The sequence below is a fragment of the Streptomyces sp. NPDC052687 genome (assembly GCF_040678395.1).
Classification (GTDB): Bacteria; Actinomycetota; Actinomycetes; order Streptomycetales; family Streptomycetaceae; genus Streptomyces.
In genome coordinates this window covers 282400-328275 of the sequence record NZ_JBFATR010000002.1, presented here as the reverse complement: position 1 = coordinate 328275, position 45876 = coordinate 282400, and the positions used below count along the sequence as shown (strand labels likewise).

Annotated in this window: 39 protein-coding genes, 1 tRNA gene and 1 pseudogene (1 of these 41 only partly in view); 20 read left to right on the top strand and 21 right to left on the bottom strand. The window is 71.9% G+C overall.

Annotated features, from left to right (window positions below; all coding sequences use genetic code 11):
- Window positions 1–2486 (bottom strand): BTAD domain-containing putative transcriptional regulator (locus AB0K92_RS04340; protein ID WP_365919253.1); only part of this gene is annotated, 2486 nt, incomplete at its 3' end.
- 368 nt (window positions 2487–2854) lie between these two features.
- On the opposite strand from AB0K92_RS04340, the pseudogene AB0K92_RS04335 reads away from it, so the two are divergent.
- From AB0K92_RS04335 to AB0K92_RS04310, 6 genes and pseudogenes are all read left to right on the top strand, one after another.
- Window positions 2855–3318 (top strand): annotated as a pseudogene (locus AB0K92_RS04335) (D-2-hydroxyacid dehydrogenase family protein); the annotation flags it as partial.
- Window positions 3319–3441: 123 nt separating this feature from the next.
- Window positions 3442–4014, top strand: a complete 573-nt coding sequence (locus tag AB0K92_RS04330; protein WP_365919251.1) for a GNAT family N-acetyltransferase — start codon at window positions 3442–3444, stop codon at window positions 4012–4014.
- A 619-nt stretch (window positions 4015–4633) separates the two neighbouring features.
- Window positions 4634–5818 (top strand): hypothetical protein, encoded by a 1185-nt coding sequence (locus AB0K92_RS04325; protein WP_365919249.1) that lies wholly within the window; start codon window positions 4634–4636, stop codon window positions 5816–5818.
- A gap of 428 nt (window positions 5819–6246) precedes the next feature.
- Entirely contained in the window at window positions 6247–6858 is a 612-nt protein-coding gene (locus AB0K92_RS04320) for a hypothetical protein (RefSeq protein ID WP_365919247.1), read from the top strand.
- 483 nt (window positions 6859–7341) lie between these two features.
- Entirely contained in the window at window positions 7342–7692 is a 351-nt protein-coding gene (locus AB0K92_RS04315) for a GntR family transcriptional regulator (protein ID WP_365919245.1), read from the top strand.
- A gap of 1 nt (window position 7693) precedes the next feature.
- Window positions 7694–8260, top strand: coding sequence for an HD domain-containing protein (locus AB0K92_RS04310; RefSeq protein WP_365919243.1), 567 nt, complete (start codon window positions 7694–7696; stop codon window positions 8258–8260).
- On the opposite strand, the gene AB0K92_RS04305 is transcribed toward AB0K92_RS04310, so the two are convergent.
- Complete coding sequence (locus AB0K92_RS04305; protein WP_365919241.1) at window positions 8248–8721, bottom strand: NUDIX domain-containing protein; 474 nt, start codon at window positions 8719–8721, stop codon at window positions 8248–8250. The genes AB0K92_RS04310 and AB0K92_RS04305 overlap by 13 nt on opposite strands.
- A gap of 2 nt (window positions 8722–8723) precedes the next feature.
- Entirely contained in the window at window positions 8724–9482 is a 759-nt protein-coding gene (locus tag AB0K92_RS04300; protein WP_365919239.1) for a helix-turn-helix transcriptional regulator, read from the bottom strand.
- A gap of 594 nt (window positions 9483–10076) precedes the next feature.
- On the opposite strand from AB0K92_RS04300, the gene AB0K92_RS04295 reads away from it, so the two are divergent.
- From AB0K92_RS04295 to AB0K92_RS04235, 13 genes are all read left to right on the top strand, one after another.
- Complete coding sequence (locus AB0K92_RS04295; RefSeq protein WP_365919237.1) at window positions 10077–10346, top strand: DUF6284 family protein; 270 nt, start codon at window positions 10077–10079, stop codon at window positions 10344–10346.
- Entirely contained in the window at window positions 10343–10792 is a 450-nt protein-coding gene (locus AB0K92_RS04290) for a Pycsar system effector family protein (protein WP_365919235.1), read from the top strand. Before AB0K92_RS04295 ends, AB0K92_RS04290 begins: the two co-directional genes overlap by 4 nt.
- Complete coding sequence (locus tag AB0K92_RS04285; protein WP_365919233.1) at window positions 10789–11646, top strand: protein spdB; 858 nt, start codon at window positions 10789–10791, stop codon at window positions 11644–11646. The genes AB0K92_RS04290 and AB0K92_RS04285 overlap by 4 nt, the downstream gene beginning before the upstream one ends.
- Complete coding sequence (locus AB0K92_RS04280; protein WP_365919231.1) at window positions 11646–11993, top strand: RRQRL motif-containing zinc-binding protein; 348 nt, start codon at window positions 11646–11648, stop codon at window positions 11991–11993. Before AB0K92_RS04285 ends, AB0K92_RS04280 begins: the two co-directional genes overlap by 1 nt.
- Window positions 11986–12303, top strand: coding sequence for a hypothetical protein (locus tag AB0K92_RS04275; RefSeq protein ID WP_365919229.1), 318 nt, complete (start codon window positions 11986–11988; stop codon window positions 12301–12303). Before AB0K92_RS04280 ends, AB0K92_RS04275 begins: the two co-directional genes overlap by 8 nt.
- A gap of 85 nt (window positions 12304–12388) precedes the next feature.
- Window positions 12389–14515: an ATP-binding protein gene (locus tag AB0K92_RS04270; RefSeq protein ID WP_365919228.1), complete on the top strand. Its 2127-nt coding sequence runs from the start codon at window positions 12389–12391 to the stop codon at window positions 14513–14515.
- Window positions 14516–14719: 204 nt separating this feature from the next.
- A complete protein-coding gene (locus AB0K92_RS04265; RefSeq protein WP_365919227.1) occupies window positions 14720–15187 on the top strand; it encodes a hypothetical protein in 468 nt (155 codons plus the stop codon).
- A gap of 17 nt (window positions 15188–15204) precedes the next feature.
- Window positions 15205–15492 (top strand): hypothetical protein, encoded by a 288-nt coding sequence (locus AB0K92_RS04260; RefSeq protein ID WP_365919225.1) that lies wholly within the window; start codon window positions 15205–15207, stop codon window positions 15490–15492.
- 88 nt (window positions 15493–15580) lie between these two features.
- Complete coding sequence (locus AB0K92_RS04255; RefSeq protein WP_365919223.1) at window positions 15581–16318, top strand: DNA methylase; 738 nt, start codon at window positions 15581–15583, stop codon at window positions 16316–16318.
- The gene (locus tag AB0K92_RS04250; protein WP_365919221.1) at window positions 16315–17163 is read left to right on the top strand and encodes a bifunctional DNA primase/polymerase; all 849 of its coding nucleotides are present in this window, start codon (window positions 16315–16317) and stop codon (window positions 17161–17163) included. Before AB0K92_RS04255 ends, AB0K92_RS04250 begins: the two co-directional genes overlap by 4 nt.
- A gap of 2 nt (window positions 17164–17165) precedes the next feature.
- A complete protein-coding gene (locus AB0K92_RS04245; protein WP_365919219.1) occupies window positions 17166–18644 on the top strand; it encodes an ATP-binding protein in 1479 nt (492 codons plus the stop codon).
- 464 nt (window positions 18645–19108) lie between these two features.
- On the top strand, window positions 19109–19312 hold the full coding sequence (locus tag AB0K92_RS04240) for a helix-turn-helix domain-containing protein (RefSeq protein ID WP_365919217.1): 204 nt from the start codon (window positions 19109–19111) through the stop codon (window positions 19310–19312).
- A 60-nt stretch (window positions 19313–19372) separates the two neighbouring features.
- The gene (locus tag AB0K92_RS04235; protein ID WP_365919215.1) at window positions 19373–20758 is read left to right on the top strand and encodes a tyrosine-type recombinase/integrase; all 1386 of its coding nucleotides are present in this window, start codon (window positions 19373–19375) and stop codon (window positions 20756–20758) included.
- A gap of 44 nt (window positions 20759–20802) precedes the next feature.
- On the opposite strand, the gene AB0K92_RS04230 is transcribed toward AB0K92_RS04235, so the two are convergent.
- The 11 genes from AB0K92_RS04230 to bldG all read right to left on the bottom strand — a co-directional run bounded on the left by AB0K92_RS04230 (window position 20803) and on the right by bldG (window position 37852).
- Window positions 20803–20879 (bottom strand) — tRNA-Thr (locus AB0K92_RS04230).
- A gap of 139 nt (window positions 20880–21018) precedes the next feature.
- Window positions 21019–22623: an alpha/beta hydrolase gene (locus AB0K92_RS04225; protein WP_365919213.1), complete on the bottom strand. Its 1605-nt coding sequence runs from the start codon at window positions 22621–22623 to the stop codon at window positions 21019–21021.
- 375 nt (window positions 22624–22998) lie between these two features.
- Window positions 22999–24204 carry a DNA polymerase III subunit delta' gene (locus AB0K92_RS04220; RefSeq protein ID WP_365919211.1) on the bottom strand — a complete coding sequence of 402 codons (1206 nt, stop codon included), beginning with the start codon at window positions 24202–24204 and terminating at the stop codon, window positions 22999–23001.
- A 126-nt stretch (window positions 24205–24330) separates the two neighbouring features.
- Complete coding sequence (gene tmk, locus AB0K92_RS04215; RefSeq protein ID WP_365919209.1) at window positions 24331–27666, bottom strand: dTMP kinase; 3336 nt, start codon at window positions 27664–27666, stop codon at window positions 24331–24333.
- Window positions 27667–27855: 189 nt separating this feature from the next.
- Window positions 27856–30750: a type I DNA topoisomerase gene (topA, locus tag AB0K92_RS04210; RefSeq protein ID WP_365919207.1), complete on the bottom strand. Its 2895-nt coding sequence runs from the start codon at window positions 30748–30750 to the stop codon at window positions 27856–27858.
- Window positions 30751–31010: 260 nt separating this feature from the next.
- On the bottom strand, window positions 31011–31208 hold the full coding sequence (locus tag AB0K92_RS04205; protein WP_365919205.1) for a hypothetical protein: 198 nt from the start codon (window positions 31206–31208) through the stop codon (window positions 31011–31013).
- A gap of 388 nt (window positions 31209–31596) precedes the next feature.
- Entirely contained in the window at window positions 31597–33123 is a 1527-nt protein-coding gene (locus AB0K92_RS04200; RefSeq protein WP_365919203.1) for a class I SAM-dependent methyltransferase, read from the bottom strand.
- Between the two features lie 223 nt (window positions 33124–33346).
- Window positions 33347–33943, bottom strand: a complete 597-nt coding sequence (locus AB0K92_RS04195) for a small secreted protein (protein ID WP_365919201.1) — start codon at window positions 33941–33943, stop codon at window positions 33347–33349.
- Window positions 33944–34132: 189 nt separating this feature from the next.
- The gene (locus tag AB0K92_RS04190; protein WP_365919199.1) at window positions 34133–36565 is read right to left on the bottom strand and encodes a sodium-translocating pyrophosphatase; all 2433 of its coding nucleotides are present in this window, start codon (window positions 36563–36565) and stop codon (window positions 34133–34135) included.
- A 399-nt stretch (window positions 36566–36964) separates the two neighbouring features.
- Entirely contained in the window at window positions 36965–37399 is a 435-nt protein-coding gene (locus AB0K92_RS04185; RefSeq protein ID WP_365919197.1) for an ATP-binding protein, read from the bottom strand.
- A gap of 111 nt (window positions 37400–37510) precedes the next feature.
- Window positions 37511–37852 carry an anti-sigma factor antagonist BldG gene (bldG, locus tag AB0K92_RS04180; protein ID WP_006132569.1) on the bottom strand — a complete coding sequence of 114 codons (342 nt, stop codon included), beginning with the start codon at window positions 37850–37852 and terminating at the stop codon, window positions 37511–37513.
- A gap of 81 nt (window positions 37853–37933) precedes the next feature.
- Here bldG and AB0K92_RS04175 point away from each other — a divergent pair, with 81 nt between their 5' ends.
- Window positions 37934–40450: a DEAD/DEAH box helicase gene (locus tag AB0K92_RS04175; protein WP_365919195.1), complete on the top strand. Its 2517-nt coding sequence runs from the start codon at window positions 37934–37936 to the stop codon at window positions 40448–40450.
- A gap of 46 nt (window positions 40451–40496) precedes the next feature.
- On the opposite strand, the gene AB0K92_RS04170 is transcribed toward AB0K92_RS04175, so the two are convergent.
- The 7 genes from AB0K92_RS04170 to ssd form a co-directional block, all read right to left on the bottom strand.
- On the bottom strand, window positions 40497–40907 hold the full coding sequence (locus tag AB0K92_RS04170; RefSeq protein WP_365919193.1) for an Rv3654c family TadE-like protein: 411 nt from the start codon (window positions 40905–40907) through the stop codon (window positions 40497–40499).
- Complete coding sequence (locus AB0K92_RS04165; protein WP_365919191.1) at window positions 40904–41374, bottom strand: TadE family type IV pilus minor pilin; 471 nt, start codon at window positions 41372–41374, stop codon at window positions 40904–40906. The genes AB0K92_RS04170 and AB0K92_RS04165 overlap by 4 nt, the downstream gene beginning before the upstream one ends.
- On the bottom strand, window positions 41361–41579 hold the full coding sequence (locus AB0K92_RS04160) for a DUF4244 domain-containing protein (protein WP_365919189.1): 219 nt from the start codon (window positions 41577–41579) through the stop codon (window positions 41361–41363). Before AB0K92_RS04160 ends, AB0K92_RS04165 begins: the two co-directional genes overlap by 14 nt.
- A gap of 56 nt (window positions 41580–41635) precedes the next feature.
- Window positions 41636–42433, bottom strand: coding sequence for a type II secretion system F family protein (locus AB0K92_RS04155; protein WP_365919187.1), 798 nt, complete (start codon window positions 42431–42433; stop codon window positions 41636–41638).
- Window positions 42430–43311, bottom strand: coding sequence for a type II secretion system F family protein (locus AB0K92_RS04150; protein WP_365919185.1), 882 nt, complete (start codon window positions 43309–43311; stop codon window positions 42430–42432). The genes AB0K92_RS04155 and AB0K92_RS04150 overlap by 4 nt, the downstream gene beginning before the upstream one ends.
- Window positions 43304–44548: a TadA family conjugal transfer-associated ATPase gene (locus AB0K92_RS04145; RefSeq protein WP_365919404.1), complete on the bottom strand. Its 1245-nt coding sequence runs from the start codon at window positions 44546–44548 to the stop codon at window positions 43304–43306. The genes AB0K92_RS04150 and AB0K92_RS04145 overlap by 8 nt, the downstream gene beginning before the upstream one ends.
- Before the next feature lie 296 nt (window positions 44549–44844).
- Window positions 44845–45876 carry the 3' portion of a septum site-determining protein Ssd gene (gene ssd / locus AB0K92_RS04140; protein ID WP_365919183.1) on the bottom strand. It continues 72 nt past the right edge of the window, so the window shows 1032 of its 1104 coding nt (coding positions 73–1104); its start codon lies off the right edge, out of view — the gene reads right to left on this strand; it ends in the stop codon at window positions 44845–44847.

Here is a 45876-nt window from a genome sequence, read left to right as displayed (position 1 = left end):
TGCGGGGACAGACTGCCGTCCGCTGGCGGGTGCGGGGAAGGGCTCGTACCTGCGGGTGGGTGCGGAGAAGAGCCCGTACCTGCCGGCGAGTGCGGGGAAGAGCCCGTACCTGCCGGCGGGTGCGGAGAGAAGCCCGTACCTGCCGGCGAGTGCGGAGAAGAGCCCGTACCTGCCGGCGAGTGCGGGGCAAGGCTTGTGTCCGTCCGGGGTGGGGTGGCGGGCCGGTCCTGCCGGGCGTCCGCCTCCGCCAGTTCGCGGGCGAAGTCCCGGACCAGGTCGTGCGGGGCGTAACGGCCGTACGCCGTCTCCTCCAGGAGGGCCACGTCGACGAGCCGGTCGAGGGCCGCCTCCGCGCGGCGCTCGCCGGTGCCGGTGAGGCGGGCGAGAAGGGGGGCGCCGTAGGCCGGGAGGTCGAGGGCGCCGATGCGGCGCAGGGCGAGGGCCGCGTCACGGTCGGCCTCGCGGTCGGAGGCGGCGAGCGCGTCGTGGGCGACGGCGAGGGAGCGGCGCACGCTGAGGTCGTCGTACTCCAGGTGGTGCAGCCGGCCCTCGGTGGCCGCCAGTTGGCCCGCCAGCACGTCCGGGGTGAGCGCGCGGCGCGCGGCGAGCCGGGCGGCGACGACGCGCAGCGCGAGCGGCAGCCGGCCGGTGAGGTCGACGAGCGGATGGGCCGCGTCCAGGCCGTCACGGCCGGAGACCGCGCGCAGCAGTGCGGCGCTGTCCTCCCCGGAGAGCGGGGCGAGCGGGAAGCGGCGGGCCCCGTCGAGGGCGGTCAGCGGGGAACGGCTGGTGACGATGACCGCGCAGCCGGGACCGGCCGGCAGCAGCGGCCGTACCTGGGCGGCGGTGGCGGCGTCGTCCAGGACCAGCAGGGTGCGGGTCGGCGCCAGCAGGGAGCGCAGCAGCGCGGCGGCGGCGTCCGGGTGCTCGGGGATGCGGCGGGGCTCGGTGCCGAGGTCGCGCAGCAGGGCGGCGAGGGCCTGGGCGGAGGTCAGGGGGGTCATGCCCGGGGTGGCGCCGTGCAGGTTGACGTAGAGCTGACCGTCGGAGAAACGTTCCGCCAGAGCGTGTGCCACGTGCAGTGCGAGGGCGCTCTTGCCCACCCCCGCCATACCGCTCACCACGGCGACCGCACCGGGTTCCAGCAGGGTCCGGCGCAGCTCGTCGCGGAGGGCGGTGCGGCCGGTGAAGTGGGGCGGGGGTGGGGGGAGTTGGGCGGGGCGGGGGGTGGTGGGGGTGACGGGTGGGGAGGCAATGCAGCCGCCGGAGTCACCGGAGCCTCCGGAAGCCTCGGCGGCTGCGTGCGGCCCGGACGCCTTGGGTACGTGGGGCGCCTTGGGTGCCTCAGGTGTGTCGGGCGTGTCGGAGACTTGGGAGACCTGGGGCGCCTGGACCGCTTCGGACGCTTCCCGCGCTTCGGGTGCGCCGGGTGCGCCGGGTGCGCCGAGTACGCCGGACGCCCCCGCATCTTCCGCCGGCCGGGATGCATCGGCCACCGCCGCATGCGTAACGAAGTACGTCCCCGAGCAGTCCACCGTACGCGGCGGCTCTTCGCTCCTCGGTGTGGTGCCCCGCAGAACCTCCAGGTGGGCGTCCCGTACCGCCGCCCCAGGCTCGACGCCCAGTTCCTCCAGCAGGCGGGAGCGCAGGTCGCGGTGGACGGCCAGGGCCTCGGCGCGCCGGTCGGTGCGGTGCAGGGCGAGCATCAGCTGGCGGTGGTACGCCTCGCGGAGCGGATGTTCGGCGGCCAGTTCCGCCAGCTCCGGCACGAGCGCCCCGAGCCGGGCGCCACCGAGGGCCAGCTCGGCGTCGTAGCGCCACTCCAGCACCAGCAGCCGGGCCTCCGTCAGGCGCTGTACGAAGGCGTAGCCGCCCAGTTCGGACGGGAGTCCGCTGAGCGGAGTGCCGCGCCACAGCGCCAGCGCGGCCGTGGCCTCGCGCGTCACCGTCACCCAGTCCCGGGCGGCGTGCGCGGCGCGGGCGGCGGAGACCCGGCGCTCGAAGACGTGGACGTCCAGTTCGCCCGGCGCCACGCGCAGCAGATAGCCGGGCGGGACGGCGCGCAGCCGGTCGGGGTCGTCGAGGAGCCGGCGCAGCCGGGCGACGTGGTTGTGCAGGGAGGCGTGCGCGGAGGCGGGCGGTTCGCCGCCCCACAGCGCGTCCTTGAGGGTGTCGACCGGCACCACCCGGCCGGACTCCAGCAGCAGGGCGGCGAGCAGCGCCCGCGCCTTGGGGCTGCGGATGGTCCGTACGACGACACCACAGACACCCACGCCACCGGCGGCACCCGCCGCCCCGGCACCCGCGCCACCGGTGGCACCCGCCGCCCCGGCAACCCCTGTGGCCCCCTCCGTCCGTACCGCTCCCGCGGCGCCCGCGGCCCCCGCGGCGCCGACGACGCCGGCGCCCTGGGTGCCGTGTGTCGTGTCCGGCTGGTAGAGCACGGGCGGGCCCAGCAGTCCGAACCGCATTACACCCTGGCGCATTCCCGCCCTCGTCACGGCGGTTTCCCGCCACCTGCTCACTGTCGGCTCCCGGCTGCCGCGCGCGGGCGTACCCTGCCGTCGCCTGCCGCTGCCCGGTGTGCGCCCGGGTCGCCGGACGGCGGCTTCACGCCAGCCGGCAGACGGCGCTCCGGAGAACCGTTGGCCACATGTTAGCGATCCGTTGGTGCGGTCTGATGTGATCAATCCATCGGAACCGGCCCGACGGTGCGCGCGTAGAACGCGTTACTCGGGGGAGTGTCGCCGCCGCGGCCGGATCCGGGACGCCAGTGGGCCCCGGTCGGCAGAGGTGAACGTCCGGGGCCCGCGGCGCATCCCGCACGGGCGAACGGGACACTGCTGCCACGCCACTTCGCTGCGCCGCCCTCGACGACTTCCAGAACGCCGCGACCGGCGCCGCGGACTGGTCCGCCGAGACCGACCGGGTCGAGGTGGTGCCCTTCCCCCGGCACCCGTCCGACGAGGGCGAACTCGCCGCCGTGCTCGCCGACTTCGGCATCGTGGTCACCTTCCGCGAGCGGTGGCGTTCCCGGCCTCCCTCCAGGAGCGGCTGCCCCGGCTGAAGCTGATCGTCACCACCGGCATGAGCAACTCGGCCATCGACCACGCCGCCGCCCGCGCGCACGGCGTCACCATGTGCGGCACCGAGAGTTCCCCGACCCCGCCGGTCGAACTGACCCGAGCGTTGATCCTCGGCCTGGCCCGTGGCCTGGTCCAGGAGGCGACCGCGCTGCGGGAGGGCGGTCCCTGGCAGTCGACCGTCGGCGCCGACCTCCGCGCCTGGCTGAACGGGAAGCCGGTACGGGTACTGGGCGGCTGAGCCCCCGCCACGCGGGGCGAGCCACGCGAGGGCCGGCCACGCGGGAGCGAGCCCACGCGGGGGCGGGCCCACCACCCGCTGGACGCGCTCCCCGCGTCCCCGTGCCATCGTGGTGTCATGCCCATCCACGTACGCCCGGCGACCGTCTTCGAGGACGTCCGTGCGGTGATCGGCCCCAAGTCGCCGACCGCGAACGTCTGCTGGTGCCTGAGCTACCGGATCCCCTCGAAGCTCAACAACGAGCTGCGCGGCCCGGCCCGCGGTGAGTACGTTGCCGAGCTGTGCCGCGCCGATCCCCCTCCGGGGGTGCTGGCCTACGACGGTGACGAACCGGTCGGCTGGGCCGCCATCGCCCCGCGCGCGGAGACCTCCTTCGCGCGCAACCGCAAGATCCCGCACGTCGACGACCTGCCGGTGTGGTCCCTGTGGTGCGTCCGCGTCCGCCCCGGACACCGCAAGCAGGGCATCTCCCACGCCCTCATCGCCGGAGCCGTCGACTTCGCCCGCGCCCACGGCGCCCCGGCCGTCGAGGCCTACCCCCTCGACAACGGCGACGTCCGTGTCGACCTGACCATGGCCTACCCCGGCCTCCGCAAGAACTTCGAACGCGCCGGCTTCACCCACGCCGCCGACACGACCTCGGTCCTGGCCGGCCACCCCCGGGTGCTGATGCGCCTGGACCTACGGTGACGCCACCGAGCCCCGCAGCAACACAAAACCCCAGGTCAAGGGGTACATGACCTGGGGTTCTTCAGAGCCGCTTTCGGGATTCGAACCCGAGACCTACGCATTACGAGTTGTCGGATCTTGCTCCGACGCGATCCACAGACGTCCGTCACGAGGCTAGTCCCCCTGCTCATCGGCCATCTCAGACGACAGCGGACAGGAGCGAACGACTGCGGAACGGGCTGCAATCGAGACTGGAACTGAGACCATCGCTGCCTCATGACTAGGCGCCCAAGCACCCCCGGACGGTCCTAGCCTCATTACAAGGTCTTGTCAGGTACCTCGCAGCCCACGCTTCGACTGTCGCAGTCAGCCGACGAGATACCTAGACGCCAGCGTCCGCTCCGCGCGCCAGTTTGTACTAGGAAGCAGCGGACGGACCCAGACATAGGCAACGACCTGCGCCACCCGGCTATGTGAGCTCATCAGTTACGCGTGATCATGCCCGGTATGTGGAACATCAGCAGTGGAGAACGCGAGTTAAAAAGGAGCACTGGCCCATGTGAGTTAACCGTCTGTACAAAAATGGCAACGCGTTGTATAATTCAGACGGTGCTAACTGTGGCAACTTTAAGGGGGATGCATGAAAGTACCAGGCAACGCTCTGCTACCCCAATTCGAACGCGCATCTGACTACTTCGATTACTTCGACGGCAACGAAGTACCAGACGTAGAGCAGTTGCACGATCGAAGGCTAAAAGCTGGCCTGCAGAAGACTTACCTACTTGAAACAGTGGACGGCGGAATCCCCAGCAACAGGCCGAGCATCCCCTCTATCTTTTCTCGTAGCAACCTCCTAGCGAAGAAACTCCCTGGAGATTCACGCGCCTGGACCCTACTCAATGAGGACAATGAAAGAGTTGCCCTCCTCGAGGAGCTAGATCCTCGCTATCTGGCGCTTTACACGATTCTCCCATCAAGCAGTTCAGACAAGCTCTTGCGTGAAGCAGTCATCGGAAATCCCTTCTTGGACCACCTATGGCTTTCTTCCCAAAGTTTTCTATCCCTATGGCGCCAAGTCCTAAGGGACAACAGCGCCAATCGGTACGGGAAAATCACGTTCGAACACGAATCGCTGTACGAGTCATCCGCCGACGAAGCGGAAGCTTTCGTTGCCGACGAGCGACGCACCTCACGTTTCACGATGGTCGACAAAATCGGCGTCATCTCGCAAAAGATGAACCCTCTAAAAGAGGAGTACGCTCCGCTAGCATCGATCACTCAACTGCGTATCCCTGCGCAAGGTAGAGGCGGACATGATCTCTACTACGACGGTAAACTGACTAACCGTAGCAGTTCTTTTCAGGACCACCGCGCAACCTTGCGGGGAGTGGTTGATCTTTATAGCTCTCTCACTCAAAGCGTCGAAGAACAGCTATGGGTATCGGCGTCTGCGGCACCTAGATTCTCGGACGGAAATCTTGGCTCCGTCGCAGAAATCATTTTCAGCCGAAGCCTGCCGGAAGACGTCTTCAAACGTTGGGTGATAAGCCTATTCAATAACAGACGGAATAGGTTTAGGATCACCGGCTTTCCGACTTGGCTGAGCGACACGAAGGTGCATGCTAACGCCATTGACCAGCATCTATGGCAGCCACTGGTACTGGAGATCACCACAGAAAGGGTCGTCGCAGTACTTCCTCACGGCACTTGCGGGAACTCAATCAATAGGCTGATTTCTAATATTCAGCGCTTCATCGATCCTAAAGTAACCGCATTCATCGGGGATCGTGAGTATGGTTCTTTGATCGAGAGCGCTGCCGTCTAGGCCCAGGGGGGGCATTGCTAACGCGCGATCCGGTATTCCAGGTAAATTCTGTTCTCTGGCTTGTCGCGAAGACTTCTCCTTTAACGAGAGAAAATCGACCGTACTACAACGCTGGCTACAGGCTGCGTTCTCTGGGGGCCAAGCTCGCCTTCAGGTCTGCTCTGCGGGAGAAACTTGCCAAACACGGGCTTAGCGCTTCCCCGCCTGAGCCTGACGTGCTGGTCCAGCACTTGCCGTCTGGCGATCACCTAGTCTTCGAATGCAAGACGACCAGCTTCGGTTTTGATTCGTCCACTACGGAGCAAGCTCGCAAGCTGCTAATTTCCTGTGCGGACGCTGACACGGCAGTCGGAGTCCCAGGTGAAGCTTACGTTGTCTACGTTCTCACCAAAGAGGATTGCGACCGCCAGACCGATACTCTTGTGCAAGTGGCAGCGGAGTTGAATGCTGCCGGCTTTGACACCTCCGAATATGGCACCCTTGGTCTCTCGATTGACGAAAAGGGTTTGTGGGCGGAACTCCGACTTAGTGCCGAGTCCGGAAAAGAGCACCTTACCAATGTGCTCGGGCCTGTTCTCATAACGCCAGCTGCATCAGGAGACGCCCGCCCCCTCTATCTGATCCCGTTCGACCCAACCACAGAAGAAAACCAGGACCCGGACGAGAGACGCTACTGTCATCGCATGCTGCTTGAGCGCTTCTACATAGCAGGAATCCAAGCGATCGGCACGGCGGATGTTCCAGATGTGCTCATCATCAAAGCGGACGACCTGTTCCGAAAAGCGACTCACGAATACTCGGATAAGTGGCAAGCGCGAGAGCTCTCCGGCCTAAAGAGCAGACTTATCCAAGGAATGGCGAAAACCTTGAACAAGGGAACTCTCAAGGGTGCCGTTATCGCGAACAATACGAGCCTCGAAATAAGATTGCGCGACGAAGACGACAGAAATGCGGCCATCAGTCTGCTGCTGAAGGCTAACTCAGAACAGCTAGCCATCAAAAACATGAGCGGCCAGACAGAACTGGATGCCCCGAACTAATTTGGGCTTTCCTTTCGAAATGTTCTCGGGGGTGAGTAATCTTGAGGTCGCATAGCACGCACAAATCCGGACATGAGCGGCGACCCGCACCGCCCCTCAATGGACGGCCCAAGTCCTTCTTCGTCGCTAGCGGGCCACGCAACAGCACGCGCGATGCGTCACCACCGCGAACGTGGCGGCGCTCTGAGAGGTAAACGCTGAGTCCTGGAACTTTGTCGCACCGCGCGAACGATCAATGTAGGAAGAATAGGAAGAATCCGTAGAACCTCAAGCCGGTAAGGGAGCCTTCGGTGCTGACCGTCTTCGTTGCCACCGCCAGCGAGCATGGGAAGCTTGGGCTAGGCGACGAGTTGCGATTGGGAGGGACAGCACGTGTCGCAGCAAGCCAACCCCCGGGGGACCTTTCTGAAGGTGGCGGACGCAGTGAGGGCACGGATCGCGGCCGAGCCGGACAGGACGGAGCTCCCATCCGTCGCTGAAGTCATGCGCGAGCACAAGGTCTCGCGCGGGGTCGCCCTCCGCGCATTCGCTGTACTGCGGCAGGAGGGTGTGGCCGAACCTGCGCCGGGCGAGCGGTGGCGCGTTGTACGCGCCGGTGTGCGGGTCGACCGGCGCCCCCTCGAGCAGCAGATCGCCGACATCATCACGGCTGAGGGGATCGGAGTAGGCGAAGCCTTCCCGAGCGCTTCCGCGCTGGCCGAACGGTTCGGGGTCTCACGTCCCACGGTGACCAAGGCACTGGAGAAGTTGGAGGCCGCCGGCGTGCTGGCGGCAGGCGGACAGGGCAGGGTGCGAACGGTCCGCGCCGTGCCGACGCGAGAGGAGCGTTCGTAGCTTGCCGAAGTTGACGGAGTGGGCTTATCCCCTGGCTGAGTCCTTGCTCGCCGAGCCACTGCCGCGACGGTGGAAACACTGCCTCGGGGTCGCCGAGAGGGCGCGCACGATCGCGCTCATCCTTGACCAGGACGCGGATCTGTTGGAGGCCGCGGCGGTCCTGCACGACATCGGCTACGCGCCGGACCTGGTCAAGACGGGCTTTCACCCGTTGGATGGCGCGCGCTACCTCCGGGACGTGGCCGACGCTGATGCTCGGGTCATCAACCTGGTTGCCCACCACTCCTGTGCCTGGATGGAGGCGGAAGCGCGCGGCTTGCGCGAGGAGCTGGAGGGTGAGTTCCCTCGCGAGAGCGCTCACCTCAATGACGCGCTCTGCTTCTGCGACATGAACACGACGCCGGACGGCACGCCCACCAACCCGCTCGACCGAGTCAACGAGATCGCCGGACGGTACGGGCCGGATAGCCTAATCGGGCAGTTCATCCGCCGCGCCGAGCCCGAGATCCTGGCGTGCACGTCCCGTGTACTCGAGCGGGTGGCCACCGCCAAGCGTCAGCCGATGTAGGGAGTCGTGCGCGTCCGGTCTAGGGCGTGCTCGATCCGGAGTCGCATCGTGGGGTGCACGTCCAGCTCTGCCAGGTCCGCCGGGTCGACCCAGCGGACCTGAGTCGTCTCGTTGCTCGTACGGAGTTCACCGCCGACCGGCCGGGCGCGGAAGCATATGCTGAACTGTTGGCGTACCTCGCCGTCGTCGTACTGCATGACGTGACCGGGATCCGTGTAGAGCCCGGACACGTCGACGACTTCCACCTTCATCCCAGTCTCTTCCCAGACCTCCCGCACGACGGTGTCACTGATCGACTCCCCCACGTCGTGGCCGCCCCCGGGCAGTGCCCAGCGCCCGTTGTCCGATCGCTGAATCATCAGCACCTGGCCTGAGTCGTTCTGCACGAATGCGACCACGGATGGCACGACCGAGTTGGCCGGCGGAGCGTCCGGGTCATGCAGGTAGTCGATTCGTCCCATGCTCAGGCTCCCGTGAAATCGCGGTCCGTGACCTGGCGTGCGCCTCCCCAGGTCTGCTCGATGCTATTCGCGTAGGTGTCGAAGAGACCTCCCCCCGGCATCCGCCGCAGGTGGAAGACAGGGGCCATGTAGGCGCCGATGCCGTACACATGCGGGTTGACCAGCATCTCGTCGTCGGCCCGATAGATCGAGTTGTAGAGCGTGGTGGCGTGGAGCCGGAAGCGGATCTCAGGGTGGCTGTCGAAGAGGGGCCGATAGTTCACTAACGCATTCCGGATCTTGCCGTCCATGATCCGGTGCCCCTCGTCGATGCCGCGCTGCCGTACGGCCTCACAGTCCGGATCCCCCAGCATGATGCGCACTTGCGTGGATCCCGCGATCTTCTTCTTCAGAAGATCGTGGAACAGGGGGTCCTCCGACAGGAACAGTCCCGAGTAGACGAGAACGTCTAGGTTGCGTTCTGCTCGCGCGTAGAGGTCACGCCACAGGCCGGACGGCACCGTGTGCCGGTGCGGGTAGACGGCCACGATCTCGGCTTTGGTCAGATCCGTGGCAGTGTCGACAGCACGGCTGTCATCCCACAGCGTCGTCACGTCGACCTTGAGTGCCGCTGCCGCCGCGTACTGGTGACGCCGGTACGGCACCTTCCCCTGCGTAATCCAGCGTTCGACTGTCTTCGGGTTGACCTCGATCACTTCGGCGAGGCTCTGCACGCTCATACCACGGGCGAGGAGCGCGGACCGTAAACGCTCGTTCGACATCTGCACCCCCGTTGGGACGTCTAGGGACTTCTTGACCGTAACGAGAAGACCCAGAGCTGTCCATGGGCGGGGTGTCTAACTCCCCTGACCTGCACCGATGCTGAGTGTGCGCCAAGAAGTTCGGGCGCACAGCCAAGAGGTTTGGAAGCGGTGCTTGACGAACCCCCGTGCAGTACCTGTAAAACAGGTACTGCAACACGCCCGGAGGGTCCTCAAAGGGACTCGAAGGAAGCGCCTGCTGCTTGAGAACTCCACAGCGTGCCGAGGGAAGCCCGCCCCACCTCCGCGAGCAAGAGGGCGGGCGCGCGCAGGTTTTGCTCTGCGCGCGGTACAGCGCGACCCCAATTGCCGCAGCGCTGCTGCGGCCGGTTGCCTCCCTCGCCCGTCCGGGCCCGCCGACTGTGGGGTCCGTACGGGCGGGGCACGGGGAGCCGGAACGGTGCGGGATCGAATCCCGCCCGGGGCACCACGGCCGCCGCTCGGCGGCCCCGCCGCGCATTGGGCGCGGCTACACACACAACGGCGCGCGCCCCCGGGGCTGCATCCCCGGGGGCGCTGTTCGGGCCGTTCCACCTGCGAGAGGAACCACGACCCATGGAACCCATCGTCACTGTTCAGGACGCTGTTACCGCGTTCGCCGACTGGATGGAGCCGACGAACGCGGAGCTGGACGCGATCGAGCGGGAGATGCCTGCGATCCTCGCGGACGTCGACTTGCTCGACGCGCAGATCACCGCCCTCGACCGCACGCCGAACGAGCTGGACGAGCGCCGTATCCGGCGGGCCCGCCGCCGGGTGCTGGCGGAGCGGGCGGCGCTGGCGAACCGCGCGGCTGGTGTGACGCTGCCGGGGGGTGCCGCGTGAGCGCCACGGTCGAGAACCTGAAGGCGGCGCACGCCGAGGTGAAGGCGGAGATCGCGCGGACGGACACCAAGACGGCGCTGTTGCTGGCGTTCGTCGGCGCGGTCCTCGCCGGCACATGGACGGTCGCCCGCGACCTGCCCATGACCCCCGCCGCCCACGTCACGGGCGGTCTCGGCGTGACTCTGCTGGTTGCGGCGGCGGGTCTGCTGCTGCGTTCGGTGCGGCCGAACCTGTCCGGCCGGCACGGTTTCCCGCTGTGGGCGACGCTCACCGCTGAGGAGATCACCGCCACCGCCGCCAACCGGGACATCGCGACCGACATCGCCGGGCTGTCCCGGCTGGCGGTCACCAAGTTCACCTGCCTGCGCCACGCGGTCGACCTGACCCTGTCCGGCGGCGCCCTTCTCGCCCTCGCCGCCCTGATCACGGCAGGGGGTGCGGCATGAGCGCGAAGACCGGACTGCCCGCCGTCGGCATGACGGCCGTGTCCATGGTCCTCACCCTCGCGGTGGTCGTGATGTGGCTGGGCACGGCGGTGCCGTGGCCCGTCGCCCTGGTCGTCGGTCTCGGCATCGACGGCGGATGGCTGGCCACCCTCGCCTACGAGCGACGCCTCGCCGCCCAGGGCGACCACAACCGGACGGTGACCGCCGTGGGCTGGTCCTTCGGGCTCATCGCCACGGGGGTCCTGGTCGCGCATGCGCTGAGCGTCGACCAGGACACCGCCGCGTGGCTGGCCGTCGCCTGGTTGCCGCTCGCCGCGAAAGCGCTGTGGCTGGTCCACAGCCTGTGGGAGCGCACCGCGCTCACCGCGAACGCGCTGGACGCCATCCGCGGCATCCAGCAGGAAGCCCGCGATGAGGCAGCCGTGGCCCGCGCTCGACTGCGGGCGGAAGCGGCCACCGAGGAGACCCGGCTGACGGCCGTGACGGAAGCCGGTGCCCGCGTGGCGCACGTACAGGCGAAGACCGCTCAGACCCTCTCGTCCGCCTGGTCGACGCTGGAGACGGCCCGCAAGGGCGAGGAGACCGGCAGGGCGCTGACCAGCGTGACGAGCCGCGTCACGCCCGGCGTCACGGCCCGCTGGGAACTTCCCGTCTGGGGCCCCACCGAGCCGGTCCCGGCACTGGAGCAGGGACCCGCGCTCACCGATGCGGAACTGGACGCCGTGGTGGATGAGATCCGCACCAGCCGGGTGCCGGCGCTGTCGTACCGGGAGATGGCGAGCCGCTTCCGTGCCGCCGGCCACTCCGCCTCCGAAGTCCGCCTCCGCGCGGCGTGGAAGCGCGTGGTCGCCTGATGGGCGCGCTGCCGGTGTTCCGGTGGCGCCTCGCCCCGGACGGCTACGCCACCCGCCGCCAGCTGCGCGCCCGCGGTCTGCGGCCCGGCGGTCAGCCGGTGGCCGCCGAGTTGCAGCGCCCGCGCCGACGGCGCGGCCCGCTGGTCGCCTACCTCTACCGCGTCGACCTCGCCAAGCCCGTCCGCCCGATGACCGAGGCGAAGCGGGCGGCCTTGACCAAGGCGAACGCGGCCCGCCGCCTGTGTCCGGCGTGCGGGCGCGACGCCGGATACGTCATCCCCTCCGCTCTCGGCACCTGTGTGCCCTGCGCGGACCACTTCTGCCCCGAAGGGACCCGTGATGGGTAAGCCCGACACCCGCAAGCTGGACCGCGAGATCAAGGCCACCGAACGCAAGCTCGAAGCGGTCCGTGAGCGTGAGCTGTGGCCGCTGACCGGCCAGGAGCGCCGCGCGATCCTGCGGGGCTTGGCCGGCGGCTCGTACCGCGTCACCAGGGGCCGCAGCACCGGCCGCGCCGAGTCGCGGATCGACACCGCCTGGCAGTCCGCCGAGACCCGGCTCATCACCGAGCTGTCCGCCCTGCGGATGGAGCGCCACCGGATCGTGCGTGAGGCCGCCGCCGCCAAGGCCGCCAAGAAGTCCTCCCGCTGGTGGTGACACCCAGCACTCGCCGGAGCGGCCCCGCCGCCGCTCCGGCCCCTCAACCTTCCCGCCGCACCTGAGCGCATCAGGAGTCATTGCCGTGACTGAGAACGTCGTCTCCCTGTACAAGGAACCCGCCCCGCCCGCCGCCGACACCCGCCCGGACCTGATCGTCGTCCCCGACCTGCCGCCCGCCCCGCCGGCGCTGCCGCTGTGGGTGCGCTCCGGGAGGGCCGTCCGCCGGATCGCCACCGACGAGCGCACCGTGACCGCCGTCCGCGCGGTCGCCCGACACGCCCTGTACGTCGCCGGCGGCGCGCGGATCGTGGCCCGCCGAACCTGGGACGGCCGTACGGCAGCCCGGTATGAGCGGATGCTGCGCGCGGCGGAGGCCGCGGGCAACTACGAGGCGGCGGCGGAGTGGGAGGAGCGCGGGCAGCGCTTCCGAGAAGCCCGCCACCGCCGCCGCATGGACCTCCTTCACTCCCCCCTAGATGCCGCCAAGGGTGTGGCCGTCGGCACCGGCATGGGGATCGGCACTCTGGTGGCGCTGGGGGTGGTGCTGGCCATCGCCAACAAGGACGCCACCGACGTCATCACCCCACTTCAGGCGGTCATCGAGTTCATCGCCCTGATGATCCGCATCGTGCAGATCGTGTGGGGGCCGCTGATCACGATTGGCCCGTTCCTCGCACTGCTCGCCCTGTGGTCCGTCGGCCGGCACCAGCAAGCCGCCCCCCACTGGGCGCTGCCCGCCAACGTCCGCAACGGCGAGGGCGAGCCGATCACCCCCTCGATCGTCGTCAAGGCCCTCCGCGATCTCGGCATCCCGGCACTGCGCAACGCGATCAAGGAGATGGGCGACGCAGGCGCGTCGATGCTGTCGCCGATCGTGATCGCTGGCCCCGGCGTGGAGGTCGACGTGACCCTGCCGTCCGGGGTGTCCACGGACGAGATCCAAAAGCGGCGGCGCAAGCTGGCGGAGAACCTGGGACGGCATGAGCACGAGGTGTTCATCACCATCCCGCCCGCCGCCCGCACCGTGCGGTTGTGGATCGCCGACAGCGGCGCCCTCGATGAGCCGATCGGGCCGTCGCCGCTGGTCACCGACGAGACCCTGACCGCCAACTACGCCACCGGCAAGGCGCCGTGGGGGCAGGACCTGCGCGGGGACGCGGCGCTGCTGAGCCTCTATCAGCGGCACCTGCTCATCACGGGCCTGTCCAACCAGGGCAAGACCGCCGCCCTGCGGGCGCTCGCGCTGTGGCTGGCGCTGGACCGCACGGTCGAGTTCCGCATCGCCGACCTCAAGGGCGCCGGCGACTGGGCCATGTTCGACGGGCTCGCCACCGTCCTTATCCAGGGCCCGACCGATGAGCACGTGATCCAGGCGACCGAGATGGTCGAGGACGCGGTCGCCGAGATGAACCGGCGCATGGAGGTCCGCAAGCAGAACCCCAAGGCGGTCTTCCCGCCGCTGATCTGCCTGGTCGATGAGGCGCAGGTCGCGTTCATGTGCCCCGCCGTGGACGAGGACAAGCGCCCCTACGGCGGGCAGAGGGCCACCAGCCGGTACTTCATGGCTGTCCGGAAGATCCACAACCAGGGCCGTGTGGTCAACGTGCTGATGTACCAGGGCACCCAGGACCCCACCGACCAGAACCTTCCCAAGCTCGTCCGCGAAGGAGCCCACACCCGCGCCGCCCTCGCACTGGGCACCGAGTCGCAGGCCGAGATGGCACTCGGCGCCAAAGCCGTCAAAGCCGGCGCCGCCCCCCACCTGCTGCGCCAGGGACTGGACAAGGGAACCCTTGTCGTCGCCTCCGACGGCATCGAAATCCCCGTCGGCCAGTCCTCGATCACGGTCCGCACGCACTACATCAGCGACGAGGAAGCAACCGCCATCGCCGACCGCGCCAAGGCCCTGCGCGACGGCGTCACCACCCTGCACGTCATCGAACGCGACACCGAGCACGACCCGCTCGCCGACATCGCCTCCGTGATCGGGGACGCGACCCGCGTGCGGACCAAGGACGTGCTGGCGCGGCTGTCCGCGCTGAACGCGGACGCCTACGGCGGCTGGTCGTTCATCGACCTCAAGCGCGTCCTGGACGACGCCGGCGCCGAGCCGTACAAGTCCGACGGCGTCATGGTCGTCTCCCGCGACCGCGTCCACCGCGCCCTCGCCGACCGCGACGGCGAGGATTCCGTTTCCGCCGCCGAGTAGAGGGAAGCGCGCCCTCTCCGGGTCAGGGAGGCAGGGAGAACTCCCTGACCCCCTCCCTGACCCGCCTCCCTGCCCCTGACCAGCACGAATGATCCATCAGGGAGGCAGGGAGGCACGCAGGTCAGACCCCCGAAAACCCCCACCCACAGGCACCCCGAAGGGGGTGCCCCAGCCTCCCTGACCGACTCCCGGAAGGGATTCCGAATGTACCCCGAACCTGCCCACCACGGGCCCGAACAGCGGGCCGTGGAAGTCCACCAGCCCACCCCCATCAACCCGGTGACCGCCACGCCGGCGGCGGTCGTTCCCGTCCAGTCGGGCACCGTGCCGACGGTCGCGAGCATCGTCCTCCCGGACGGGCGGGTCGTCACCGGCTACGCCATCAGACCCGCCCAGCCCGAACCGGTCACCGCGAAGCCGCCGGTTTCCCGCGCGGCGGTGAACGCCGCCCTCGGCGGCATCGGGTTCCTCGCCCTGAGCGGCGGACTGCTCCTGCTCACCTCGTTCATCACGGCCCTGACCGCGCTGATCACCCAGCTCATCCTCCTCGCCGCCGTCATCTTCGGCGGCTGGATCGCCGTGCAGGTGTTCAGGGCCGGCGGCCACCGGGACGGTGGGACCACGGTCAACATCCGCAAGGCCGTGATCAAGCGGAACAAGTTTTACGGCTGACGAGGAGACCGACACTCGTGATCCGACTCCGTTTCAAGGTCATCTATTGCCCCCGCCGGGCCCTGGCCCTGGCCGACACCCCTCGCCCCCACTGCCCCGAGTGCGACGGGGTGGGCGGCATCGCGCACGACTACGGCGACCACTACGGCGAGTACGCCGGTACGGACTGGGAGTCCTGCCCCTGCTGGTCGCAGTGGGCCGTGATCCTCCTGCCCCTCCCGCGCCTGCCCCGCTGGTCGCGCCGGCGTCGCCGTGACAGCGACCCGTGGGCGCCCAGCCGGTACAGCAACGAACCGCCCTTCTAGCTACGCCAAGGGCGGCCCCCCTCTCGCCAAAGAACGTGGGGCCGCCCTTGTCCACCTGCCATCAACGGACCTGTGGAGGTCTCCCAGCATGACGCAACCCACCGCCATCCGGCGAGTACCTGACCCGCTCCGCCCCTTCCGCGTGCTGGACGCCTACTGCTGTATCGGCGGTGCCACCAAGGGCATCCAGCGGGCCATCCCCGGCGTGCACGTCACCGGCGTCGACATCCAGGCCCAGCCGGACTACTGCGGCGACGTCTTCCACCAGGGCGACGCGATCGAGTTCATCCGCGCGCACGGCCACGAATTCGACTTCATCCACGCCTCCCCGCCCTGTCAGGGGGAGGGCGCCCCTACCAAGGGCACTAACGCGCGCCGCAACGCCGAAATCGGCCGCACCTATCCCCGGCTCATCGCACCGACCCGCGCCGCGCTGGAGGCCACCGGGCGGCCCTTTGTGATCGAGAACGTGGCCGGCTCCGAGGTCCGCAAAGACCTGCGCCTGTGCGGTGAGATGTTCGGCCTCGGCGTGATCATGCACCGCTACTTCGAGCTGGGCGGTTGGACCACCGTCCAGCCGGCGCACCCTCGACACCGGGGATACGTGCGCGGCTGGCGCCACGGCGTCTACCGCGACGGCCCGTACGTCGCCGCGTACGGGGCCGGTGGCGGCAAGGCCACCGTGGAGGAGATCCGCACGGCCAAGGGCATCGACTGGTCGTCCGATCACCTCCGCCTGCGGGAGGCGCTGCCGCCCGCCTACACCCAGTGGATCGCCCAGGCCTTCCTCGCCACCCTCACCGCGACGCTGGAGGTGGCCGCGTGAGCACGCTGCCCGAACCGCTGCGGATCGCGCTGGAGCTGGCGGCCACTGGTGTGCCGGTGCTGCCCCTGCGACGGGGCAAGGTGCCGTTCGGCAACTGCCTCGCTTGCAGGGGCGGTGCTTGCGGAGACCGACCCAACATGAAGGTGCCGGGCCCCTGCCGGTGCCTGGCCCCGTGCCACGGATGGGCCGCCGCCACCACCGACCCGGCGGTCCTGACCTCCCCGCCGTGGGCTGCTGCGTGGCGGAGGGCCGTTGCCGTCGCCTACCACCCCGGCGGCGCCGGGCTGACCGTGGTGGACCTGGACGACGCAGACGCCATCGCCTGGGCCCGCACCGCCCTGCCCGCCACGCGCACCGTCGCCACGACGCGTGGTGAGCACTGGATCTACCGGGGCGCCATGGCTTCCCGCAACGCGGTCCGCCCTGGCGTCGACATCAAGTCCACCATGTCGTACGCCCGCTACCTCGGGCCCGGCACCGGCACCCTGACTACCCTGCCGGACGCCGTCCGCGCGCTGGCCGTGAACGGACCCGCCCCGGCCCGGCCGGCGCCGCACTCCATCGCCGCACCCTCCGCGATTGGGGACGGGGAGTGCCCGCACCGCACGCCCACCTACCTGGAGCGCGGCATCGCCATGGCCGAACAGCGCATCACCGCGGCCCGCAGCGCGATCCATACCACCGTCTACCGCACCTTCCTCGCCGTGCTGTCCACGCACGGCCGGTGCGGCTGCCTCACCGAGACACACATCGCACGGCTGTTCACCGCCGCGCAGACCAAGGGTGAATCCCTGCGGCACTGCACGGATGCGTGGACCAACGCCCGCACCCGGTTGGGACTGTGACCATGGCCGACGACGAGAAGAACCCGGCTCGCGAGATCATCACCGACTACGCCCAAGCCCACTTCCGGTACTTCCGCACCGCCGACGGCACCGTGTACGCGCAGAAGAACGGCCACCCCGTGGCCCGCCCGATCCGCTCCCAGGGCACGACGGGAAGCCACCGCCAGGAACTCATGGTCGGCCTTTTCCGCGACGGTCTTGGCGTGTTCAACGGCACCGCGATCAAGGAGGCGTTGGACTTGATCGAAGCACTTGCGCTGACCGAGGACGTGCAGCCGGTCCACATCCGCGTGGCCCCCGGATTCGACGGGGCGACATGGCTGGACCTCGGACGGGCCGACGGACAGTCGGTCCGTATCCATCCCACCGGCTGGGACATCGCCGTGCCCGACCCGCGCGAGGTGTGCTGGCGGCGCACCCAGCTCACCGGGGAGCTGCCCCTGCCGGCCAAGGACACCAACGGCAAGGGCATCGATCTCCTGCTGCGGCTGTGCAACTTCGCCAACGCTGAGACGGAGTGCCTGGCCATCGCCTGGCTCATCGGCTGCCTCGGGCCGTCCGTGCCCGTCCCCGCCCCGTTCCTCACCGGCCCGCAGGGCGCCGGCAAGTCCACCGGCGGACGGATGCTCGTGAGGGTCATCGAGGGCATGAGCGGCGACCTGCGCCGGGCCCCCAAGGACGAGGAGAACTTGATCGCGGCCGTGGCGGCCGGATGGGTCACCGCCCTGGACAACCTCTCCCACATGACCCCGGACCTGTCCGACGCGATGTGCTGCATCGTCACGGGCGCCGAGAACGTCAAACGCGCCCTGTTCACCGACGGCGACGTCTTCCGTGCCCGCTACCGCCGCCCCCTGCTCCTGACCGGCATCGACGTAGGCGTCATCCGGCCCGACCTTGCCGAACGGCTCCTGCCGCTGCGGCTGGAGCGGCCCAAGGTCAGGCGCACCGAGGCGGAGCTGTGGGCGGAGTACGAACAGGTCCTGCCGGTCGTCCTCGGGTCCCTCCTCGACCTCACCGTGCAGGTCCGCGCGGCCGAGGCCGACATCCCCACCGACCTGCGGATGGCCGACTTCGCCCACCTGTGCGCCCAACTCGACGCGGCCACCGGGTTCGGGTCGCTCGCCGCCTACCGGGCCAGCCTCGACGACCTCAACGACGACGTCATCGAAGGCGACCTGCTGGCGCAGACCGTGCTCAAGCACGCCGCCGGCCTGGAGCCGGGGGCGGAGCAGCGGATGACCTCTTCCGAGTGGCTGCACTGCCTCAGCGGCCTCTACAGCGGCGAGGAGTGCCGTCCCCTGCCCAAGGGCTGGCCTACGACCGGGAAGGTGCTCTCCGACCGTCTCAAGCGGCTCCAGCCCACCCTCGCCGCCCGAGGCGTCCTCATCGACTGGGGCCGCACCCGAGAGGCCCGGTACATCGAAATGACCCGACCCCTGGCCACGCCGTCCCCGCACGAGCAGCAACCGGCGTTCTGACCCGCACACCACCGGCGCACAGGACAGGCAAGAAGAGCACCCGGGGGCGCGTGCTCTTCTTGCTGTTCGGCGGCGGCGCCGCCCAATAGGCGGCCGCAACGCGGCTCCTTCTTTCGTTCTGAGCCGCACCACACCACATCAGACACCCCCCTCTCTTGTCCGAAGTAGAGAGACGCTGCGTCACCTGCGTCACCCAACACCGGCGAACGGCCCCTGACCAGCCGCAAGAGCGGTGACGCAGACGGGCGGCGGCTGCGTCACCCGCGTCACCCGCGTCACCGGTGACGAAAGCCTGCGTCACCCGATGACGCACTTCAGCCACCTCCCGTCACTCAAACCCGCAGGTCACAGCCTCATGCGACGCAGATGACGCGGTGACGCAGAAATCCGCACGTCGGACAGAGGCAACGCCCGACCCGACCCGACCCGAGACACCCCAACGCGCTACCGAGGAGCCACCCCGGATGAGCACCGCGACTGCTGCCCCCGTCGACCGACTCCTGTACAAGCCCGAGGAAGCTGCTGAAGCGCTGGCCATCGGCCGTTCCACCGTCTACGAGCTGATGGCCGAGGGCGCGCTGAAGTACATCAAGTTGGGTCGCACGCGCCGAATTCGTCGCACTGACCTCGAAGCCTTCGTAGCGACCCTCTCCCCGCAGCCGAACTGATCAGAGCATGCCCTGAGGCGCCCCAGCGTCCGCTGGGGCGCCTCCCGTATGGAGGAGCACATGAGCCCCCGCAAGCCCAACATGGAGTCATCCATCTACTTCGGCGCCGACGGCTGGTGGCACGGCCGCGTCACGATGGGTGTGAAGGACGACGGCAGCCCGGACCGGCGCCACCGTCGGGCTCGGACCGAAGCGGAAGTGCGTCGCAAGGTCCGCGAGCTGGAGGCGCTGCGCGACAAGGGACGGGCGCCCAGGGCCGGCCGCAAGCCGACGGTGGAGGAGTGGATGACCACCTACCTCACCGACATCGCGTCCCTGAAGCTCAAGCCGCGCTCGCTGGACGACTACTGGTCCAAGACCAGGAACGACATCATTCCCGGCATCGGCAAGCACCGCCTGGACAAGCTAGCCCCGGAGCACTTGGAGCGGATGTACCGCGCCATGCTCGATGAGGGTCACGCGCCGTCCCACGTGCTGAAGGTGCACCGCATCCTGTCCCGCGCCCTGAAAATCGCCCACCGTCGCCGGCTCATCGTCGAGAATGTGGCGACCCTCGTCGACCCCCCGACTGTCGACGAGACGGAGGCCAACCCGTTCACGACCGAAGAGGCCAAGGCGTTCCTGGAAGCGGCCGCCAAGCGGCCTACCTTCATGCGGTGGTGTGTCGGCGTCGGCATGGGGTTCCGGCAGGGCGAGACGCTGGGGCTGCGCTGGCCGTACGTCGATCTGGAGAACGAGCTGTTCCACCCCCAGTGGCAGCTTCAACGGCTCACGTGGCGGCACGGCTGCGACGACCCGCAGGCGTGCGGTGCCCGGTTCCACCGCTTCGAGCCGTGTCCGCCGGGCTGCGCCGTCCACAGGGGCTACAAGCGCGGGTGCCCCAAGCCATGCCCCAAGGGCTGCAAGGGGCACGCCAGGGCCTGCCCCGAGCGCAGGGGCGGCGGCCTGGTCTTCACTCGCCCGAAGACGAAGAAGAGCCGCAACGCCGTGCCGATCCCGCCGCCGTTCATCCCCTACCTGCGCGCCCACAAGGCACAGCAGGAGGAGATGCGGGTGGCGGCCGGCGAGCTGTGGCAGGACCACGGCGTGGTTTTCTCCCGGCCGGATGGGCGCCCGCTGGACCCGCGGCAGGACTGGGAGGAGTTCAAGGAGCTGCTGGAGGAAGCCGGGATCGACGACCGTCGCCTGTACGACGGCAGCCGCCACACCGCTGGCACGATCCTGAACGAGCTGGGGGTCGACATGCCCACGATCATGGAGATCCTGCGGCACACCCAGATCAGCCAGACCCGGCGCTACGTGAAGGGAAGGTCACACCTGTCGAAGGACGCCATGCGCCGGATGGGCGATCACTTCATGCCCCGCCTGGAGTCCACGACTGAGACCAGAACTGAGACCCAGACCAGCCGAGCGGAGCGCGCCCGCCGCCGTCGCCGTATCCGGTGAACGAAAAAACCCCAGGTCGAAAGCAATCCGACCTGGGGTTCCGGTGGAGCCGCTTTCGGGATTCGAACCCGAGACCTACGCATTACGAGTGCGTTGCTCTGGCCATCTGAGCTAAAGCGGCGCGTCGCCCGCACTATGGTGCGATCGGCGACGTCGGTAAGTCTACACAGTTTCCGGGAGTGCTTCGTACCAGCCCCGGCCCGCGCCGGGCGGAGGGCGACCGGGGGCGGGCCCGGGCGGTCAGGGGCGGTGGTCGCCGGTCATGAGCAGCGCTTTCCGTCCTGTGGCGGGGTGCCCCGCAGCAGGTAGGCGTTGATCGCGCGGTCGACGCAGTCGCTGCCGCGGCCGTAGGCGGTGTGGCCGTCGCCGTCGTAGGTGAGGAGGCGGCCGGAGGAGAGCTGGGCGGCGAGGGCCTGGGCCCAGCGGTAGGGGGTGGCGGGGTCGCGGGTGGTGCCGACCACGACGATCGGCCTGGCGCCCTTCGCCTCGATGCGGTGCGGTTCGCCGGTGGGCGCGACGGGCCAGTACGCGCAGTTCAGGGCCGCCCAGGCGAGGCCCTCGCCGAAGGCGGGGGACGCCTTCTCGAACGCGGGCAGCGCCTTGCGGACGTCGTCGGGGCCCTCGAAGGACGGCGGGAGGTCGAGGCAGTTCACGGCGGCGTTGGCGAACATGAGGTTGGAGTAGTCGCCGTTCGCCTCCCGCTCGTAGTAGCTGTCGGAGAGGGCGAGCAGTCCGGCGCCGTCGTTCTGCCTCATCGCCGCGGTCAGCGCCTCGCGCAGCTGCGGCCACGCCGACTCGTCGTACATCGCCGCGATGACCCCGGTGGTCGCCAGCGACTCGCCGAGCCTGCGGCCGTCCGCGTCGCCGGTGGGGACCGGCCGGGCGTCCAGCCGGTCGAAGAACGCCTTGAGGTTCTTGCCGGCCCGCTGCGGCGAGGTGCCGGCGCCGCCGAGCGGGCAGCCGGCCTGCCGTACGCAGTCCTTCGCGAACGCCCGGAACGCGGTCTCGAACCCGGCCGTCTGGTCGAGGTTCAGCCGGCGCGCGGGCAGCGACGGGTCCATCGCGCCGTCCAGCACCAGCCGGCCCACCCGGTCCGGGAACAGCCCGGCGTACGTCGCCCCGAGGAAGGTGCCGTACGACGCGCCCACGTACGTCAGCCGCTCGTCGCCCAGCACCTGCCGCACGATGTCCATGTCCCGCGCCGTCTCGACGGTGGAGACGTGCCGCAGCAGCTCGGGCGCGTGCGCGCCGCACCCCTCGCCGAACTTCCGGTACGCGGTGACCAGCCCGTCCACCTCGCGCTGGTCGTCGGGGGTGACGTCCGACTGCGTGTACGTGTCCATCTCCGGCCCGTCCAGGCACTCGACGGGCTCGCTGCGGGCGACCCCGCGCGGGTCGACGGCCACCATGTCGTACCGTGCGCGGACCTCCGCCGGGTACCCGACGCCCGCGTACGCCTGGAGGTAGCCGATCGCCGAGCCCCCCGGGCCGCCCGGGTTCACCAGCAGCGACCCCAGGCGCCGGCCCGGGCCCGTGGCCTTCTTGCGGGCCACCGCGAGGCGGACGTCGCCCTCGCCGGGGGCGGCGTAGTCCAGCGGCGCGCGCACGGTCGCGCACTCGAAGCCGGGGGCGCCGCACGCGCGCCACTTCGGCTTCTGCGCGTAGTACGGCCGCAGGGCGGAGGGCGTGGCGCGCGGCAGGGCGGTCAGCGCGGCCGTGCCGGCCTGCGCCGCCCGCGCGGCGGGGCTGGCGGAACTCGTCTGGTGTCCGGTCGTGGTGCAGGCGGAGACGACCAGCGCGGCGGCGGCGAGGAGGACGGCTCCGGCACGGGACCTGGACCTGCGGTGGGGGCGCCTTGAGTGCATTCAGCGAGCGTAACGCTGCGCGACGGTCCGGGTGCGGAGTGTGTGGGGCGTGGCACGGATGGGTGAGGGTTGTCCAACGGATGACGGACAAGGGGCGGAGGGCGGAGGGGCCGGGGGCGGCTGGGCCGCCGGTGCCGAGGGGCCCCGGGGCGGGGCGGCTGGGCCGCTGGTGGCGGAAGGGCCGGAGGGGGGCGGCTGTGCCGCCGGCGCCGGAAGGGCCGGGGGGCGGCTGGACCGCCGGCGCCGGAAGAGCCGGGGGGCGGCTGGGCCGCCGGCGCCGGAAGAGCCGGGAGGCGGCTGGGCCGCCGGCGCCGGAAGAGCCGAGGCCGGCTGGGCCGCCCGGTGCCGAGGGAGCGGGGGTCAGCCCGCTCCGGGTCAGCCCGCTCTCAGGGCCATCGTCATCGCCTCCACCGCGAGCAGCGGGGCGACATTGCGGTCCAGGGCGTCCCGGCAGGCGGCGATCGCCTCGATGCGGCGCAGGGTCGACTCGGGTGAGCTCTCGCGGGCGATGCGCTCCAGGGCGTCCTCGGCGTCGGTGTTCGCGAGAGCCACGCGGGTGCCGAGCTGGAGGGCGAGGACGTCGCGGTAGAAGGCGGTGAGGTCGGTCAGGGCGAGGTCGAGGCTGTCGCGCTGGGTGCGGGTGCGGCGGCGCTTCTGCTTGTCCTCCAGGTCCTTCATCACGCCCGCGGTACCGCGCGGGAGGCGGCCGCCCTGGGCGGCGCCGAGGGCGGCCTTCAGCTCCTCGGTCTCCTTGACGTCGACCTCCTCGGCGAGCTGCTTGGCGTCCTCCGCGGCGGCGTCCACCAGCTCCTGGGCGGCCTTGAGCGCGCTGCCCACGTCCGCGACGCGCAGCGGCAGCTTCAGCACGGCGGCGCGGCGCTCGCGCGCGGCCGGGTCGGTGGCCAGGCGCCGGGCCCGGTCGACGTGCCCCTGGGTGGCCCGCGCCGCCGCGTGGGCGACCTCGGGTTCGACGCCCTCGCGGCGGATCAGCATGTCGGCGACGGCGTCCACGGACGGCGTGCTCAGGTTCAGGTGGCGGCAGCGGGAGCGGATCGTCGGCAGTACGTCCTCGATGGACGGCGCGCACAGCAGCCACACCGTGCGGGGGGCGGGCTCCTCCACGGCCTTGAGGACCGCGTTGGCCGACTTCTCGTTCAGCCGCTCGGCGTCCTCGACGAGGATGATCTGCCAGCGGCCGTTCGCGGGCGAGGTGAACGACTTGCGGACGGTGTCCCGCATGTCCTCCGCGAGGATCTGGGTGCCGACGGCGGCCACGGTGGTGACGTCGGCGTGGGTGCCGATCAGGGCCGTGTGGCATCCGTCGCAGAAGCCGCAGCCTGGCGCCCCGCCCAGCGCGCGGTCGGGGCTGACGCACTGCAGTGCCGCGGCGAACGCCCGCGCCGCCCGGGTCCGGCCCGCGCCGGGCGGGCCGGTGAACAGCCAGGCGTGTGTCATCTTCGACGTCTCCGGCAGCGGCTCGTCGGCCGCCGCGGCGGTGACCAGCGCGTCGGCGTCCCGGGCGGCGTCCGCCAGCTGCGCGCTCACCCGCTCCTGACCGACGAGGTCATCCCACACCGTCATGGGCCACCGTGCCCTTCCGTCCCACTGCGCGTACGCCTTCCATTGTGGGGGCGACCACTGACAACGCCGACGACGGCGGCGTCGCCCGGTGGCGCCCCCGGTGGGGCGGGCTCAGCGGCCCGGGGTTCAGCGCCCCCGCCCCCGGCCGCGACCGCCCCGGCGGCCCTCGTCACCGTGCTCGTCGTCCCGCGGCCCCAGCAGCTCGTCCGCCAGCGTCGGCAGATCGTCCAGCGGGGTCTCCTCCGCCCAGTCCGGCCGCGCCCGTCGCTGGGCGGCGCCGTCGGCGTCGACCTGCGGCAGCTCGCGCGTACGGTCGTCCGAGCCGTCGGGCCCGGCGCCGCTACGCCCGCCACGCTCGGCGCGCGCGCCGGCCTCGCCACGCGATCCACCCTCGCCACGCGCGCCACGCTCGGCCGGCTCGTCGCGGAAGAAGCCCGGCGGGACCCGGTCCACCGGGCTCTCGCCCGGCACCGGGGGCAGCACCGCGGTCTCGTCCGCCGCGCCCGGCGTGACCGGAGGCAGCACGGCCGTCTCGTCGGCGGCGCCCGGCACGACCGGCCGCAGCACCGCCGTGTCGTCCGCGGCGCCCGGCACGACCGGCGGCTGCGGCAGCTCGGCCGTCACCTCGGAGTCGGGGTCGCGCCGCGCGGTGTCGCGGCGCCCCGCGTCACGCGGGGCGGCGGCCGGCCTGGCCGTGTCGCCGTCCCGTACCGGCCGCAGCACCGTCGTCGCGTCGTCCACGCCGGCGGGAGCGCCGGGCTTCGCGTCCGGGTTCACCACGGGCGTCGGCACGGTCAGCGCCTCCGACGGGGGCGGGGTGACCTCGGGGCGGACCGGCTTGGGGCCGGCCTGCGCGGCGGCCGCCGCCTGCTCGGCCGCCCGGCGGGCCTCCTCGGCCCGCAGCAGGGCCTCCTCCGCCTTGCGCTGCTTCTCCAGCCGCAGCGCCTCGGCCTCGGCGCGCAGCCGGGCCTCCTCCTCGGCCTGCCGGCGGCGGCGTTCCTCCTCCGCCTTGCGGCGGGCCTCCTCCTCCGCGCGGGCCTTCTCCTCGGCGAGCAGCCGCTGCCTCTCCTCCTCGGCGCGCCGGCGGGCTTCCTCGGCCCGCCGCCGGGCCTCCTCGGCCTGCCGTTCGGCCTCGCGCCGCTGGGCCTCCTCCAGCTCGCGCCGCTTGCGCTCCTCCTCCTCGGCGCGCAGCCGGGCGAGCTGTTCCTGGCGCTCACGCTCCAGGCGCTCCTCCTCGGCCTTGCGGGCGGCCTCTTCCTCGGCCTTGCGCCGGGCCTCCTCCTCGGCCTTGCGGCGCGCTTCCTCGCGGGCCTCGATCTCTGCCTGGGACAGCGGCAGCACCTGGTCGAGCCGGGCGCGGATGACGGTGGTGACGGCCTCGGGCTCCTGCCCGGCGTCGACCACGAGGTAGCGCCCGGGGTCGGACGCGGCGAGGGTCAGGAAGCCGGAGCGCACGCGCGCGTGGAACTCGGCGGGCTCGGACTCCAGCCGGTCCGGCGCCTCGGTGAACCGCTCGCGGGCAATTTCCGGGGCGACGTCCAGCAGCACGGTCAGGTGCGGGACGAGCCCGTTGGTCGCCCAGCGGTTGATCCGGGCGACCTCCGTCGGGGACAGGTCGCGGCCCGCGCCCTGGTAGGCCACCGAGGAGTCGATGTACCGGTCGGAGATGACGACCGCGCCGCGCTCCAGCGCGGGCCGCACCACGGTGTCGACGTGCTCCGCGCGGTCCGCGGCGTACAGCAGCGCCTCCGCGCGGTGCGACAGTCCGGCGCTGGAGACGTCGAGCAGGATGGACCGCAGCCGCTTGCCGACCGGGGTCGCGCCGGGCTCGCGGGTCACCACGACCTCGTGGCCCTTGGCGCGGATCCACTCGGCGAGTGCTTCGGCCTGGGTGGACTTCCCGGCGCCGTCGCCGCCCTCCAGGGCGATGAAGAAACCGGTCGGGGCGGGCGCCTGCACCGGGTCGTCGCCGCCGAGGACCGCGTCGCGCAGGTCGTGCCGCAGCGGTACGCCGGAGCGGTCGTCGAGCTTGGCGAGGACCAGCGCGGCCACCGGCAGCAGCAGCGCGCCGGTCAGCATCAGCGTGAACGCGGCGCCGCCGTGCGCGAAGACGAACTTGCCGCTCTGCAGCCGGTGCGGCCCGATCAGCGCCGCCACCAGGGGCGCGATCAGCGCGCCGAGCGCCACGAGGACGCGGACCACGGCGTGCAGGTGCTCGGTGATGCGCGGGCGCCGGTACTCCTCGGTCTCCAGGTCGAGCAGCGCGTGCCCGGTGTGGGCCGCCATGCCCGCCCCGGCACCGGCGAGGGCGACGATCAGCAGCACGGTGGTGACGTCCGGGACCAGCCCGGCGGCCAGCAGCGCGAGGCCGGTGAAGGCGATGGCCAGCGCGAGCATGCGGCGCCGCGACAGCGACACCAGCACCTTCGGCGCCGTACGGACACCGGCGGCGACGCCGCCGGTCAGCGCGAGCACCAGCAGGCCGTAGAGCACCGGACCGCCGCCCAGGTCCTTGGCGTGCAGCACGGACACCGCGACGGCCGCCGCGATCGCGCCCGCGACGGCGGCGCAGGCGAGCACCAGCAGCGGGATCGCTCCGGTGCGGCCCTTGTCGGCGCCGGTGCCGGTCTTCGGGCGGCGCAGGCCCTCCAGCGGCGACCGCGCGCGCGGGGTGCGCACCGCGGGCAGCTGCAGGAACGTCAGCACGGACAGGGACGCGGCGAACAGGCCGGCCGCGACGTACGAGCCGAGGGCCGCCTGGTGGGCGGCGAACCAGTCGGCGCCGGCGCCGAGGAGGTTGCCCAGCAGGGAGGCGGCGACCAGCGCGGCCGCCGCGAGGGGAATCGCGAGGAAGCCCGTGCGCAGCGACAGGCGGCGCAGGGCGTCCATGTGGTCCGGCAGCGGCCGCACCGCGGCGCCCTCCGGCGGCGGGGCGGGCAGCAGGGCGGGCGCGGCGCTCTCCCGGCACACCGTCCAGAACCGCTCGGCGACGCCGGTGACGAAGACGGTGACCAGGAGGACGGCGAGCGCGTCGTCCGGCGTCCAGTCGATCCACAGCGGCGCGATGATCAGCAGCGCGGCCCGCAGGCCGTCCGCGCCGACCATCGTCCAGCGGCGGTCGAGCGGGCCCTCGTGGGCGGTGAGCGAGGTGAGCGGGCCGAGGAGGACCGCGCCGAAGAGCAGGGTGGCCAGGACGCGCACCGCGAAAACGGTCGCCACTGCGAACGCCACGCCCCGGTAGCCGCCGCCGAAGGAGCCGCCCGCGACGGCCGCCTGGAGGACGAGCAGGACCAGCACGAGAAGAGCGAGGACATCGCCGACCCCGCTCACCAGATGCGCGCTCCACAGCCGTTTGAGCTGCGGCTCGCGCAACAACGAGCGGACGGCGCGCTCGCGGGAGTCCGCGACCAGCGCGTCGTCGGGGTCCGGGTGAGGGGCCGTTGGCTGCTCGGCTCGCGTCATGCGTTCAGCCTATCGGGCCGCGCCGACACTCCGGGGCGCACACCCGAACGCCCGCACGCCCCTACGCCCGATCGAGCCCCGATCCCGTTGGTTTCGCGAACGCCGGACGGGGAAGCCCCCCATCCGGCGCGCGTCCATCCGGCGCCCGTCCGGCGCCCGTCCCATCCGGCGCCCCTCCGGCCGGCCCGCTCAGTCCTCGGACGTCGCCTGCGACGACGAGGCCGCCGACGCCGCCGTCGCCTTCTTCGCGGCCGCGGCCGTCTTCTTCGCGGTGGCCGTCTTCTTGGCCGCAGTGGTCTTGGTCGCCGTGGTCTTGGCGGCCGTCGTCTTCTTCGCCGCCGTGGTCTTCTTCGCGGCGGTCTTCTTCGCGGTCGTGGTCTTGGCCGCGGCGGTCTTCTTCGTGGCCGCCTTCTTCGCCGTCTTCTTGGCGGGCGCCTTGGCCCGCTTCTCGGCGAGCAGCTCGAAGCCGCGCTCCGGCGTGATCGTCTCGACGCTGTCGCCGGAGCGCAGGGTCGCGTTGGTCTCGCCGTCGGTGACGTACGGGCCGAAGCGGCCGTCCTTCACCACGACCGGCTTTCCGCTGACCGGGTCCTCGCCCAGCTCCTTCAGCGGCGGCTTGGCGGCCGCGCGGCCACGCTGCTTGGGCTGGGCGTAGATCGCCTGCGCCTCCTCCAGCGTGATCGTGAAGAGCTGGTCCTCGGACTGCAGGGAGCGCGAGTCCGTGCCCTTCTTCAGGTACGGGCCGTAGCGGCCGTTCTGCGCGGTGATCTCCTGGCCGTCGGTGTCGGTGCCGACGACGCGCGGCAGCGACATCAGCCTCAGCGCGTCCTCCAGGGTCACCGTGTCCAGCGTCATCGACTTGAACAGGGACGCGGTGCGCGGCTTGACCGCGTTCTTGCCGGTCTTCGGGGTGCCCTCGGGGAGGATCTCCGTGACGTACGGGCCGTAGCGGCCGTCCTTGGCGACGATCGTGTGGCCGGTGGCCGGGTCGACGCCCAGTTCGAAGTCGCCGCTCGGCTTGGCGAGCAGTTCCTCGGCCAGCTCGACGGTCAGCTCGTCGGGCGCCAGGTCGGCGGGGATGTCCGCGCGCTGGTGGCCGTCGGTGTCCTTCTCGCCGCGCTCGATGTACGGCCCGTAGCGGCCGACCCGCAGCACGATGTCGTTGCCCACCGGGAACGAGGACACCTCGCGGGCGTCGATCGCGCCCAGGTCGGTGACCAGTTCCTTCAGGCCGCCGAGGTGGTCGCCGTCGCCGTTCCCGGCGTCGGCGGCGGCGCCCGCGACGGTGCCCTCGCCGAAGTAGAACCGCTTCAGCCACGGCACGGCCTGCGCCTCGCCGCGCGCGATGCGGTCGAGGTCGTCCTCCATCTTGGCGGTGAAGTCGTAGTCGACGAGCCGCCCGAAGTGCTTCTCCAGCAGGTTGACCACGGCGAAGGACAGGAAGGACGGCACGAGGGCCGTGCCCTTCTTGAAGACGTAGCCGCGGTCGAGGATCGTGCCGATGATCGACGCGTACGTCGACGGACGGCCGATCTCGCGCTCCTCCAGCTCCTTGACCAGGCTGGCCTCGGTGTAGCGGGCCGGGGGCTTGGTGGCGTGGCCGTCGGCGGTGATCTCCTCGGCGGACAGCGGGTCGCCCTCGCTCACCTGCGGCAGCCGGCGCTCGCGGTCGTCCAGCTCGGCGTTCGGGTCGTCGGCACCCTCGACGTAGGCCTTGAGGAAGCCGTGGAAGGTGATCGTCTTGCCGGACGCGCTGAACTCGACGTCCCGGCCGTCGGCGGCGGTGCCGCCGATCTTCACGGTGACGGAGTTCCCGGTCGCGTCCTTCATCTGAGAGGCGACGGTCCGCTTCCAGATCAGCTCGTACAGCTTGAACTGGTCGCCGGTCAGACCGGTCTCGGCGGGCGTGCGGAAACGATCACCCGAGGGGCGGATCGCCTCGTGCGCCTCCTGCGCGTTCTTGACCTTCGCGGCGTACGTGCGCGGCGTGTCCGGCAGGTACTCGGCGCCGTACAGCTGGGTGACCTGGGCGCGCGCGGCGGCGATCGCCGTGTCGCTCAGCGTCGTGGAGTCCGTACGCATGTACGTGATGTAGCCGTTCTCGTACAGCTTCTGCGCGATCTGCATCGTCGCCTTGGCGCCGAAGCCGAGCTTGCGGCTGGCCTCCTGCTGGAGGGTCGTCGTACGGAACGGCGCGTACGGCGAGCGGCGGTACGGCTTGGACTCGACGGACCGGACGGAGAAGCGGGTGCTCTCCAGCGCGGCGGCGAGCGCGCGGGCGTTCGCCTCGTCGAGGTGCAGGGTGTTCGCGCTCTTCAGCTGCCCGAGCGAGTCGAAGTCACGGCCCTGCGCGACACGCCGGCCGTCGACCGTCTGCAGCCGCGCGACCAGCGACGACGGGTCGGACGGGTCCCCCGCGCGGCCGGTGGAGAAGGTGCCGGTGAGGTCCCAGTACTCGGCGGAGCGGAACGCGATGCGCTCGCGCTCCCGCTCGACGACGAGCCGGGTCGCCACCGACTGGACGCGGCCCGCCGACAGCCGCGGCATGACCTTCTTCCACAGCACCGGCGAGACCTCGTAGCCGTACAGGCGGTCGAGGATGCGGCGGGTCTCCTGGGCGTCGACCAGCTTCTGGTTGAGCTGGCGCGGATTGGCGACGGCGGCCTGGATCGCGGCCTTGGTGATCTCGTGGAAGACCATCCGCTTGACCGGGACCTTGGGCTTCAGCACCTCCTGGAGGTGCCAGGCGATGGCCTCGCCCTCGCGGTCCTCATCGGTGGCGAGGTAGAGCTCGTCGGACTCCTTCAGGAGGTCCTTGAGCTTCTTGACCTGGGCCTTCTTGTCGGCGTTGACCACATAGATCGGTTGGAAGTCATGGTCGACGTCCACACCGAGGCGGCGGACCTCACCGGTGTACTTCTCCGGCACCTCCGCGGCGCCGTTCGGAAGGTCGCGGATGTGCCCGACGCTCGCTTCGACTACGTAGCCGGGGCCGAGGTAGCCCTTGATCGTCTTCGCCTTGGCAGGCGACTCGACGATGACGAGTCGGCGGCCGCCCTGTGCGGTCTCGCTGGTCGGGGACAACTTCGCTCTTCTCTCCGGTCGACGCTGGGGCCTCCCCAGGCCTTCTCGTTCCCGGGGTCGGGTGGTGGTGACGCTGCGGAGTGTGACGGTACATCCCGCCCCGTTGTCAAACGGGAAAAGCCCGCAACGGCCACTCGAACGGTAACCCGACTTCCGTCATTCCTGCCGCCCGGAGTGTCCATCGCTGTTTTCCGGCCGAACCGGAGCGAAGACCTCCTCCTCACCGGCTCCTCACCGGCGAAGCGCCCCTTCCATCATGCTCACACCCGGGTCAAGCACCAGGCCCCGACGACGATCGCGATCACCGCCACGGCGCTCGCGGCGGCCGCCGATGCGACCGGACTCACACCGTGGGCGACCGGCTGCCGCTGCCGCGTCCGCACCCCGGTCCACACCAGCAGTACCGCTCCGAACAGGGCGAACACCATCCCCGCGAAGATCGCCGACGCGCTCTCCATCACTCCCCGTCCCCCTCCTTCTCCGACCGCGCGTGCCCCGCCGCCCGGAGGCTGCCACGCGCGGACTGCGGGGAGGCGAACCCGCGGTGAACGCCGGACCGACGGCAGGGCGGCGGCGCCGTGGCGAGAGGGCGGGCGGGGGCGGGGAGGGCTCCGCGCGGTGCCGGAGACGCCGGATGCGGATGTTTTTCCGGCCGACTTTTTCCGCGGGTCCGCTGCGGTGGGTGGCGGGGGCGGCCCTTCTGCAGGGGGGACGTGGGCCGTGTCTGGCCGTGGGCGTCTCGGCTCGCCTGCGGCAGTCGGCGTCTCGGCTCGCCTACGGCCGCCGCCGCTGCTGCCACTTACGCCGCGGCCACGGCGACCGCGGCCTCCGCGGCTTCGCCCCGCCTCACGCCGGCTCCAGGAACCCCTGCTCCACCAGCAGCCGGATCTGTGCGGGCGTACGGTCGCGCAGCGCGACCGGGTCCTCTCCGACGAGCTGGGCGATGGCGTCCAGAATCCGTCCGGCGGTCAGCGTGCCATCGCACACGCCTGCGAATCCCGCGGCCACGGTGTCGACCTTGGTCGCCCGCCGCATCCCGCGGTTCTGCCGCAGCACGACGTGTTCGGGGTCCTCCGCGCCGGGCAGTCCGACCTGCTCCTGGACCACCTCGGCGGCGAGCCGGAAGCGCTCCTCCAGCAGGGCCGCGTCGTCGCGCGACCGCAGGTGGTCGATGCGGGCGAAGTGCGCGCGGACCGTCTCCCCGAGCGGCTGTTCGACCGGATGCGGCCACTCCTCGACGGTGATCACGGGCTCGGCGGAGGCCGTCCGGCGCAGGGTGATCCAGCCGAAGCCCACGCCCCTCACCTTGCGCGCCTCGAACTCGTCCAGCCAGGCGTCGTACCGCGCGGCGTACTCCGCCGGGTCGCCGCGGTGGTCGCCCGCGTCCCGCAGCCACAGCTCGGCGTACTGCGTGACGTCCTGCACCTCGCGCTGCACGATCCAGGCGTCGCACCCGCGCGGCACCCACGAGCGCAGCCGGTCCTGCCAGTCCTCCCCCTCGACGTGCTGCCAGTTCGCGAGGAACTGCGCGAAGCCGCCCTCGTTGAGCCGCTCCCCCGCCTGCCGGACGAGCGTGCGGCACAGGTCGTCCCCGCCCATCCCGCCGTCGCGGTAGGTCAGCCGGGCGCCCGGCGAGATCACGAAGGGCGGGTTGGAGACGATCAGGTCGAACGTCTCCCCCTCCTTCACCGGCTCGAACAGCGAGCCCTCCCGCAGGTCCGCGGCGGGCGCGCCGGACAGCGCGAGGGTGAGCGCGGCGATGTGCAGGGCGCGCGGGTTGACGTCCGTGGCGGTCACGCGCGTGGCGTGCTGCGCGGCGTGCAGCGCCTGGATGCCGGAGCCGGTGCCGAGGTCGAGGGCGGCGGCGACGGGCGTACGCACGGTGATCCCGGCCAGCGTCGTCGAGGCACCGCCGACGCCGAGCACGACGCCCTCGTCGCGGCGGCCGATCCCGCCCGCGCCGCCGACCGCGCAGCCCAGGTCGGAGACGATGAACCAGTCCTCGCCGGCGGGTCCGCCGTAGGGCCGGACGTCCACGGTGGCGGCGACCTCGTCCTGGCCGGCGCGCTGCAGCCAGCCGCTGTCCAGGCAGTCCTCGAGCGGCAGTACGTCCGCCACGCGCGCGTACGGCACGGGCTGCTGCAACAGGAACAGCCGTACGAGCAGTTCCAGCGGCGTGTCCCCGCGGGTGGCCCGGAGCGCGGGCACGGTCTCGCTGCGGGCCAGCGCCGCGTACGCGGAGGCGCCGAGCAGGTCGAGCAGTCCGTCGGCGGTGAAGGAGGCCCCGAGCAGGGCCTCCCGCAGCCGGGCGGCGACCTCCGGGCGGTCGGTGGCGGGCAGAGGGGACGGCGAGGAGAGGCTGGCGTTGCTCACCACCCCATTGTGTCGGCTCCCACCGACAACGCACGCGCGCCGGCACGGCAGTCGGGCCCGCGCGCCCGTGCGACAGTCAGCCCGGCGCGTCCGTGCGGCAGTCGGACCCACGCATCCGTGCGGCAGTCAGCCCCGCGCGCCCGTGCGGCACTCGGACCCACGCGCCCGTACGGCACTCGGCCACGCGCGCGTGCGCCGGAATCCGGCCCGTCCGCCCTGCCGGTCAGCCCTGCGCCGCAGACGGCGTCGCCGACGCGGACGCCGACTTGCAGCTCTGCTGCTTGGCCATCGCCTGGCCGACCTCGCCCTCCTCCAAGGCCTTCAGCGCGTCGCTGCCGGTCTTGCCGAGCTTCTTCATCTCGGCGGCGACGTCCTTCAGACCGGCGGCGAACTTGGCCTGGTCCTTGGTGTTGAGCGCGTCGACCTGCTCCTTCAGGGAGCCGTAGGAGGCCGAGATGGCGTTCAGTTCCTTGACCGCGTCCTGCTGCTTCTTCTTGCCGTCCTCGACGTTGGGCGGACCGGCCTTGGTGATGACGCCCCCGATCGCCTTGTAGGCGTCGGCGATGTCCTGGAAGGCCTTGGAGTCGGCCTGCTGGACCTCGGCCGGAGTGCTGCTGTCCGAGGTCTCCTGCTGGATCGCGGCGTTGGCGGCCTTGATGGTCGTCGCCTGCGCCCGCAGCTCGTCGCAGACCTGCTTGGCCCAGGCGTCCAGCTCCTCGTTCCCGTCGTCGCCGGTGCATCCCGACAGCGCCAGTACCAGTACCGCACCGCCGGACAGTGCGGCCGCGAGCTTGTTGTTCACCGGTTTGGTCCCTTCCATGGCTCTCGGCCCCGGAACATACACGCCACCCGGGTGACACCCACACGGTCAACGCCCTTTATGAGACTGAATGTCAGCATTCGCACCAAGCGAGAGAAGGCTCACGGCGAGGAAGAGAACGCAACGGACCGGGCGGATGGCGCGTCCGCGCGCCACCCGCCCGGTCCGGGGCAGGGGAGGTCCGGCCGGCTACGGAACCGTCGCCGCGTCCGGCGACTTGGAGCCGGAGCCCGCACCGCCCGCGTCACCCTCGTCGCCCGCGTCGCCCATCGTGATCCCGCGCCGCTTGGAGACGTACACCGCCCCGACGATCACCAGGAAGGCGACCACCGCGACCAGCACCCGCACGCCCAGGTTCTCGTCGACGCCGTAGGAGAACTTGATGACCGCCGGCGCGATGAGCAGCGACACCAGGTTCATCACCTTCAGCAGCGGGTTGATCGCCGGGCCCGCGGTGTCCTTGAACGGGTCGCCGACCGTGTCGCCGATCACCGTCGCGGCATGCGCGTCACTGCCCTTGCCGCCGTGGTGGCCGTCCTCGACCAGCTTCTTCGCGTTGTCCCAGGCGCCGCCGGAGTTGGCGAGGAACACCGCCATCAGGGTGCCCGCGCCGATCGCGCCCGCCAGATAGGCGCCCAGCGCGCCGACGCCCAGCGTGAACCCGACGAAGATCGGCGCCATCACCGCGAGCAGGCCCGGCGTGGCCAGCTCCCGCAGCGCGTCCTTCGTGCAGATGTCGACAACCTTCCCGTACTCCGGTTTCTCGCTGTAGTCCATGATCCCCGGGTGTTCGCGGAACTGCCGCCGCACCTCGAACACCACGGAACCCGCCGAGCGCGACACCGCGTTGATGGCCAGTCCGGAGAAGAGGAAGACGACCGCCGCGCCCGCGATCAGGCCGACGAGGTTGTTGGGCTGCGAGATGTCCATCGCCAGGGTCAGCGGCGCGCCCTCGCCGGTCAGTCGCTCGCCGACGTCGCGCGCGCCGGTCGTGATGGCGTCCCGGTACGACCCGAAGAGCGCCGCCGCGGCGAGCACGGCCGTGGCGATGGCGATGCCCTTGGTGATCGCCTTGGTGGTGTTGCCGACGGCGTCCAGGTTGGTGAGCACCTGCGCGCCCGCCCCGTGGACGTCACCGGACATCTCGGCGATGCCCTGCGCGTTGTCGGAGACCGGCCCGAAGGTGTCCATCGCGACGATCACACCGACCGTGGTGAGCAGTCCGGTGCCGGCCAGCGCCACCGCGAACAGCGCCAGCATGATCGACGTACCGCCGAGCAGGAAGGCGCCGTAGACGCCGAGGCCGATCAGCAGGGCGGTGTAGACAGCGGATTCGAGGCCGACCGAGATACCGGCGAGGACGACGGTGGCGGGGCCGGTGAGCGAGCTCTTGCCGATGTCCCGCACCGGGCGGCGGCTGGTCTCGGTGAAGTAGCCGGTGAGCTGCTGGATGACGGCGGCGAGCACGATGCCGATCGCCACCGCGACCAGCGCGAAGATCCGCGGGTCGCCGTCCTTGGCCAGGATCGCCTCGTCCGTCACCCCGTCCAGCTCGGAGTACTTCCCCGGCAGATAGACGTAGACCGCGACCGCGACCAGCGCGAGCGAGATGACGGCGGAGAGGAAGAAGCCGCGGTTGATCGCGCTCATCCCGCTGCGGTCGGCGCGTCGCGGGGCGACCGCGAAGATGCCGATCATCGCGGTGATCACACCGATCGCGGGGACGAGCAGGGGGAACGCCAGCCCGGCGTCACCGAACGCCGCGGTCCCCAGGATCAGCGCGGCCACCAGGGTGACGGCGTACGACTCGAAGAGGTCGGCCGCCATGCCCGCGCAGTCGCCGACGTTGTCGCCCACGTTGTCGGCGATGGTCGCGGCATTGCGCGGATCGTCCTCCGGAATGCCCTGCTCGACCTTGCCGACCAGGTCGGCGCCGACGTCGGCGGCCTTGGTGAAGATGCCGCCGCCGACCCGCATGAACATCGCGATCAGCGCCGCGCCGAGGCCGAAGCCCTCCAGCACCTTCGGCGCGTCCGCCGCGTAGACCAGCACCACACAGGAGGCGCCCAGCAGACCGAGCCCGACCGTGAACATGCCGACGACGCCGCCGGTACGGAAAGCGATCTTCATCGCTTTGTGCGAGACCGCGGTGAGATCCTTTTCCGGCTCGCCCGCCGCGGGGGTCGCCTCACGGGCCGCGGCCGCCACCCGCACATTGCTGCGCACGGCGAGCCACATGCCGATATAACCGGTGGCCGCGGAGAACGCCGCACCGATCAGGAAGAACACCGACCGCCCGGCACGCTGATTCCAGTCGTCCGCGGGCAGCAGCATCAGCAGGAAGAACACGATCACGGCGAATACGCCGAGTGTGCGCAACTGCCGGGCCAGATAGGCGTTGGCGCCCTCCTGGACCGCCGCCGCGATCTTCTTCATGCCGTCGGTGCCCTCGCCGGCCGCGAGCACCTGGCGCAGCAGCGCCCCGGCGACCAGCAGGGCAGCCAGCGCCACCGCGCCGATGACCACCACCATCGCTCGGTTTCCATCGGTGAGCACCGCGGCCGCGAGGGCTGTGGAGTGATCCAGCTGATCGATCTGACCGGGAGAAGAAAGCCCCGCCATTCGTCCTCCTTGACGCTTGGGCTGAGCTCAAGATGTGGACGGATTCTAGAGATCTGTTCCGGATCAAAACAGTACGCGGGAAACGGAATCGGTACACCCCGGCGGACTCCGGGTAATGGCCCGAAAGCATTCCGATCGAACTGCGGGCAGCATTCTGCGCCATTCGGGTGATCGGAAATGGATCGTGAATTCCTTCACGCATTGACGAACTCGTCGCGCGTCCCCGTGGGGCCTGTGGCCGGCCGTCCGGGAAAACAGCGAGGGCCCTGCTGAGCAGGGCCCTCGGGTGTCGTGCGAACCGCGTGCGCGTCAGTGACAGGCGCGCGCAGTGTCAGGGAAGCGCCGCCGCGTGTCCCGCGCGTCAGGGGATCACCGCGCGCCTCAGGGGAGCACCGCGGCTCAGGGGAACACCGCGGTGGGCGGGGGTGTGGTCGGCCAGGTCATACGGATGGAGCCGCCGTCCGCGCTCGTACTGACCTTCACGTCGTCGACGAGGCCGCTGATGACCGCGAGGCCCATCTCGTCCTCCTCGGCCTCCACGTCGGCGTCCACGGCCGTTCCGGACGCCGCGCCGGGGGTTGCGTGCGGTGCCTCGTCGCCGACCTCGATGGAGAACTGCTTCTCCTCCTCGATCAGCAGCACCCGCACCGGCGCGGTGATGCCGCTGTTCAGGTGCAGCCCCACCGCGCGGGAGCAGGCCTCGCCGACGGCGAGCCGCACCTCGTCGAGGACGGCCTCGTCCACTCCGGCCTTACGGGCGACGGAAGCGGCCACCAATCGGGCGGTCCTGACATGTCCGGGGACCGCACTGAAGCGGAGCTCAACGGTGGCCATGCATCCCCCTCGGAGCTTCGGGCGTGCTGTCGGAAGGCCCGGGCCGCCGGAAGCCCGGACCCCCTTCGGTTCCACTCTGGTGGTCCGGGCTCAGCCGCCCGGACCCACGGGTCAGTCGGTGGCCGCCACCGCCTCCTCCACCGAGGTGTGGATCGGGAACACCTTGGTGAGGCCGGTGATACGGAAGATCTTCAGAATGCGCTCCTGGTTGCAGACCAGGCGCAGGGAGCCCTCATGGGCACGCACCCGCTTCAGGCCGCCGACCAGCACGCCGAGCCCGGTGGAGTCGAGGAAGTCCACGCCCTCCATGTCGACGACGAGGTGGAAACTGCCGTCGTTCACCAGCTCGACCAGCTGCTCGCGCAGCTTGGGCGCGGTATATACGTCGATTTCGCCACCGACCCTGACGATCGTGCGATCGCCCACGGTCTCGGTCGACAGGGACAGGTCCACGGATCCTCCAGCACCTTGCTATCGAGCGGTCGTCGTCGGGGCATCTCGGCTTTCGGCCCCCAAGACGCTTCGCCAGCCGCGATGGCATTCAATCACTTACCGGCAGGCGTGCACGACGCCTTGGTCCCATTGTCCGTCACGCCAGTGACACACTCGGAGCCGATGGCCGAGAATCACCGATCCGATCGACCCCCGACGGACCCCGTGTCCCGCCTCGCGCCGGGCACGGTCCTGGACCGGCTGGCCTCGGGGCCGAGCCGGGCTTCGCGCATCACTCATACGGAGCACTTGCCCCCACGTGAGGGTCGCCATGCCGTCTGGCCGGACCGGATCCGTCCGGAGGTCGTCGCCGCGGTGCGGGCGGCGGGCGTGGAGCACCCGTGGGCCCACCAGGCACGCGCCGCCGAGCACGCCCTGGACGGCGACTCGGTCGTCGTCGCCACCGGCACCGCCTCGGGGAAGTCCCTGGCGTATCTGGTCCCGGTGTTCTCCACCCTGCTGGACGGTTCCGAGGCCCCGAACGGCCGCGGCGCCACCGCCCTCTACCTGGCCCCCACCAAGGCGCTCGCGGCAGACCAGTGCCGCTCGGTGAAGGAACTTTCACAACCTCTGGGCCATGCCGTCCGGCCGGCCGTGTACGACGGCGACACGCCGTACGAGGAACGCGAGTGGATCCGCCAGTACGCCACCTACGTCCTCACCAACCCCGACATGCTGCACCGCGGCATACTGCCGTCCCACCCGCGCTGGGCCTCCTTCCTGAAGGCGCTCAAGTACGTCGTGATCGACGAGTGCCACACCTACCGCGGCGTCTTCGGCTCCCACGTCGCCCAGGTGCTGCGCCGGCTGCGCCGCCTGTGCGCCCGCTACGGCGCCGACCCCGTCTTCCTGCTGGCCTCCGCCACCGCCGCCGAGCCCGCGGTCGCCGCCCGCCGGCTGACCGGGGTGCCGGTCGTCGAGGTCGCGGACGACGCCTCCCCGCGCGGGGAGCTCGTCTTCGCCCTGTGGGAGCCCCCGCTCACCGAGATGCAGGGCGAGAAGGGCGCCCCGGTCCGCCGTACCGCAACCGCCGAGACCGCCGACCTGCTCACCGACCTCACCCTCCAGGGGGTGCGCTCGGTCGCCTTCGTCCGCTCCCGGCGCGGCGCCGAGCTGATCTCGGTCATCGCCCAGGAACGGCTCACCGAGATCGACCGCTCGCTGGCCCGGCGTGTCGCGGCCTACCGGGGCGGCTACCTCCCCGAGGAACGCCGCGCCCTGGAACGCGCCCTGCACTCCGGCGAACTCCTCGGCCTCGCCGCCACCACCGCCCTGGAGCTGGGCATCGACGTGTCCGGCCTCGACGCGGTCGTCATCGCCGGCTACCCCGGCACGCGCGCGTCCCTGTGGCAGCAGGCCGGCCGCGCGGGCCGCGCCGGGCAGGGCGCCCTGGCCGTCCTGGTGGCCCGCGACGACCCGCTGGACACCTTCCTGGTCCACCACCCCGAGGCCCTGTTCGACCGGCCCGTGGAGTCCACCGTCCTCGACCCCGACAACCCGTACGTCCTCGCCCCGCACCTGTGCGCCGCCGCCGCGGAGCTGCCGCTGACCGAGGACGACCTGGCGCTGTTCGGACCGGAGGCTGAGGGGCTGCTGCCGCAGCTGGAGGCCGCGAAGCTGCTGCGCCGCCGTACCAGGGCCTGGCACTGGACCCGCCGGGAGCGGGCCGCCGACCTCACCGACATCCGCGGCGGTGGCGGCCGCCCCGTGCAGATCGTCGAGGCCGGCACCGGCCGGCTGCTCGGCACGGTCGACGAGGCCGCCTCGCACGCCGCCGTCCACGAGGGCGCCGTCCACCTCCACCAGGGCCGCACCTATCTCGTCCGCTCGCTCGACCTGGACGACTCGGTCGCCCTGGTCGAGGAGGCCAACCCGCCCTACACCACGGTCGCCCGGGACACGACGACCATCTCCATCCTGGAGACCGACACCGAGATCCCCTGGGGCCAGGGCCGCCTCTGCTACGGCTCCGTCGAAGTCACCAACCAGGTCGTCTCCTTCCTCCGCCGCCGCATCATCACCGGCGAGGTCCTCGGCGAGACCAGACTCGACCTCCCTCCTCGTACGCTGCGCACCCGCGCGGTGTGGTGGACCGTCACCGAGGACCAGCTCGACGAGGCCCGCGTCAACCCGGAGATCCTCGGCGGCGCGCTGCACGCCGCCGAGCACGCGTCGATCGGCATGCTCCCGCTGTTCGCCACCTGCGACCGCTGGGACATCGGCGGCGTGTCGGTCCCGCTGCACCCCGACACCCTGCTGCCGACGGTCTTCGTCTACGACGGCCACCCCGGCGGCGCGGGCTTCGCCGAGCGCGCCTTCCACACCGCCCGCGCCTGGCTGACCGCCACCCGCCAGGCCATCGCCTCCTGCGAGTGCGACGCCGGCTGCCCGTCCTGCATCCAGTCCCCCAAGTGCGGCAACGGCAACGACCCCTTGCACAAGCGGGGCGCGGTACGGCTCCTCACGGTGCTGCTCCGGGGGGCACCGGAGGAGAAGCCGCCGGGCGCGGAGGGGCCGGAGGAACCGGAGGAACCGCCAGCGGGGGCGGGAGGCTCGTAGGGCTTCGTGGCGCGTGCCGTGCGGCCACCCGGCCGAAGAGCCCGGCTCACCCCCGCCCGGCCGGGGCCGCCGGCAAGGTCCCCGCCGGAGCCGGGAGGCCCGGAACCGTCCCCGGCGGGCCCGCCCGGGACCGCACCTCCGCCGTGAAGGGCGCCGGGCCCGCCGCCACCGACACATCGGAGATCTCGCCGACGAGCACGCACCGTACGAGCCGGGTGCCCTGGGCCCGGGCCACCCGGTCCGCGCGGGCGCAGGCTTCGGCGGTGCCGCGTGTCCAGTGGCCGGCCGCCGCCAGGGCGGCGAGATCCGCGCCGCCCGCCGCGCGGTGCCGGGCCACGACGGCCTGCCCGAGGGCGAGCACCACAGCGAACACCACGCACAGCACGGCGATCGCCCCCACGCTCCACACGGTGGCCGACCCCCGGTCGTCCCCGCAGCGGCGGCCCAGGCTCCTCATGACCCTCCTCCCCCCATCGACGGACCCGGCACCGACGGGCCCGGCACCGACGGGCCGGGTGCCGCCGGGCCGGGTGCCGCCGGGCCCGGCTCCCACGGGCCCGGCGTCGACGCTTCCTCCACCGACGCCACGGCTTCCTCCCGTACCTCGAACGGCAGATCGCCCAGCACCGGCGGTGCGACGGCCACCACGACCCTGACCCGGTCCCCCTCCCGGGCGACCGTGACCTTCGCGCCGCGCGGTGCCGCCTCGCGGGCCACCGCGACGACCGCGTCGGCGGAGTCCTGGCGGGCCGCCGCACGGGCGCCGGTGCGGGCCGCGTCCACGCACTGGATCTGCGCGGCCATCACCAGCAGCCCCCACACCAGTGCCATCGCGACCGCCACCAGCACCGGGAGCACCACGGCCGACTCCGCCGTCACGAACCCGTCGTCCCGGTGCGCCCCGCGCCGCTCACATCCGCGCATCGAGGGCCTGCTTCACGATGCTCTGCAGCTCCGCACTGACCTGGCCGCTGGTCACTACCTTGTAGAGCACCACCGCGAAAGCCGCCGCCGCGACGATGCCCACCGCGTACTCGGACGTGACCATCCCGGCGTCCTTCCGGGCACCGCCCCTCCCGCGTACCAACCTCACCAGGGCCCGCATCCGTGCCCGTACCACCTTGCTCATACCGATCTCCTTCAGAGTCTTCCTGCCTGTCCTCGCCGTCGCCGGGCCGTCGCCGCTCATCCACCACCCCCGCCCAGCACCTCGCCCGCCATGCCGATCACCACGGGCAGGACGCCGACCGCGAGGAACGCGGGCAGGAAGCACAGCCCCACCGGTGCCGTGACCAGGACCGCCGCGCGCCGGGCCCGCACCGTCGCGGAGCGCGCCCAGCCCGCGCGGGCGTCGGCCGCGAGCCGGGCGGCCGGCCCGGCGGCGGGCATCCCGGAGACATCGGCCCGCTCCAGCAGCCGTGCGAGGCCCCCGGCGCCGGGCAGCGCGCTCAACGCCCGCCACGCCTCGGCGGGTTCACCACCCAGCCGCACCTCCGCCGCGCCCCTCGCCAGCGCCTGGCCGACCGGCCCGCCCAGGGCCTCCCCCACGGCCTGCGCGGCCGTCACCGGGGCGGCACCGGCGGCGACGCAGGCGGCCACCAGGTCGGCGGCCAGCGGCAGTTGCCGGGCCGCCGCGCGGACGTCGGGCACCCCACGGGCCGCCGCGCCGGCCGCCGTCCGCTGCTCTCGCCGGCGCCACCGCCGCAGCGCCACCGCCGCCAGCAGACCCACCAGGGCCCCCGGTACGCCGCCGACCAGCACCCATCCGGCCGCCGCCACGGCCACGCCGGGCAGCAGGCGCCGTACCGCGCCCGGCACGTCCGCACGCCGTCTCGGCGCCCGGATCTCCGGGGCCGGCAGGCCGGCCAGCCGTCGCCGCACCCGGCGCCGGTGCCGCACCGCGGCCACCCGTCCCACGAGCCACCCGAGCACCAGCGCCGTCCCCAGCAGCACCCCCAGCCTGTGGACGACTTCCGCGCTCACGACGCCTCCTCCGCTCCCCGGACGATCCGCAGCACCCACCACACGCCGACGCCCTCCAGCACCGCGCCGAGCACGAGACACCCCAGTCCGGCCCCGGTGTGCAGCAGCACGTGCAGCGGGTCGGCGCCGAGCGCGGTGCCCAGCAGCAGGCCCAGGACCGGGAGCGCGGCGAGCATCGCCGCGGTGGCGCGGGCGCCGGACAACTGGGCGCGCAGCTCAAGGCGCTGGTCGCGTTCGGCGCGCAGGGCCGCTTCCAGGCGGTCGAGTCCGGCCGCGAGTCCCGCGCCGTGGTCCACGGCGACCCGCCAGCACGCGGCGAGTCCCAGCAGCCCGTCGGCCCCCGGCCGGCGGGCCGCCGCCGCGAGCGCGTCCGGCACCTCGCCGCCGAACCGGGCCGCCGCCAGCACCGCCGCCTGGGCGTCGGCGAGCCCTTCGGTGTCCCGCGCGGCCCGCAGCAGCGCCTCGCCCGGCTGCCGCCCGGCCCGCACTTCCCCGGCGAGCGCCCCGCACAGGGCGATCACCGCGTCCCCCCGGTGTTCCCGGTCCCGTCGCGCCTCCCGGGCCCGTCGCGCCCGGCGCAGCAGCGGCACCCCGGCCGCCCCCGCGACGACCGGCACCACCGAGGCGCCCAGCACCGCGAGCAGCAGTCCGGCGACCACCGCCCACCACTCGGGCCTCAGCCGCCCGCGCACCCGCCGCGGGAGCGCCGCCCACCGCCTCGGCACGGGTGGCGGCCCGGTGCCCACCACGCCGCCGCCGGCGAGCAGCAGCCGCGCCCGCCGGGCCCCCGCGTGGGGCCCGCCCATCACCCAGGCCGCGGCCCCCGCGCACAGCACCGCCGCACTCATCGCCGTCTCTCGCACAGCCGAATCACCCATCTCCCACCAGTCCCTCGGTCGCTACGACCGCCTCACGTACGCCTCTTGCGCGCTCCCCGCGCGCCACCCGCTGATCACCGCTCTCCTCTCTCCACTCGTCCCGCAGCAGCTCCCGCAGCCGCTGCCAGCCGCGCTCGCGGACGAACCCGGAGGCGCTCCAGCGCAGCGCCGGCACCGTGCGCACCAGCCCGGACGGGTCCCGCTCCAGCACGCGCACCTCGGCGATCCGGCGCCGCCCGGTCCGGTCGCGCACCAGGTGCAGGACGACCGACAGCGCCGCCGCCAGCTGGCTGTGCAGCGCGGCCCGGTCGAGCCCGGCGGCGGTGCCCAGCGCCTCCAGCCGGGCCGGCACGTCAGCGGCGGCGTTGGCGTGGACGGTGCCGCAGCCGCCTTCGTGGCCGGTGCTCAAGGCGGCCAGCAGGTGCACCACTTCGGCCCCGCGCACCTCTCCCACGACCAGCCGGTCGGGCCGCATCCGCAGCGCCTGGCGCACCAGGTCCTCGAGGGTGACCAGGCCCGCGCCCTCCTGGTTCGCGGGCCGGGTCTCCAGCCGGACGACGTGGGGGTGGTCCGGCCGCAGCTCGGCGGAGTCCTCGGCGAGCACGATCCGCTCCCCCGGCCCGACCAGCCCCAGCAGGGCACTGAGCAGGGTGGTCTTCCCGCTGCCCGTACCGCCGCTGATCAGGAAGGACAGCCGGGCCCGCAGCAGCGCGCGCAGCACCCGGTCCCCGCCCGGCGGCACGGTGCCCGCCGCGACCAGTTCGTCCAGCGTGAACGCGCGCGGCCGGATCACCCGCAGCGCCAGGCAGGTGCAGCCGACCGCGACCGGCGGCAGCACCGCGTGCAGCCGGGTGCCGTCGGGCAGCCGGGCGTCGACCCAGGGGCGGGCGTCGTCCAGCCGCCGCCCGGCCACGGAGGCCAGGCGCTGCGCGAGCCGCCGTACGGCGCCCGCGTCCGCGAAGGCCACCGACGTCAGCTCCAGACCGCCGCCGCGGTCCACCCACACCCGGTCGGGCGCCGAGACCAGGACGTCGGTCACCGACGGATCGGCGAGCAGCGGCTCCAGCGGTCCGCTGCCGACCAGCTCGGACCGCAACCGCGCGGCCGTGCCCAGGACTTCGGCGTCACCGAGCACCCGCCCCTGCTCACGCAGCGCCTGCGCCACCCGCGCGGGCGTCGGCTCGGCCCCGTGCTCGGCCAGCCACTGCCGCACTCCGTCCAGCAGCGGCACGGACAGGGTCACCGCCCCGCTTGGCCCCGCCCCAGAGGACCCAACGCCGTACGCGCCCCCGTGCCCACGGCCGGCCTCACCGCCGCCATCGCGGTCGTACCCGCCCCCGTATCCGTCGCCGTATCCCCCACTCAAGCCACCCCGGCCACGCACACCCCCGCCACGACCCACACCGTTCACCTCACGCACGCCCCCGCCACGACCCACACCGTCCGCACCACGCACGCCCCCGCCGCTCATGCCGCCTGGGCCACGCACGCCCCCTCCGCTCACATCACCCCGACCGCGCACGCCCCCGCCGCTCACGCCGCCCCCGCCTCGGCCAGCGCCCGCTCCCAGAACTCCTTGCAGAACCGCGCCAGCGGTCCGCGGCCGGCCGCGGCGGGCGGCTCCCTGCCCTCGACCGCGCGGGAGAGCCCGGACTCGACCGGCACTTCCCCGGCGAGGGGCAGTCCGAGCAGGCAGGCCACCTCGCGGTCGTCGAGTCCGGGGGCGTACGGCCCGCGGACGGCGACCCGCAGATCGCGCAGCACCATGCCGACGGCGGAGGCCACCCGGCCGGCCGCCGCCACCGCACGCAGCTCGGCGGGGACGACGAGGAGGCCGATGTCGAGCTGGGCGAGGACTTCGGCGACGCCGTCGTCGATCCGGCGGGGCAGGTCGACCACCACCGTGCCGCCGCGGCGCCGCGCTGCGGCCAGCACCGCCCGCACCGCCTGCGGGGCGATGGCGAGGCAGTCGCCCCGGTCCCAGCTGAGGACCCGCAGCGCGTGCAGCTCCGGCAACGACTCCTCCAGGGCCCCGCTCCCGACCCGGCCGCGCGAGGCGGCGAAGGCGGGCCAGCGCAGCCCTTCGGCGGTCTCGCCGCCGAGGAGGACGTCGAGCCCGCCGCCGAGCGGGTCGGCGTCCACCAGCAGCGTGCGCAAACCCTCCCGCGCGGAGGTGACGGCGAGGGCGCACGCGAGCGTGGAGGCGCCGGCGCCGCCCCGGCCGCCGATGACGCCGACGGTGAGAGCGGGCCGGCCGACGCCCTCGGCGACGTCGGCGATGCGGTCGACCAGCCACTGCTCGCCGTCGGGCAGCATCAGGACGTGGTCGGCGCCGATCTCCACGGCGCGCCGCCACACACCCGGGTCGTCCTGGTCCCGCCCGACCAGCACCACTCCGCCTCTGCGCGGGGCGCCGCGCACCCGCCGCGCGGCGTCGTCGCCGACCAGGACGAGCGGGGCCGCCTCCCAGCCGCCGCCGCGCTCGGGCGGGCCGTGGCGGACCTCCGGTGTGGCTCCGGCCGCCGCGCACAGCCGCAGCAGGTCGTCGAGGAGATCGGTGTCCTC

Excerpts from the sequence above, each read along its gene's own strand:
- AB0K92_RS04330 (WP_365919251.1), top strand. The coding sequence starts at position 3,442 with ATGCCCATCCACGTACGCCCGGCGACCGTCTTCGAGGACGTCCGTGCG.
- AB0K92_RS04325 (WP_365919249.1), top strand. The coding sequence starts at position 4,634 with ATGAAAGTACCAGGCAACGCTCTGCTACCCCAATTCGAACGCGCATCT.
- AB0K92_RS04315 (WP_365919245.1), top strand. The coding sequence starts at position 7,342 with ATGCGCGAGCACAAGGTCTCGCGCGGGGTCGCCCTCCGCGCATTCGCT.
- AB0K92_RS04305 (WP_365919241.1), bottom strand. The coding sequence starts at position 8,721 with ATGGGACGAATCGACTACCTGCATGACCCGGACGCTCCGCCGGCCAAC.
- AB0K92_RS04300 (WP_365919239.1), bottom strand. The coding sequence starts at position 9,482 with ATGTCGAACGAGCGTTTACGGTCCGCGCTCCTCGCCCGTGGTATGAGC.
- AB0K92_RS04295 (WP_365919237.1), top strand. The coding sequence starts at position 10,077 with ATGGAACCCATCGTCACTGTTCAGGACGCTGTTACCGCGTTCGCCGAC.
- AB0K92_RS04285 (WP_365919233.1), top strand. The coding sequence starts at position 10,789 with ATGAGCGCGAAGACCGGACTGCCCGCCGTCGGCATGACGGCCGTGTCC.
- AB0K92_RS04280 (WP_365919231.1), top strand. The coding sequence starts at position 11,646 with ATGGGCGCGCTGCCGGTGTTCCGGTGGCGCCTCGCCCCGGACGGCTAC.
- AB0K92_RS04275 (WP_365919229.1), top strand. The coding sequence starts at position 11,986 with ATGGGTAAGCCCGACACCCGCAAGCTGGACCGCGAGATCAAGGCCACC.
- AB0K92_RS04265 (WP_365919227.1), top strand. The coding sequence starts at position 14,720 with ATGTACCCCGAACCTGCCCACCACGGGCCCGAACAGCGGGCCGTGGAA.
- AB0K92_RS04255 (WP_365919223.1), top strand. The coding sequence starts at position 15,581 with ATGACGCAACCCACCGCCATCCGGCGAGTACCTGACCCGCTCCGCCCC.
- AB0K92_RS04245 (WP_365919219.1), top strand. The coding sequence starts at position 17,166 with ATGGCCGACGACGAGAAGAACCCGGCTCGCGAGATCATCACCGACTAC.
- AB0K92_RS04240 (WP_365919217.1), top strand. The coding sequence starts at position 19,109 with ATGAGCACCGCGACTGCTGCCCCCGTCGACCGACTCCTGTACAAGCCC.
- AB0K92_RS04235 (WP_365919215.1), top strand. The coding sequence starts at position 19,373 with ATGAGCCCCCGCAAGCCCAACATGGAGTCATCCATCTACTTCGGCGCC.
- AB0K92_RS04225 (WP_365919213.1), bottom strand. The coding sequence starts at position 22,623 with ATGCACTCAAGGCGCCCCCACCGCAGGTCCAGGTCCCGTGCCGGAGCC.
- AB0K92_RS04220 (WP_365919211.1), bottom strand. The coding sequence starts at position 24,204 with ATGACGGTGTGGGATGACCTCGTCGGTCAGGAGCGGGTGAGCGCGCAG.
- tmk (WP_365919209.1), bottom strand. The coding sequence starts at position 27,666 with ATGACGCGAGCCGAGCAGCCAACGGCCCCTCACCCGGACCCCGACGAC.
- AB0K92_RS04205 (WP_365919205.1), bottom strand. The coding sequence starts at position 31,208 with ATGGAGAGCGCGTCGGCGATCTTCGCGGGGATGGTGTTCGCCCTGTTC.
- AB0K92_RS04195 (WP_365919201.1), bottom strand. The coding sequence starts at position 33,943 with ATGGAAGGGACCAAACCGGTGAACAACAAGCTCGCGGCCGCACTGTCC.
- AB0K92_RS04190 (WP_365919199.1), bottom strand. The coding sequence starts at position 36,565 with ATGGCGGGGCTTTCTTCTCCCGGTCAGATCGATCAGCTGGATCACTCC.
- AB0K92_RS04185 (WP_365919197.1), bottom strand. The coding sequence starts at position 37,399 with ATGGCCACCGTTGAGCTCCGCTTCAGTGCGGTCCCCGGACATGTCAGG.
- AB0K92_RS04175 (WP_365919195.1), top strand. The coding sequence starts at position 37,934 with ATGGCATTCAATCACTTACCGGCAGGCGTGCACGACGCCTTGGTCCCA.
- AB0K92_RS04170 (WP_365919193.1), bottom strand. The coding sequence starts at position 40,907 with ATGAGGAGCCTGGGCCGCCGCTGCGGGGACGACCGGGGGTCGGCCACC.
- AB0K92_RS04165 (WP_365919191.1), bottom strand. The coding sequence starts at position 41,374 with ATGCGCGGATGTGAGCGGCGCGGGGCGCACCGGGACGACGGGTTCGTG.
- AB0K92_RS04160 (WP_365919189.1), bottom strand. The coding sequence starts at position 41,579 with ATGAGCAAGGTGGTACGGGCACGGATGCGGGCCCTGGTGAGGTTGGTA.
- AB0K92_RS04150 (WP_365919185.1), bottom strand. The coding sequence starts at position 43,311 with ATGGGTGATTCGGCTGTGCGAGAGACGGCGATGAGTGCGGCGGTGCTG.